Annotated in this window: 61 protein-coding genes and 1 pseudogene (2 of these 62 cut by a window edge); 37 read left to right on the top strand and 25 right to left on the bottom strand. The window is 58.2% G+C overall.

Annotation, left to right across the window (positions count from 1 at the left end; translation table 11 throughout):
- Both J2X43_RS16725 and J2X43_RS16720 read left to right on the top strand, forming a co-directional pair.
- Positions 1–96 carry the 3' portion of an EAL domain-containing protein gene (locus J2X43_RS16725; protein ID WP_310295475.1) on the top strand. The gene continues 2,115 nt to the left of window position 1, outside the view, so 96 of the gene's 2,211 nt are visible here — the last part of the coding sequence; its start codon lies off the left edge, out of view; it ends in the stop codon at positions 94–96.
- Positions 97–342: 246 nt separating this feature from the next.
- The gene (locus J2X43_RS16720; protein WP_310295473.1) at positions 343–594 is read left to right on the top strand and encodes a CrpP-related protein; all 252 of its coding nucleotides are present in this window, start codon (positions 343–345) and stop codon (positions 592–594) included.
- Between the two features lie 116 nt (positions 595–710).
- On the opposite strand, the gene J2X43_RS16715 is transcribed toward J2X43_RS16720, so the two are convergent.
- From J2X43_RS16715 to J2X43_RS16700, 4 genes are read right to left on the bottom strand one after another with little or no spacing between them, the layout of a single operon-like run.
- A complete protein-coding gene (locus J2X43_RS16715) occupies positions 711–2,225 on the bottom strand; it encodes a sulfatase (protein WP_310295471.1) in 1,515 nt (504 codons plus the stop codon).
- A gap of 37 nt (positions 2,226–2,262) precedes the next feature.
- Positions 2,263–3,093 carry a carbohydrate ABC transporter permease gene (locus J2X43_RS16710; RefSeq protein ID WP_310295469.1) on the bottom strand — a complete coding sequence of 277 codons (831 nt, stop codon included), beginning with the start codon at positions 3,091–3,093 and terminating at the stop codon, positions 2,263–2,265.
- Entirely contained in the window at positions 3,093–4,001 is a 909-nt protein-coding gene (locus tag J2X43_RS16705; RefSeq protein ID WP_310295467.1) for a sugar ABC transporter permease, read from the bottom strand. Before J2X43_RS16705 ends, J2X43_RS16710 begins: the two co-directional genes overlap by 1 nt.
- 50 nt (positions 4,002–4,051) lie before the next feature.
- Entirely contained in the window at positions 4,052–5,407 is a 1,356-nt protein-coding gene (locus tag J2X43_RS16700) for an extracellular solute-binding protein (protein ID WP_310295465.1), read from the bottom strand.
- 161 nt (positions 5,408–5,568) lie between these two features.
- Between J2X43_RS16700 and J2X43_RS16695 the strand changes: the two genes are divergently transcribed.
- The 4 genes from J2X43_RS16695 (at position 5,569) to J2X43_RS16680 (ending at position 9,420) form a co-directional block, all read left to right on the top strand.
- A complete protein-coding gene (locus tag J2X43_RS16695) occupies positions 5,569–6,516 on the top strand; it encodes a LysR family transcriptional regulator (RefSeq protein ID WP_310295463.1) in 948 nt (315 codons plus the stop codon).
- A gap of 41 nt (positions 6,517–6,557) precedes the next feature.
- Entirely contained in the window at positions 6,558–7,934 is a 1,377-nt protein-coding gene (locus J2X43_RS16690; protein ID WP_310295461.1) for a sulfatase-like hydrolase/transferase, read from the top strand.
- Positions 7,935–8,075: 141 nt separating this feature from the next.
- Positions 8,076–8,306, top strand: a complete 231-nt coding sequence (locus tag J2X43_RS16685) for a hypothetical protein (RefSeq protein ID WP_310295459.1) — start codon at positions 8,076–8,078, stop codon at positions 8,304–8,306.
- Between the two features lie 163 nt (positions 8,307–8,469).
- A complete protein-coding gene (locus tag J2X43_RS16680; protein ID WP_310295457.1) occupies positions 8,470–9,420 on the top strand; it encodes a hypothetical protein in 951 nt (316 codons plus the stop codon).
- A gap of 351 nt (positions 9,421–9,771) precedes the next feature.
- On the opposite strand, the gene J2X43_RS16675 is transcribed toward J2X43_RS16680, so the two are convergent.
- Positions 9,772–10,332: a hypothetical protein gene (locus tag J2X43_RS16675; protein WP_310295455.1), complete on the bottom strand. Its 561-nt coding sequence runs from the start codon at positions 10,330–10,332 to the stop codon at positions 9,772–9,774.
- A 114-nt stretch (positions 10,333–10,446) separates the two neighbouring features.
- Here J2X43_RS16675 and J2X43_RS16670 point away from each other — a divergent pair, with 114 nt between their 5' ends.
- The 3 genes from J2X43_RS16670 to J2X43_RS16660 are packed head-to-tail and all read left to right on the top strand — an operon-like array spanning position 10,447 to position 11,629.
- Entirely contained in the window at positions 10,447–10,848 is a 402-nt protein-coding gene (locus J2X43_RS16670; protein ID WP_310295453.1) for a Rap1a/Tai family immunity protein, read from the top strand.
- A gap of 34 nt (positions 10,849–10,882) precedes the next feature.
- On the top strand, positions 10,883–11,368 hold the full coding sequence (locus J2X43_RS16665; RefSeq protein ID WP_310295451.1) for a hypothetical protein: 486 nt from the start codon (positions 10,883–10,885) through the stop codon (positions 11,366–11,368).
- A gap of 57 nt (positions 11,369–11,425) precedes the next feature.
- A complete protein-coding gene (locus J2X43_RS16660; RefSeq protein ID WP_310295450.1) occupies positions 11,426–11,629 on the top strand; it encodes a hypothetical protein in 204 nt (67 codons plus the stop codon).
- Positions 11,630–11,771: 142 nt separating this feature from the next.
- Here the strand turns inward: J2X43_RS16660 and J2X43_RS16655 are convergent, their stop codons facing one another.
- Positions 11,772–12,182: a hypothetical protein gene (locus J2X43_RS16655; RefSeq protein WP_310295448.1), complete on the bottom strand. Its 411-nt coding sequence runs from the start codon at positions 12,180–12,182 to the stop codon at positions 11,772–11,774.
- A 110-nt stretch (positions 12,183–12,292) separates the two neighbouring features.
- On the opposite strand from J2X43_RS16655, the gene J2X43_RS16650 reads away from it, so the two are divergent.
- The 4 genes and pseudogenes from J2X43_RS16650 (at position 12,293) to J2X43_RS16635 (ending at position 14,002) form a co-directional block, all read left to right on the top strand.
- Positions 12,293–12,757: a ProQ/FINO family protein gene (locus J2X43_RS16650; RefSeq protein WP_310295446.1), complete on the top strand. Its 465-nt coding sequence runs from the start codon at positions 12,293–12,295 to the stop codon at positions 12,755–12,757.
- Positions 12,758–12,890: 133 nt separating this feature from the next.
- A pseudogene (locus tag J2X43_RS16645) lies at positions 12,891–13,091 on the top strand (cold-shock protein); the annotation flags it as partial.
- Between the two features lie 51 nt (positions 13,092–13,142).
- On the top strand, positions 13,143–13,784 hold the full coding sequence (locus J2X43_RS16640; RefSeq protein ID WP_310295444.1) for a L,D-transpeptidase: 642 nt from the start codon (positions 13,143–13,145) through the stop codon (positions 13,782–13,784).
- 80 nt (positions 13,785–13,864) lie between these two features.
- Positions 13,865–14,002 (top strand): hypothetical protein, encoded by a 138-nt coding sequence (locus J2X43_RS16635; RefSeq protein WP_310295442.1) that lies wholly within the window; start codon positions 13,865–13,867, stop codon positions 14,000–14,002.
- 2,391 nt (positions 14,003–16,393) lie between these two features.
- On the opposite strand, the gene J2X43_RS16630 is transcribed toward J2X43_RS16635, so the two are convergent.
- Both J2X43_RS16630 and J2X43_RS16625 read right to left on the bottom strand, forming a co-directional pair.
- Positions 16,394–16,750 (bottom strand): hypothetical protein, encoded by a 357-nt coding sequence (locus J2X43_RS16630; RefSeq protein WP_310295440.1) that lies wholly within the window; start codon positions 16,748–16,750, stop codon positions 16,394–16,396.
- Between the two features lie 1,113 nt (positions 16,751–17,863).
- Entirely contained in the window at positions 17,864–18,211 is a 348-nt protein-coding gene (locus J2X43_RS16625) for a hypothetical protein (RefSeq protein ID WP_310295438.1), read from the bottom strand.
- A 43-nt stretch (positions 18,212–18,254) separates the two neighbouring features.
- On the opposite strand from J2X43_RS16625, the gene J2X43_RS16620 reads away from it, so the two are divergent.
- The 3 genes from J2X43_RS16620 to J2X43_RS16610 all read left to right on the top strand — a co-directional run bounded on the left by J2X43_RS16620 (position 18,255) and on the right by J2X43_RS16610 (position 21,677).
- Positions 18,255–19,535, top strand: a complete 1,281-nt coding sequence (locus J2X43_RS16620; protein ID WP_310295436.1) for a recombinase family protein — start codon at positions 18,255–18,257, stop codon at positions 19,533–19,535.
- A 286-nt stretch (positions 19,536–19,821) separates the two neighbouring features.
- Positions 19,822–20,712, top strand: coding sequence for a plasmid partitioning protein RepB C-terminal domain-containing protein (locus tag J2X43_RS16615; RefSeq protein WP_310295434.1), 891 nt, complete (start codon positions 19,822–19,824; stop codon positions 20,710–20,712).
- A complete protein-coding gene (locus tag J2X43_RS16610; protein WP_310295431.1) occupies positions 20,709–21,677 on the top strand; it encodes a plasmid partitioning protein RepB C-terminal domain-containing protein in 969 nt (322 codons plus the stop codon). Before J2X43_RS16615 ends, J2X43_RS16610 begins: the two co-directional genes overlap by 4 nt.
- Here the strand turns inward: J2X43_RS16610 and J2X43_RS16605 are convergent.
- A complete protein-coding gene (locus tag J2X43_RS16605; protein WP_310295430.1) occupies positions 21,646–21,939 on the bottom strand; it encodes a hypothetical protein in 294 nt (97 codons plus the stop codon). The genes J2X43_RS16610 and J2X43_RS16605 overlap by 32 nt on opposite strands.
- Positions 21,940–22,190: 251 nt before the next feature.
- Between J2X43_RS16605 and J2X43_RS16600 the strand changes: the two genes are divergently transcribed.
- Positions 22,191–22,925 carry a diguanylate cyclase domain-containing protein gene (locus tag J2X43_RS16600; protein WP_310295429.1) on the top strand — a complete coding sequence of 245 codons (735 nt, stop codon included), beginning with the start codon at positions 22,191–22,193 and terminating at the stop codon, positions 22,923–22,925.
- Between the two features lie 17 nt (positions 22,926–22,942).
- On the opposite strand, the gene J2X43_RS16595 is transcribed toward J2X43_RS16600, so the two are convergent.
- Genes J2X43_RS16595 through J2X43_RS16560 form a run of 8 tightly spaced genes read right to left on the bottom strand, consistent with a single transcriptional unit; the run spans position 22,943 to position 30,617 of the window.
- Positions 22,943–24,661 carry a dihydroxyacetone kinase family protein gene (locus tag J2X43_RS16595; protein ID WP_310295427.1) on the bottom strand — a complete coding sequence of 573 codons (1,719 nt, stop codon included), beginning with the start codon at positions 24,659–24,661 and terminating at the stop codon, positions 22,943–22,945.
- Between the two features lie 44 nt (positions 24,662–24,705).
- Positions 24,706–25,425, bottom strand: coding sequence for an amino acid ABC transporter permease (locus tag J2X43_RS16590; RefSeq protein WP_310295425.1), 720 nt, complete (start codon positions 25,423–25,425; stop codon positions 24,706–24,708).
- Complete coding sequence (locus J2X43_RS16585; protein WP_310295423.1) at positions 25,422–26,072, bottom strand: amino acid ABC transporter permease; 651 nt, start codon at positions 26,070–26,072, stop codon at positions 25,422–25,424. Before J2X43_RS16585 ends, J2X43_RS16590 begins: the two co-directional genes overlap by 4 nt.
- A complete protein-coding gene (locus J2X43_RS16580) occupies positions 26,065–26,844 on the bottom strand; it encodes an amino acid ABC transporter ATP-binding protein (RefSeq protein ID WP_310295421.1) in 780 nt (259 codons plus the stop codon). Before J2X43_RS16580 ends, J2X43_RS16585 begins: the two co-directional genes overlap by 8 nt.
- Before the next feature lie 58 nt (positions 26,845–26,902).
- Positions 26,903–27,769 (bottom strand): substrate-binding periplasmic protein, encoded by an 867-nt coding sequence (locus J2X43_RS16575; RefSeq protein WP_405049615.1) that lies wholly within the window; start codon positions 27,767–27,769, stop codon positions 26,903–26,905.
- Between the two features lie 42 nt (positions 27,770–27,811).
- The gene (locus J2X43_RS16570) at positions 27,812–28,945 is read right to left on the bottom strand and encodes an FAD-dependent oxidoreductase (RefSeq protein WP_310295417.1); all 1,134 of its coding nucleotides are present in this window, start codon (positions 28,943–28,945) and stop codon (positions 27,812–27,814) included.
- A complete protein-coding gene (locus J2X43_RS16565) occupies positions 28,942–30,306 on the bottom strand; it encodes an NAD(P)/FAD-dependent oxidoreductase (RefSeq protein WP_310295415.1) in 1,365 nt (454 codons plus the stop codon). Before J2X43_RS16565 ends, J2X43_RS16570 begins: the two co-directional genes overlap by 4 nt.
- Positions 30,303–30,617 (bottom strand): (2Fe-2S)-binding protein, encoded by a 315-nt coding sequence (locus J2X43_RS16560; RefSeq protein ID WP_310295413.1) that lies wholly within the window; start codon positions 30,615–30,617, stop codon positions 30,303–30,305. The genes J2X43_RS16565 and J2X43_RS16560 overlap by 4 nt, the downstream gene beginning before the upstream one ends.
- Before the next feature lie 107 nt (positions 30,618–30,724).
- Between J2X43_RS16560 and J2X43_RS16555 the strand changes: the two genes are divergently transcribed.
- Both J2X43_RS16555 and J2X43_RS16550 read left to right on the top strand, forming a co-directional pair.
- The gene (locus J2X43_RS16555) at positions 30,725–32,083 is read left to right on the top strand and encodes an MmgE/PrpD family protein (protein WP_310295411.1); all 1,359 of its coding nucleotides are present in this window, start codon (positions 30,725–30,727) and stop codon (positions 32,081–32,083) included.
- A 61-nt stretch (positions 32,084–32,144) separates the two neighbouring features.
- Positions 32,145–32,969: an IclR family transcriptional regulator gene (locus J2X43_RS16550; RefSeq protein ID WP_310295409.1), complete on the top strand. Its 825-nt coding sequence runs from the start codon at positions 32,145–32,147 to the stop codon at positions 32,967–32,969.
- On the opposite strand, the gene J2X43_RS16545 is transcribed toward J2X43_RS16550, so the two are convergent.
- The 3 genes from J2X43_RS16545 to alr are packed head-to-tail and all read right to left on the bottom strand — an operon-like array spanning position 32,946 to position 35,732.
- Complete coding sequence (locus J2X43_RS16545; protein WP_310295407.1) at positions 32,946–33,803, bottom strand: TIGR01459 family HAD-type hydrolase; 858 nt, start codon at positions 33,801–33,803, stop codon at positions 32,946–32,948. The genes J2X43_RS16550 and J2X43_RS16545 overlap by 24 nt on opposite strands.
- Positions 33,793–34,653, bottom strand: coding sequence for a DMT family transporter (locus J2X43_RS16540; RefSeq protein ID WP_310295405.1), 861 nt, complete (start codon positions 34,651–34,653; stop codon positions 33,793–33,795). The genes J2X43_RS16545 and J2X43_RS16540 overlap by 11 nt, the downstream gene beginning before the upstream one ends.
- On the bottom strand, positions 34,650–35,732 hold the full coding sequence (gene alr, locus J2X43_RS16535) for an alanine racemase (protein WP_310295403.1): 1,083 nt from the start codon (positions 35,730–35,732) through the stop codon (positions 34,650–34,652). Before alr ends, J2X43_RS16540 begins: the two co-directional genes overlap by 4 nt.
- Before the next feature lie 129 nt (positions 35,733–35,861).
- Here alr and J2X43_RS16530 point away from each other — a divergent pair, with 129 nt between their 5' ends.
- Positions 35,862–37,031 carry a hypothetical protein gene (locus J2X43_RS16530; protein ID WP_310295402.1) on the top strand — a complete coding sequence of 390 codons (1,170 nt, stop codon included), beginning with the start codon at positions 35,862–35,864 and terminating at the stop codon, positions 37,029–37,031.
- 7 nt (positions 37,032–37,038) lie between these two features.
- Here the strand turns inward: J2X43_RS16530 and J2X43_RS16525 are convergent, their stop codons facing one another.
- Complete coding sequence (locus J2X43_RS16525) at positions 37,039–38,067, bottom strand: C45 family peptidase (RefSeq protein WP_310295401.1); 1,029 nt, start codon at positions 38,065–38,067, stop codon at positions 37,039–37,041.
- A gap of 174 nt (positions 38,068–38,241) precedes the next feature.
- On the opposite strand from J2X43_RS16525, the gene J2X43_RS16520 reads away from it, so the two are divergent.
- From J2X43_RS16520 to J2X43_RS16495, 6 genes are all read left to right on the top strand, one after another.
- Complete coding sequence (locus J2X43_RS16520; protein ID WP_310295400.1) at positions 38,242–39,132, top strand: HEPN domain-containing protein; 891 nt, start codon at positions 38,242–38,244, stop codon at positions 39,130–39,132.
- Between the two features lie 239 nt (positions 39,133–39,371).
- Positions 39,372–40,025, top strand: a complete 654-nt coding sequence (locus J2X43_RS16515) for a LuxR family transcriptional regulator (protein WP_310295399.1) — start codon at positions 39,372–39,374, stop codon at positions 40,023–40,025.
- Positions 40,026–40,101: 76 nt separating this feature from the next.
- The gene (locus J2X43_RS16510; RefSeq protein WP_310295398.1) at positions 40,102–40,731 is read left to right on the top strand and encodes an acyl-homoserine-lactone synthase; all 630 of its coding nucleotides are present in this window, start codon (positions 40,102–40,104) and stop codon (positions 40,729–40,731) included.
- Between the two features lie 15 nt (positions 40,732–40,746).
- Positions 40,747–40,956, top strand: coding sequence for a hypothetical protein (locus J2X43_RS16505; RefSeq protein ID WP_310295396.1), 210 nt, complete (start codon positions 40,747–40,749; stop codon positions 40,954–40,956).
- A 297-nt stretch (positions 40,957–41,253) separates the two neighbouring features.
- Positions 41,254–41,688, top strand: a complete 435-nt coding sequence (locus tag J2X43_RS16500; RefSeq protein ID WP_310295394.1) for a helix-turn-helix transcriptional regulator — start codon at positions 41,254–41,256, stop codon at positions 41,686–41,688.
- Between the two features lie 655 nt (positions 41,689–42,343).
- Complete coding sequence (locus J2X43_RS16495) at positions 42,344–42,697, top strand: hypothetical protein (RefSeq protein ID WP_310295391.1); 354 nt, start codon at positions 42,344–42,346, stop codon at positions 42,695–42,697.
- 317 nt (positions 42,698–43,014) lie between these two features.
- Here J2X43_RS16495 and J2X43_RS16490 read toward each other — a convergent pair whose 3' ends face one another.
- The 4 genes from J2X43_RS16490 to J2X43_RS16475 all read right to left on the bottom strand — a co-directional run bounded on the left by J2X43_RS16490 (position 43,015) and on the right by J2X43_RS16475 (position 46,478).
- Positions 43,015–43,494 (bottom strand): helix-turn-helix transcriptional regulator, encoded by a 480-nt coding sequence (locus J2X43_RS16490; RefSeq protein WP_310295390.1) that lies wholly within the window; start codon positions 43,492–43,494, stop codon positions 43,015–43,017.
- A gap of 1,132 nt (positions 43,495–44,626) precedes the next feature.
- On the bottom strand, positions 44,627–45,307 hold the full coding sequence (locus J2X43_RS16485) for a thermonuclease family protein (RefSeq protein ID WP_310295388.1): 681 nt from the start codon (positions 45,305–45,307) through the stop codon (positions 44,627–44,629).
- Positions 45,304–45,852: a thermonuclease family protein gene (locus tag J2X43_RS16480; protein WP_310295387.1), complete on the bottom strand. Its 549-nt coding sequence runs from the start codon at positions 45,850–45,852 to the stop codon at positions 45,304–45,306. Before J2X43_RS16480 ends, J2X43_RS16485 begins: the two co-directional genes overlap by 4 nt.
- A complete protein-coding gene (locus J2X43_RS16475; protein ID WP_310295384.1) occupies positions 45,849–46,478 on the bottom strand; it encodes a hypothetical protein in 630 nt (209 codons plus the stop codon). Before J2X43_RS16475 ends, J2X43_RS16480 begins: the two co-directional genes overlap by 4 nt.
- Before the next feature lie 128 nt (positions 46,479–46,606).
- On the opposite strand from J2X43_RS16475, the gene J2X43_RS16470 reads away from it, so the two are divergent.
- The 11 genes from J2X43_RS16470 to virB10 form a co-directional block, all read left to right on the top strand.
- A complete protein-coding gene (locus J2X43_RS16470; protein ID WP_310295382.1) occupies positions 46,607–47,455 on the top strand; it encodes a lytic transglycosylase domain-containing protein in 849 nt (282 codons plus the stop codon).
- A 16-nt stretch (positions 47,456–47,471) separates the two neighbouring features.
- Positions 47,472–47,810 (top strand): TrbC/VirB2 family protein, encoded by a 339-nt coding sequence (locus tag J2X43_RS16465; protein ID WP_310295380.1) that lies wholly within the window; start codon positions 47,472–47,474, stop codon positions 47,808–47,810.
- A 3-nt stretch (positions 47,811–47,813) separates the two neighbouring features.
- Positions 47,814–48,113 (top strand): VirB3 family type IV secretion system protein, encoded by a 300-nt coding sequence (locus tag J2X43_RS16460; RefSeq protein ID WP_310295379.1) that lies wholly within the window; start codon positions 47,814–47,816, stop codon positions 48,111–48,113.
- A gap of 2 nt (positions 48,114–48,115) precedes the next feature.
- Positions 48,116–50,530, top strand: coding sequence for a VirB4 family type IV secretion/conjugal transfer ATPase (locus J2X43_RS16455; RefSeq protein WP_310295377.1), 2,415 nt, complete (start codon positions 48,116–48,118; stop codon positions 50,528–50,530).
- Positions 50,531–50,610: 80 nt separating this feature from the next.
- Positions 50,611–51,633, top strand: a complete 1,023-nt coding sequence (locus J2X43_RS16450; protein ID WP_310295375.1) for a lytic transglycosylase domain-containing protein — start codon at positions 50,611–50,613, stop codon at positions 51,631–51,633.
- A gap of 12 nt (positions 51,634–51,645) precedes the next feature.
- Positions 51,646–52,347, top strand: a complete 702-nt coding sequence (locus J2X43_RS16445; RefSeq protein WP_310295373.1) for a type IV secretion system protein — start codon at positions 51,646–51,648, stop codon at positions 52,345–52,347.
- A 3-nt stretch (positions 52,348–52,350) separates the two neighbouring features.
- Positions 52,351–52,566, top strand: coding sequence for a hypothetical protein (locus tag J2X43_RS16440; protein ID WP_310295372.1), 216 nt, complete (start codon positions 52,351–52,353; stop codon positions 52,564–52,566).
- A 9-nt stretch (positions 52,567–52,575) separates the two neighbouring features.
- A complete protein-coding gene (locus tag J2X43_RS16435) occupies positions 52,576–53,607 on the top strand; it encodes a type IV secretion system protein (RefSeq protein ID WP_310295370.1) in 1,032 nt (343 codons plus the stop codon).
- 23 nt (positions 53,608–53,630) lie between these two features.
- Complete coding sequence (locus J2X43_RS16430) at positions 53,631–54,323, top strand: type IV secretion system protein (protein ID WP_310295368.1); 693 nt, start codon at positions 53,631–53,633, stop codon at positions 54,321–54,323.
- A gap of 23 nt (positions 54,324–54,346) precedes the next feature.
- A complete protein-coding gene (locus J2X43_RS16425) occupies positions 54,347–55,129 on the top strand; it encodes a TrbG/VirB9 family P-type conjugative transfer protein (protein WP_310296013.1) in 783 nt (260 codons plus the stop codon).
- Positions 55,129–55,680 carry the start of a type IV secretion system protein VirB10 gene (gene virB10, locus J2X43_RS16420; RefSeq protein WP_310295366.1) on the top strand. Its footprint extends 687 nt past the window's final position, so the window shows 552 of its 1,239 coding nt (coding positions 1–552); the start codon lies at positions 55,129–55,131; its stop codon lies beyond the right edge, outside the window. The genes J2X43_RS16425 and virB10 overlap by 1 nt, the downstream gene beginning before the upstream one ends.

The following is a 55,680-nucleotide window of genomic DNA, read 5'->3' as shown; positions in this document are numbered from 1 at the left end:
GGTTTCTATTTTTCTCGCCCGATGGCGGGCGTGGATTTTGACCGGATCATTGCCAGAAACGAGGATGGCAATACCAGGGCCGCGCATACCGGGTGATTCTTCCAAACACTGTGTTTCACGGCGCCGTACGCGATAAACGCGCAAGTCAGGCTGTCAGTTAAGGCGCTCCAGTGGACCGCTCTTTATTTGGAACGCGGAGACTTGGTGCGTTGATCAACGGGACCCCTACGCTCTTTTGTCCAGTTGTCCCGATGCAAATCCCTAGCTTTTGCAAACCCTTGAGAAAGACAATGCTTGCATTAGCGCCTCCTGTTGGTAGCATCCGCCTTCAGGGGATAAGTTATGACGATAGAAGAATTGATGGATCTGCAGGAAGCCGGAGCGAGAGCGTGTGTTTTGGGACTTGCCGGCCACGAGAACCCTTTCCTGAAAGCAGACAAACTCCCCGCAGAAAACCATGACGGATTGGCCGACTGGCTTTCCCGCCACGATGCGTGGAAATTTGGATGGGAGGCAGAGAACGCCAGCCGTGAGGGCAACCTCTTGCCGTATGTGCGAAATCTCCTGCCCCGCATCGAACAGATACCGGGTTAAGCACGTTGAGAACGCCGCAGCAGCATTGGCTTTGAAATACACCACAGGCGTTGTGAAACGAAAGCCAATGCGGTGAACATCCACGATCGTGACCGCTCAGTTCCGGAGCTCGACGTTCACGGGTCAGCGGGCGACTGGGCGGGCGCCAAGCCCAATCTCTTATATGCCTCATCCGGGGCTTCGTTGGCGCCCATAAGCTTTAACATCATGTCGATCATCCTGCGCTCTACCGCACCATCGGCAAGCGGCGTGAGCTGTCCAGGGTCTGTGACCAGATCATAGAGCCGCGTCTCTTTCTCCAACAGTGCTCCCGGTCCGTAATTCGAGTACATCGGTGAGCGCTGTGTGACCGGCACCTTCAGGAGGGGCACGCTTTTCGTCCAGCCAAATGGCGGGGACAACGTAGAGGCAGAGAGTTCCTCGGGCGTGAACGGCTGCGTGATATGCGTCGGCATCACGGTGTATTGGAAGATTTCCTGGGTATCGAGGTCGGCCGGAAACCGGTGATAGGTGTGGCGGCCGTCCGTAACATTGACCGCGCCACCGAAATAGCCAAACAGAACCGCTTCGCGCTGACGCTCCGCAAGGAGCGAGAAGCCTTCGGTCTCCGGAGGGGCTGCCACGCCAAAAAGGTCGAGAAAGGTCGGTCCGACATCGACCGACTGGGTCAGGCGGTCGATCCTTCGTGCGCCCGGCTTGCGTGGGTCGTGAACGAACAGCGGGATATGAACGATTTCCTCGTACATGTTCATCCGGTTCTTTGCCCAGAAATCATGCTCGCCGAGCAGAAAGCCATGGTCGGTCGTCACCACAAGGGCTGTATCCTTCCACAAATCGTGCTCATCGAAATAGTCCAGAAGCTGCCCGAGCAGGAAATCGCAGAGCGAAACGATCGCATAGTAGTTGGCCCGAAGCTCGTCAGCCTCTTGCGGCAGCTCCTCGACGCGGCCATATCGCGGCCAGTCCCGGATCGGACCATCCCAGTCCGTCTTGAATGGTTCCTTGAAGCGTTCGGGAGCGAAGAAGGGTTCGTGGGGGTCGAAGGTTTCGATCTGCAGCAGCCAGTCGTCCGCGTCACGATTGGCATCCAGGAATTCAAGGCCATGTGCAAAGCACTGGACGGAAGGAAAATCCTTCTCCTCCTTGATGAACTCGCGATTGATGAGATACGGCCCAAACTTGCCCATAGGACCCTTGGGCGCCTGCGCCTCGTGATACTTTTCCCGCAGCCGCTCCCAATGCGGCTGGACCATGGCTTTCCAGGGATCGGACTCCTGGCCGCGAACGAATTCGAAGGTGGAGTAACGGTTGTGATAGGTCGCCCCGCCATCCTCCCAATAGTGATAGTGGTCAGTGATCAGATGCGAATGAACGCCCTTCTGTTTGAGCAGTTCCGGGAACGCATTGTCGAACGGCTCAAGTGGCCCCCAGCTGCGATGCAGGAAAGTCAGCCGTCCGGTCAGGAGATCACGGCGGGCGGGCATGCAGGGCAGAGAACCCACGTAGTGCTTGTCATAGACCCTTGTACGCGCCGCCAGCCTGTCGAAATTCGGCGTCGGGATCCTGGTGCCGCCGTAAGCGCCAAGCATGTGCCGGTTCAATGAATCAAAGAGGACGAAGACAGTCTTCATGAGTGGTCTCCCTGAGGTCCGGAGGGCAGGTGCCGCATTATTTTACGGCTCCCATGGTGAGGCCCCGGACGATGAAACGCTGCCCCACGAACATCATGATCAGCGCGGGTATCGTAGAGAGGATCGAAGCGGCAGCCATCTGGCCGTACTGGACCTCGTATTGCTGGGCAAAGCGCGAGATCGCAACTGGAACCGTTGCGGTATGACGGCTGGTCAGCGTCAGCGCGACAGAGAACTCATTCCAGGAGAAGACGAAGGCAAGAACTCCAGCCGCGATAAGCCCGGGCACAGCCAACGGAAGGGCAACGCGCCAGAAGATTGAGGGCCGACTGCATCCGTCGACGAGCGCCGCCTCTTCGATCTCGTGCGGGATCTCGCGGAAATAGGCCATCATCATCCAGATGGTCATTGGAAGGTTCAGGGCGATATGCGTCAGCACCAGTGCCGTCAGCGTGCCCGAGAGATTCAATTCCCGGAAGATCAGATACCAAGGTCCCACGAGAGTGAGCGGTGGGATCATGTTGAAAATCAGCGTCCAGCCAAGGAAGACACGCGAAATCAGCGTGCGCGATTTGAAATGGACGAGAGCGTAAGCCGCAAGCGTTCCGATGATCAGCACGCCTGATGTCGACAGGATAGCAACGACGAGGCTGTTCCAAACGTTTTCGGGGAAATCTGAGCGCCGGGAATAAAGCACGTCGGCATAGTTGAAAGATGTTGGCTTAAAGAGCCACGATCCCTGCAGGATGTTGATCTCGTATTTCAAGGATTGAAGGAAAACCCACAGGAACGGAGACAGGATGACGAACACCCCGGCTGAAAGAAGGAGAATGCCGATCAGGCGGCTTGGGCCTCTCAGATCGAGCATCAGATAGCCCTCACGAAACGGCCAGCGCGATGCGCGACCCAAATGAATGCAATGGTCGCGGCAATCACGGCAATTGACAGCATTGAGCCGTATCCGAGATCATTCTGCTGGAAATAGACTTTGTACAGGTGGAGGCTGACGACCTCGGTCGATGTACCTGGACCTCCTGAGGTCAACAGGAAGATCTGATCGAAAACCTTGAAGGCGAGGATCGTGCGGAAAAACATCGCGACCAGCAGCGTCGGCCAGATCAGCGGTATGATGATCCGCAGGACAATCGTTCGGTTTTTTGCGCCGTCGATGCGGGCCGCCTCGATGACGTCGCCGGGCACTGCCTCGACGGCTGCGAACAGGATGAGGAAGACAAAAGGCGTCCAATGCCAGACGTCGACGATGACGACCGACAACAGCGCCAACGAAGTCGATCCGAGCCAGTTGATCGGTTGCAGCCCCACAAGAGTGACGGCTTGGTTCAGGACACCGAAGTCTAGGCTGTACATCAGCTTCCACATCGAACCGATCGCCACCGGTGGCATGAGGATCGGAATGATCAGGATGGTGCGCAGGATAGCCTTTGCCTTGCCCGCCGACGAGACAAGGATGGCAAGCACCAGGCCAAAGGCCAGCTCGATCAAAACGCTGATGATCGCGAAGACCACAGTGTTCTTTAACGCAATCCGGAAGATGTCGTCGTCAAGCAGCTGCCTGAAATTCTCCGCCGGGGTGAATTGCCAGATCTCACTGGCCCTCTCGAAGGTAATCGTCGAAAGAGACATGGCGATCAGCTCGCCAACCGGGTAGACGGTCAGAAGCAGCAGGAAGAGGGCGGCCGGCGCCAGTGCCAGCCACTGAAAATGACGGTCGATGAAGTCTGCTAAGGAACGAGGCTTTTCAGATCTTGTCGTCATGGCATGTTCCGCAGCCGCTCCTGGTGAGGAACGGCTGCCTGCTGGAATGACTATTCGGCGAGCGGGCTAAGGAGACCTGTCTTGCGGCCACCCTTCTTGAAGATCGCCTCGATATCCTTTGCGGCCTGATTAAGCGCCGCAGCGGAAGAGAGTTCGCCGATCAGCGCCTGGTTCAGCCGCAAGCCAAGCGCCTGGTTGACGGCCGGACCTTCCGAATAGCCGAGCAGCTGCTTGCCGTATTTGATTTCTTCCTGATATGCCGGCATCCAACGGAACTCGGGCCGATCCTTCAGGTCGGAGGAAAAGACGTCTTCGCGCACAGGGATCCCGCCGCCTTCGGCATAGGCATATTGTGCCTTGTAGGTGATGAACCATTTCGAGAACGCGAGCGCACCCTTCTTGCCATCGTCAGAGGCGTTTTTCGGAACGGCTAGCACCCAGTTTCCGATGGCAACGCCAGGCTCGCCGTCGACCTTGGCCTTTGGCAGGACAGCGGCGTTCACCTTGCCGATGACTGCAGACTTCTTGGGATCGTCGAAATTCGGGAAGGCTGCGACAACGGCATGGGCCTGCAGGCCTTTGCCGGTCTGGATCAGCTGGATGAGATCGCCCTGTCCGAGCGAGGCGTAGTTCTGCGGTCCGCAGGACTTCGAGATCTCGATGAACTTGTCGAGCGCCTGCTTGACCTCGGGGCTGTTCACCGTAACCGTGAAGTCGCCATTGGCGGCGTCCTTTTCGATCGAGCCGCCGTAAGACAACAGATAGGCCATGAAATCGTAGTAGATCGAGTCGCCCTTCTCGCCGCGCTGCAGGTAACCGTAGCTATCCGGCGGATTTTGGAGGACCTTGCAGTTGTCGAGCACCTGGTCGAACGTGACCGGGACCTTCAGACCCTTTTCCTTCAGGACATCGTCGCGATAGTAGAAAAGCTGGACGTTGCCGTTCGGCGAATATCCCATCAACTTGCCGCTCGCGCAGGTACGGAACTTCTTGGCTTCGTCCCAGCAGCCGCTGTCGCCAAAGGCGTAGACTTCTTTCGGGACCTGGAAGCTGGGATCGATCTCGTTCAAGGGCTGAAGGAAGCCGCCCTGATAGAATTCAACTGTGGAATTTCCGTTGATGTTGACAAGATCATAGGGGCTGGTGTCGCCGCTGCGCACGGCCGACCGTGCCTTCTCCAGCATTCCATCGAATGGCGTGACTTCGAGGTCAACCTTGTTGCCGGTCTGCTCCTCATAGAGGGCGACCACATTCTCGAACCCCTTGTACCAAGGCGATGCATTGATCAGGATCGTAATGGGCTCCTGCGAGCCCACATCCAAGAAGCTGTCGGCTGCTGCGGCCGGTGTCGAAAGGGCCGCCATCGTTCCCGCGGCAAGGAGAACTGCAAATCTGCTGATACTCATAGGGTTCCTCCGTCGAAATCGCATTTTCTAAGAGTAAGCCGACAAACGCCGCAACGTTAAAGAAAGGGTTTTCTATGGCGGCGCGTTTCAAAGGAACGGCTGATGCTGATTTGTCCGCAGGCGAATGCTATCCATAACCTGCTATAACGTGGAGGAATACCGTGGATCGAACGCTGCTCGCCTTCCTTGTCGTGGCCGAGGAAGGAAATCTGACGTCAGCTGCCGTCAAGGTCGGCCTGACCCAGCCTGCCCTTACAAAAATGATCCGCAGGCTGGAGCGCGATTATGAGGCTCCACTCTTTGACCGCACATCGCGCGGCATGAACCTAACGCGGGCCGGAGCAAAGCTTCGCGACCGGGCCAAGCGCATCGAGATCCAATATCGCCAGTCACGCGAGGAGATCAAATCGCTTGTTTCGGGCTCGTTGCCGCATTTCTCGATTGGTGCTGGCGCGGCCTATCACATGGAGATTGCTCCCGATATCGCCCGCATCCTGTCCGACGAGTTTCCCGAGACAAAGGTCCGCCTGGATTTCAATGTGGCGGACCTCACCCTTCCGCGGCTGGTGGCAGGCGACGTCGATCTGATGCTCGGCGCGATCCATGACCGCCCGCCCGAAGGTATCGAAACTGCCGAGATCATCAGGGTCGATATCGTGCCCTATTGCCGAAAGAGCGATCGTCTTGCCAGGCTTGACCTCGTACGGCCCGAAGACGTTGCCAACAGGCGCTGGGTCATATACCGCCGCGACGATGCGATCGTAGCCAGAATGGCAGGCTTTTTCAGCGACAGCTGCTTGCCGCCGCCCGACATTGCCATGGAAGTCGAGGCGCTTGCTGCAAGCTTCAGGATCGTTGCGAACTCCGATAAGCTCACGCTCGCCCCCCTTTCGCTCGCCAACGTGGCCGAGCAGTTCGGGCTCGTCCCCCTCCATTTTGCCGCTCCGATCTGGAGTTTCGGCTCGGGAGCGTGGTACCGGACATCGTCGCGCGAATACCCGATCATGCGGCGAGCCCTTGATCTGCTGCCTCAGCTGGCCAGCGAGACACTTGCCATTCCCGGAAGTTATAGCCGTGGGGTTTCGAAGTCATTTCCAATGGAAGGGTGACTTCACTAGGTTCGCGCAAAATGCAGATCGCGGAGCACACTATGCGCAAGCCCAACGTCATCGTCTTCTTCACCGACCAGCAGCGCCATGACACCACGGGCGTCCACGGTAATCCGATGGGCCTGACGCCGAACTTCGACCGTCTCGCGGCCAAGGGAACGCATCTCTTCAATTCTTTTACCAGCCAGCCACTTTGCGGTCCGGCACGATCATCGATGCAGACAGGCTTATTTGCCACCGAGACCGGGGTGTTTCGCAACGGCATCCCGCTTGCCGATGACGCAGAGACAATCGCCAAGGTCTTCGCGAAAAATGGCTACCAGACGGGGTATATCGGCAAGTGGCATCTCGGCGGTACAGACCCGGTTCCCAAGAGCGAGCGGGGCGGTTATCAAAGCTGGCTTGCCGCCAACCTTCTCGAGTTTACCTCGGACGCCTATGACACCGTCGTCTACGATGTCGATGACCAGAAAAAGAAACTTCCAGGATACCGCGTCGACGCGCTGACGGATGCTGCGATACGTTACTGCGACGATCATCAAAGAGAGCCGTTCTTCCTCTTTGTGTCTTTTCTGGAGCCCCACCACCAGAACCATACCGATGCCTATCCCGCCCCCGACGGCTATCGCGAGATGATGGACGCCAAGACGTGGACACCGCCGGATCTCGCAACGCTCAAGGGAACAAGCACTTGGCACCTGGGTGGCTATTACGGGATGGTCAAACGCCTTGACGAAGCCTTTGGCCGTTTGGTGGATGCGCTCAAAAGCCTCGACATTCTGGACAACACGATCGTCATGTTCACATCAGATCACGCCTGCCACTTCAAGACGCGAAATGCCGAGTACAAGCGCTCCTGCCATGAAAGTGCCGTGCGCGTACCGACGATGGTGATCGGCCCCGGTTTCGAGGCCGGTGGACAGGTCCGTGCGCTCTTCTCAACTGTCGACGTTGCCCCAACGCTGATCGATGCCGCCGGCCTCGAAATCCCCGCAGCAATGACAGGAAAATCCATCCTGCCCGTCATCCGGGATCATCGTGCTGACTGGCGCGACGATGTCTTTTTCCAGATCTCCGAGACGGAAACGGGACGCGCGCTCAGAACACACCGCTGGAAATATGGCGTGACGTCAGATTACGATAAGGATGAGGCGCGCTCGGACTCCTACCGGGAAGCCTACCTGTACGATCTCGACAATGACCCCTATGAGATGGTCAACCTGGTGGGATTGACGTCGTTTCGCGAAACCTCAGATGATCTCAAGGTACGGCTTTTGCGCTGGATTGGCGAGGTCGAAGACGGTCATCAACCGGAAATTCGGGATGCAAAGCCGCGCTTTCCCCGCCAATACCGCCTGAACGCTAGCGACCTGATTGACGCAGTGGACAGGGAGCGGGATATCGATCCGATCGAATAGCAGTCGCCAGAACAGGCCCAACATGCCGTGGACGGCAACGACCGGGTGTTGCAGCCCAAAAGAGCGCGGATGCGCAAGCGACTGTTGAGCGTGTCGAGGCGGCAAATCGTGCCGCTGCTGATATGCGAGGGCGCTCTCTTAATGAGCGGGTGCAGCGCCTCCGGCGTCGAGGCAGAGGTCCAGCGAATGGTCAAGGCCCTCGTTGACGAGAAGGGCGGCTTCGTCGCTGCGGGAAAAGAAATGCGCGTCTCTCATTCCGTGGCGCAACAGGTTGCGACTGGGAAGACGCGGGCGGGCGACAAGGTCCTCCGCCACTTTGAACTCGAACTGCGCACTGTGGCGGTCCCCGTGAAGGGTGGCGGCCATGAGTAAATGGGATGCCATCACGGTCGCGCTTCTGGTCGGAACGCTCTTCGGCGCCGTCAGCATGAAGGTGATCGATATCCAAAGCGAAATAGCTGCTGCCTCCCGATAACGGTAGTTGTTTTCGCAATCGACTCGCTACAAGGTCCGGTAGAACGCGCTGGGGGACCTTGTGGCGAGAATTTATCTGAGCTTCGACAAAGTCGATAAAATTGTAGCGGATGAGTTGGCCAAATCGCTCGCAGAGTACGGCCACGTTGTCGCCTATGACAATGTATGGCCTCGCCCAACCGCGCAGATGGCAAGCGATTTCAAAGGTTCGCTGGGCCAAGCCGATGTTTACATTCCGCTCTTTTCATCGAACACACCTCAAGGCTCGCCCCTGATCTCGGAGCTTGGGTATGTAATGGGGCGGTATGGCAAAGGGGACATCCTCATACTGCCGATCCTGATCGGGACAAGCGATGCCGCCCTTGCGCCGGATCTGCGGGGACTTCGATTTATCCGAGCCGATCGCGTAGATATGGCAGTCCAACACGCACTGACCGGAATTGAGTTCTTTGAGAGGGAGCGACGTCAGAAGACCGAACGGCTCGAAGAAGTTAAACAGGACGTTTCGGATTTCGTAACCGATGCGATTGCCCAGCAGCAAACCTATGAAAGCTACCATCGCAATTGGGCAATCTTCTGGTATTTTGCCGGCGTGCTCTTCCTCTTAGCCGTTCTAGGTCTTACGGCGTTTTCAATTCACACGATCCTCACCGCTGGCGATAAGGTCGCACAACAAAGTTACATTCTTCCGATCTCGCTTCTCATCCTGAACATCGTGATGGTCGGGGTTTTTGCAGCGCTCGCCAAATACGCATATTCGCTCGGTAAGTCGTACATGAGCGAGTCCCTTAAGTCCTCCGACCGCATCCACGCCATTCAATTCGGCAAGTTCTTCCTCAAGGCGTACGGCGAAAAGCTCACGCCACCGGAGGTCAAAGATGCGTTCCAGCACTGGAATATCGATCGAAACTCGACGTTCTCCACGCTCGATCCAGCGCACATCGACCCACAAATCTACTCCTTGATTACCCAGCTTGTCAGCGCGATACGCTCCGGCAAGGACGGAAAATAGATCAGCCACTCTTTGGGGTTCGGGCGCGGCGCGGTTTCTTCGCGGGAGCCGCTGCTGCAGAAACTTCGGGTTCGGGCATCTTCTCGCGTAGGAAACGCTGGCCGCTCTTGTGCAGCCGCCAGCCAAGCCGCGTGTATCCATACCGGCCAAGCTCTCCGACAAGAGATAGTACAATCAAGGTAATGAGAGAACCCGCCGCAAGAGTGGCAGTCGCTGGCATCAGCATAGCCTCCCGCTTCAAGTCCATGGAAACGAGGATGTCAGTCATTTGTGAACCAACGACGCCGAAGATTAAGGCGAAAACCAGGAGCGCTCCGCGGCTTGCAACACGACGTAGGGTGAGCGTGTTGCTTACAAGCCCCCATCTTTTAAAGCGGCCGAGGTAGGGCTCACCGGGACCTGATCTGCTCGCGGAGAATGCGAAATGGAACGGGAAGATTGGGCTCCGGTCATATATTCCATCGTCAGAAAGGCTTGTGCATCAGCGCGTGTCATCTCTTGAAGGACCACGCGCATCTCATCCGCGTAGGGATCGTTCCGCAAGATGTCGGCTAGAAGCGCCTGCCAGAGGGCGGAGAGCTCCGGCTCGGCCTCCGGGTCAATCGTTTGCGCTTCTGAAGTCCATTCGAGCAGTGACGTGAATTGCCGTTCGGTGGGTGCCACATCAGGCGGCGATAGCTTTGCGACAGCTTTCACCTTAGTCATGTGTTGGCTGACGTTCTTAGCACGACGCTCGTTCAAGCCTTCGACCCACTGCTGAGTCCGCTTGCCCCAGTAGTCGCCGAGTGCTTTTGCGCTCGGTTGCAGCAGCGCCTTGAAGACGCCAGCCTTCTCCAAGGTCTTTCCAGCGGATAGTGCAGCGCCCTCCAGCATATCGTCGTCCATATCCTTCTTCGGCTTCGTCGGTGCCATGGCAAACTCCAGCTCAACCTATGACTGCCTGAATCCCGGTGGACTGGGAAGGGGGGCGGCTGGTTCTCCAGCGGATATTTGCTATGGTCGGTTGAATCAGGCTGGGGACTAAACATGCGGAAATATCTTGCGACGGTTGCACTGCTTGCTTCGGTTTCAAACGCTTATGCGGGATTTTGGGATGGCAACTTCGTCCACAGCCAATGCAAGCAGAACAACATGACGTTCGTGCATGGGTACATCGCCGGGTGGATCGACAAGTGGGAGACTGATAAGGGCGCAGTCGAAGCCACGTTCGAGCGCAAGGGCGAGACCCCAGCCGATCTGGTGGCGCCGAAAGCGATCCTCGGCGTGTTCATCTCGCGCGACTTCTGCCTGCCCGACAACGCTAGCGCAGGCCAGATCGCGGATGTCTTCTGTAAGTACCTGCAGGAGAACCCGGCCAGACGGGCGGAATCCTCGGAAAGCCTTTTGGCTCGCGCTCTCGAAGATGCTTGGCCCTGCCGCTCCAAGTAGACCGAGCTTGCCAGTTAAGCCGAAGGATTAAATCGTGAACGACGAGCTAGCAGTTATCTCCGCAAGGATCGGAAGGGCGACGCTGAAAGTACTGGCCGGTTCGATGGGGCTGAGCCTTGGTATAGACATCGTTGAAGCACTAAGTCGGGAGAAAGGAGATGTCGACAAAAGGCTTGCCAAGATCGAGGCGGCTCGCGAAAACCTCCTTGAGGCCCTGTCCGCGATCGATGATATCAAGATTGCCGCGCAGGAGCATAAGAAGGAACTGGCTGAAATCCAGACCTCTGTCAAGGAGATCGGCAAGGAGCGTGACAAGCTGACCGCGGACAAGAATCTTTTGGTTCAGATGACGGCCGCCGAGAAGGACCGGCTCCGGGAGATGCTGGGCGTCCCGACCCGCCTTCAGTCGGTGCTGATTTGGGTGGGGACCTTCATCTTTGGCTGCTTGACGACGTGGATTGTTACCTACGCCTACGACTTCAAGATCAAGGAGCTTCTGCGGGCATTGATCGGCGGGTAACGCGTGCCAGCGGAATCTAGCTGCGGCAGGATTCTGGGGTGACTAAGAGCAGCGGCAATGCGTCCTGATGGAATGCCTAACGGTACGCCGTTCCCCAAAGGCCAATCCGGCAATTTTGCTGGTAAGAAGGCCGGAACCCGCAACATCAAGTCCATCCTTCGCGATCTTCTCAACATCGCCGACATTGTTGTCGATAATGAGGGTGTGGAGCACGAGGTTAAGCACGTCGAGTTCTCCAAGATGGCGCAACCTGATCCGTAAGAACCAGAACATCTATGCCGTAAGTGTACCGCAGAGACCGCAGGCTCACGTCATGCTGGAATGCTTGCTTAAGCATAGCAACTCTTCGCGGCTTCGAGCCGTCTCACGCACGTATAGGGCTAGACGGGTCAGGTTTGCGATCTCAAACGGTAAGGCCGATATAGTCATTTCGTTGCTTTCTAATCAATCGAGCGCGCTGCTCATTCCAGAGCTTCACGGCCTCAACGTCCGCCGCCTCCGGCTCCTTGTTCAGCCGCTTGTCAGCCTCGACACGGGCAAAGGCGTTGAAGCCCTCGCGGTTGATCCGCTCCCGCTCCGCCAGCGCCTCCGCCAAGACGACCGCGGCAACCGGCTTGGTATTGCGCCAGACGCCATCTTCCAGCCACTTGCTCAGGCTGAGCATATATGGTCTCTGGTAGCCATTGATATCGCTTATGTTTTTGAAACGTAAGGGCAAAGAATGGTGGGCGATGAGAGACTCGAAGTCTGGTGACAGGCAACGCGAGAGCGTCAACGCTCCGTCGGCTCCCGTGCCCTCAATCACATATTCCATCTTCTCGATCAGCTGACCGCGTGACAGGCTGGCCGGCCACTTGCCTTGTGACCGTTTCGCATTTTAATGGCTACAACAGTAAACCCATATGAAAACAATCGCAGATGATGATGAGCGACGCGGAGTTGACGATGGAGAAATCGCAGAGGGAAGACACAGGTCCCATTCTCGCGACCGAGCTTGAGATCAGGCGGGCCGAAGCCATCATCGAGATGCTCGTACGCACCATCGATATTCTGCCGTCCGAACCCGGCGACCCTGTCCGGCCATTCGCAATTGGTCTTTTCGACGAGATCAGAGGCTTGCTCAAGCCCGACAGGACCGTATCGAAGCTTCGGCGCGTGACGTCTGGCTATGTTCACTCGAAGCGATACTATCTTGCCTGCGCTCGGCCGGACGCAGAGCGTTTCGATCTGGCAGGTGTTGCCGTCGGCAAAGTGAGTGAGGCAGACCGTGAAAGTGCACTGCAGAGCCTTGTTGCTTTGCAGTCAGCCCATGCAAAGCCTGCCGCGCCAACGCAAGACGACAGAGCCTCTAGAATTCGCGGGGGTCTCCTGCCACGAAAGCGGGAGTAGCCGATATCGCGCACCAACGCGTAATCCGCCCGCCGATTTCCAACGACAACGCCCTTTCGGCGGCCATCACTTGGACAGAGGTTTGGGATGCCGGCAAGGCTCTGAGTCTGCCGGAGAACATCATTAAAGCCTTGGCTTCGGCTTCTCAACGCCTGATAGCGGAGGTGCAGACATCGTCTTCCACATCTCCGCACTTCAGGTTTGAGGCATCCAGTCGCTTCGGGAAGGCCAGAAGGTATCTTTCGACACCGAACCGGATAAAAAAGGCAACTATCAATATCGAGCTGGAGACCGCATAAACCTGGGAGCCGGCAGTCTTGTCTGGCGGTCATAGTGCCGCCACAGAGTTCGGTGCAATCATCTGGTAAACATCAGGTGGTTGCGAATGAGACTGCTGGCCTTCCTATTCTCGTTTTTCGTGCTAACAGCGGCTCAGGCTGAGGCGCAGGTCTATGCGCCATACAATGGCTATGATGAATACGGCGGCTATAGCTACGACGATCCATACAGTCCCTATCCACCGCCTCCCTATTACGAGGACCAACCCCAGTATCAGGAGCCCGAGTATCGGGAGCCGCACTATCGTGTACCAGATAGGGAGCGCCGCCAGCCTTTCCTGCGTGCCGCGAGGGGAACCATTACCATCTCAACACGCCAGCACACGCTTTCCTACACGACCTCGCAGGGACAGCAGTTCGTCTATCCGGTCGCTGTGGGCCGAGAGGGCAAACAATGGTTCGGAACGACGAGGGTCGTTTCCAAGCGCCAACACCCCGAGTGGCGTCCGACCGCCAGCATGCGTGCGAAGAACCCCAGGCTCCCCGCGGTGGTGAAGGCCGGGCCACAAAACCCGCTGGGCACACGCGCCATCTACCTTGCCGACGGTCTACTCCGAATTCATGGCACCAACGACCCCTCGTCTATCGGTACCAATGCCTCAAGTGGATGTTTCCGGATGCACCGGCGGGATGTCGAGGAGCTTTACGAGATGGTGCAACCTGGGACGCTGGTCATCGTGGGGAGATGATCCGTGCCGCTTAAAGGCCAGGTGGCCTAAGCCAGATTGCGAAATTGTGCTTGATCTCGTTAAAGGTCATGTGTCTCGGAATGCTAAAGGTCCCATTCCATATTCGGCTGACATCGATCGCCTTTCTCGTCACCTTCGTTTTTGCGTCAATGTGGATACTCGACACGCTCCTCATCAACGATGTTCCGGAGCCACAGATCATCGAGGATATCGACTAGCTGACCGAAGCATTTGACCAAGGTTTCAGCGTCGCCGAAAGCGATGCTTTTCCTCGCACGTTGATCGATTCCGTTGTGCCGTTCCGAACGATCCCACCGCGACAGCAATGACAAGAAGGCACGAGATTACGACGGATGCACCTATGGCTCGTCGTGTCGCGTAAGCAGCTCGCAAAGCGGCACAGGGCCACCGCCATTCCATGTAGTCAAAAGCAGTGGAAAGGGCCGCTGTGAGGCTCTCCCAGTCATGTCTGCCGGAGCTTAACAAATATGCGGGGACTGCCGTTATCAACGAGTGCCAGCGGTAAACGCGTTGTCAGTGCCGTCGCTCATCAGCCAGACAGCGCCAGAAATTATTCCGCCCCACATTATCAGCGATATCGAAATCGCCAGCAGAAGATATCTCAACCGTCTCGTCATGCGATTCAAGCTACCTTCGCGGGCGATTCGCATCTTCATGCAACCACGTCCATCGTCAATATACAGTTAAGGACGTGGCGAGTTGGATCGATTTGAGTCAAACGCAACTCGCGATTTGCAGCGCCAGATCCTCCCAGAAATGGACGCCTCCTGATAGCTTCACAAAAACGCAATCCCCCGCTATCTCTCCCGCCGTGGCACGTATTAAATTAACGCAAAAACAACGTCTTGCACTGGTCGCCGAATACCTGGCGGGGGCCAGGATCGACTTTCTCGCGGCCAAGTATGGCGTCCACCGTAGCTATCCTCGGCAGCTCTTCAAACGGCAGCAAAAGAACGGTCCCGCTCAGCTCTCAAAGGCAGCATGAGCGGCAAATAACTTCACTGCCAGATAACGCATTGAGTACCGGAGTAAACCTCGAGGAGAGCTGGCTTTGCGAGTTCACACATCGTTCATCATTTGCGGCCACGATAGCATCGTCACGGAATGAGATCCCGCGACACTGTTACGGGGCCTGCCTGATTTTTGCGTAGCGGGCCCCATTCCTCCTAAAATCACCGGAACGCCTTGTCATCCCGCACTTTGCTGCTCATGTTGGCGGCTGGGAAGCGAGTATGTGCAAGAGCCCTGCCTGCGACAAATGGGCCCTATGAAATAGCAGAAACAGTATATACTTATGTTTCGCCTCTTGGCGCGGAAAGTCTGCATCACCCCTCCCGGCCAGGCTTTCCGCAATTGGCACCCGCCCCTACCTTGGACATTTGCTGCATTGCCGGGTGGCGATGGCGAGCACGACGAGGCCAATTTTCTCTGCCGTGGACCGGTCCGGTCGGACAGCATCCTGTCACCGCTTGTCCCCAGTTGAACATGAAAACGCTACCGCTTTTGACTGCATTGCCTCCGGCAGAGCTCGGCTTGAGAATAAAGTTCGGCGCTCCGCAAAGTGAGGCGAATAGCGCTGCAACGTCAAAGGCTCCCTACGCCGCAGGCCAGCCTTCTCTAGCTGGGGGAAATGTTCCATGCCGGATCTTGGTGGAGAAACCATCGTGGATCGTCTCGACGAGGAGTAGCGATCATGCCAGCCGTGACACCGCCTGTGGGTCGGGGTGACCTTACACCGGAAGGTTCATGCCGAACGGTAGCTGGTATGCTGGTCGATGCGTTGACCCAAGTACCGGCCCCGTCACAGCGAAACCGGATGTCCTGTTGACTTGGGCATATGGTCATCTCCTTTCCAATTCACACCCGCAACATCGACAGTCTTCAATATGAGCTGGACAGCAATGTTCTCTGGGCCGTTTATCGCAGCGGAGAGATACGCTCGATCGGCCGCATCCGTCACTCGGCAGTCATGGACATCATATGCAGGCTCCCGCTGCTGACATCGATGTTCATCCGCCATTGCGATCGTTAAAAGGCGACGGCTTAACCTTACCTGATAAGCTTACTCAGCGGTTCGCATTGAACCAAAACCCAAGACCTGCTTTTCATCGTGGCGCGGCTTCTGGGGTTGCCGCCAATTCTTCCCACCCGGCCACTCACTGTACCGCACACGCGCCGGGTGGGAGACTTGCCTTCGATGGGGGCCACTATGGACATGAAGGTCACACTGATCGGTATTGGGTGCTTTGTCGCCGGCCTCTGGGGATCAATTGCCATCGCCGTGATCCATCTCAATTGATAGCACGGCGTGAAGCGAATCCGTGAGACTGGCCTCGGCGAACGCCGGCTATCGGCTTGCGGCGCTGGCTGCGGACGTAAGCCGATGCCTGGCACATCGCATCCTGGAAGCGAAGCAGTTTTTCCTTCAGTTGCCATAAGTGCACTCAGAAGCTCGTCGCCAATGAAGCTCAATCCTTCACCTGCCGATGCTTTCGGTGTTCCGGGAGGCTGCGAAGCAAGATTGCTCGCATGCCGATGCGCCGCTCCCTTGTTTCCGACCGCGTAACGGCGGATGAGTTCTCGCTGCGTCATCCGAGCCAAACAATCAGCGCTACACCCGCAAGTGCAATACCGGCAATGAAACCCACAGCCCCTGCAATAGCCATTGCCACAACTGATGACTTTTCCACAGTGGGCCCTCGATGGCCGTCATTCCCGGCTGAGAAGGTCGGGTCAACTGAGGGCACAGTGGGCTCGGAAGGGCTTTGCGCCACGCCGGTCCGTTGACTCTTCAGTGCCACGACAACCCTGACCGGTGGACTATTTTCCCTCAGGACCTCAAACGCGACCTGATCTGCCGTCGCGTTCGCAGCTGCCTGTTCTGCGGCGTGATGCTCGTCATCAGCTTCGACGACCATGCGGCGGGTTACCACGAAATATGCCAAGATTACTCCGCTTCCATTTTACATTGCCCGTCGGGTGGACGCGCAGGCTCGCGTTGCCCGCCGTGGCCCGCGCCGCACGAATCCAACGGAGCCTGCACTGCCCGCTCGATGCTATCAAGCACGGCAATAACTATCAGCGGCTTCTCTAATTTGAAATCTAGGCATGCGCTTGGACCGTGCGATTCGACAATCGTCGTCCACAGCCTTGATACCGTTACGAATGCTGAAGCTCCTTGCGCCATGTTCAACCCGTCTCAGTGAGGCTTTGCTTTCCGGTGCGGGGTATTTTGGGGTCATGAGAGCATGTCCTCGATACCCGCCGAACAACCCGCAGCATCTTACCTCCTGTCGAGTGGCCGCGCGCCTGTGTGATTTGCGCCCTTTTTCGTTGACCGGTGGACCCTGCGGCCGGCGACACGATGCACCAGTACTATTGAGCTTGCTCCGATTGACCAGTAGGCAACAGTATCCCATCGAAGTGCGCATGCTGGCTTTCGCCTCGACGGCGCCAATCTGGAAATGGCCATTACTGAAAATAGCATCGAATACACTATTAACCAGAAACAGTTACTTTACATTCGAGATCTATTTGAAATCATTACTCCGATAGTGTTTGTTGCGCTCCCAAGGAATAGGGAGAGTAAATTGGTGGAAATGATACCGGAAAGCGTCGTGCAACGTCTTGAACGCGAGTGGCGAATGATCGATCGAGAAAGGCCCCCGCTACCGGAGCGCCAACCGCAAGAAAATATCAAACTGCCGCGGCTCAAGGTTGGACGCGTCGATGCCTAACGCCGGCCCCGGTCGCTGTTGAACTCCCCTCAGCCACTACGAGTGGCTCGGAAACTTCCGTCATTGTTTGCCAAGGCTTCGCGCCGAATACCGCCCGGCGCGCCGCTGCCGGGGGGGTGCAATCATCCGGCCGGATGAAGAGCCCGTAGTCGGCAGGCTTGCGTTCATGACGGGTTTTACCGGTTGCTTGAATTCAGCGTGTCGATAGCAAGGCTATTTCTTCCGCTTTGCGACCAATTGTGCATGCACTTGTTGCCGAGCCGGCACACCGGTGCCGGGAGTTTGCCACCGCATCGGACTGTGACCTACAGGCTTCCGCCCTCACTCCACGCCATCGAGTGCCCGGGAAGCCCTTTCAAGGGCCTGTCTGACAGCATGCAGGTCCAGCCCGAGCTTCAGCGACGGGCGCCCGGCAAGCTCCAGGATAGCTTGCAACACACAATCTGAGTGACGGGCAAGCAGGATCAGTTCGCACCCACTGGGACATCTTTCTCCTGCCAGCCAGTACCGGGCGGCGCGATTGCTGACGCCTGTCCAGCGCATGATTGTCTTGGCTGCCGACGTTCCCTCCCCAAGCTGCTCATGCAAAGCCTGCGACAGACAGCGGCGGCATTCCTCATGTCCCATTGCCGATGGCCAGCGAACAGTTGTGCCTTTCTTCGGAACCATTGTTCTTCCTCCTTGCGCTAAAATCGCCCGTCAGGGGGGAGCCATGGACCAAACGCGCATCACATCAGGCAGCATTCTCTTGGAAAGGCCTGGCACAGCCCGGACGGTGGCTGCCGTAGCATACCTCAGAATGTCGACAGATATGCAGTCCGGTTCATTCGACAACCAGATGGATATCATTACCAGCTACGCCGATCAGAATGGGTTCGAACTTGTCCGTCTCTATCGTGACGAAGGAAAGAGTGGTCTCAGCCTTCACGGGCGTACAGCCTTGAAACGCCTGCTGGAGGACGCTGCCGTCGGTTCCTTCAAGGCCATCCTGGTTTGCGACGTTAGCCGCTGGGGACGTTTCCAGGATCCCGACGAAGCTGCCGAAATTGAGCTGCGCTGTAAACGCCTCGGGATCGCGGTTCATTACTGCGGCGAGCAGTTCGAAAACGATGGAACCGTTGGTTCGGCAATTATCAAGACCGTCAAGCGTGTCATGGCCGGAGAGTTTAGCCGCGAACTCTCGGCAAAGGTGTGGCGCGGGCAGGCAAGTCTGGTTCGTAAAGGGTTTCATCAAGGCGGACCTCCCGGCTACGGATTACGGCGCCAATTGATTGATAGCCAAGGGAAACCAGTTGCCATTCTATCGAGGGGGCAGCAAAAAAGCATCATCACTGATCGTATCATTCTCGTTCGGGGGCCCGACGATGAGGTGGCAACAGTCAATAGAATCTTCACGCTATTTGCCGAAGCGCAACTATCGGAAAGGCAAATCGCTTCCATCCTGAACGCGGAGGGATTGCTTGCGCAGGCTGGAACAGCCTGGACGAGTGCCGTGGTCGCTCGCTTGCTCAGCAACGAGAAATACATTGGAAACAGCGTCTGGGCCAAGACCTCGACGAAACTGGGACAGCCGAGGCGAATGGTGCCCTCGCCTGAATGGGTTCGCTACGAAGCCGCCTTCGACGCCATCGTCCCACATCAGCTTTTCGAGAAAGCCCGCGCTCGTCTGGCGCAGCGATCCCCAAGCGCGAAACAAACCCGGATACTCGAGCAACTAAAGACGCTGTTCGAGAAGTACGGCCGACTAAGCGCCGATATCATAAATGCGTCGGCGGATTGCCCCTCAAGTGCCACCTATATCTATCAGTTCGGTGCACTTAGAAACGCCTATGAACGCATAGGCTACGATCCCGGCCGCGACTATCGCTTCGTTGATCTGAGACAGAGGCTGCGCAGGCTTGACAAAGATTTGCTGTGCTCGATCCAAACCGAGCTGGAGACACAGGGACAGTCGTTCGAACGCCACGGTAGGACCTTCGACATCCACGGATAGTTCAGCGTGACAGCATTGGCCATTCGCTGCCAGCGAACCCGGCGCCATTCCGAAGCAATATGGCGTGTGCCCGTGCGGCGCTGTCTTGAGGCGGACATCGAAATCATCGCGCGCCTTGACGAAACCAATCGTGCCGTCCGCGACTATTATGCCTTTCCCCGTGGCTGCCTCGGAACTGGACCAATTGCACTCCGCGCGCTCAACGCACGCTCGGTCGACGCATATCGGCTCCCATCCCTCGATCATTTTTTCGAGATGATGAGACCAGCTCGAAAGGAGACCAAAAATGAGTGAGGTCAACGACAATACGATCACCATGATTCCAATTGACGCCATCAGGATCCTCAACCCCCGAGATCGCGCGCGGGGAAAATTCGATGAAATCGTTGGAAACATCAAGGCGGTTGGGCTTAAGCGGCCGATCACCGTCGCCGGGCGATCCGGAAACGGCGGCGAGCATGCAGCTTATGATCTCGTCTGTGGTCAGGGGCGCATGGAGGCGCTTCTCGCACTTGGCGAAACCTGTGTGCCGGCTCGGATCATCTCCGCGCAAGAGCATGAATGCCTCGTCGCGAGCCTCGTGGAAAACTGCGCCCGCCGCCGGCACAATCCGGTCGACCTGCTACGCAATATCGGTGCCCTGCATGCGCATGGTGTAAGTGACGTGGACATCGCATCCAAGACCGGTCTGTCCGTCGACTACGTGCATGCCGTCGCCCGGTTGCTTGAAAAGGGAGAGGAGCGGCTCTTGCGCGCCGCAGCGACCGGTCAGATCCCATTCACGGTCGCGCTGCAGATCGCGGAGGTCGAAGATACTGACATACAGACCGCCCTCCAGTCAGCCTACGAGCGAAACCTCCTTCGCGGCCGCGCGCTCACGATTGCCAAGCGTCTCGTCGATGCCCGGCGGAATAAGGGAAAGTCGCTAAACGCGCCTGCGACCGCGGAATCGGCATCTCCTGGAGCCATTATTCGTGCGTTCACGGTCGAAGCCGAGCGAAAGCGGGCGCTTGTCGTCCGGGCAGAAAAGGTGAAGGCGAGGATCGCCTTTATTGTCGAAGCGACACGACGGCTTTTGGACGATGAAATACTGCATGCCACGATGGAAAGAGAGGGCTTATTGACGTTGCCAGCCGCGCTGGCAAAACGCCTCGATATCAAGGAGAGACTGCAATGAGCGTCAAACGCGCGTTCCAGGATAAGTGCGAACTGTTGCCACTAACGGCAATCAGGCCCATGCGAGAGCTGCCAGAAGTATTTCTACGCTCACGAAAATATCTGCGCATTGAGTGTTCTGTCAGAGCAATCGGCCTCGTGGAACCGATCGTGGTTATACGAGATGTGCAGGAACCGGAATATTATAATCTTCTCGATGGCCATGTCCGTCTCCACGCGCTGCAGAAGATCGGCATCGAGCGAGTTCTATGTCTGCATGCAAAGGATGACGAGGCATTTACCTTCAACAGTCAGATCTCCAGGTTGGCTGCAATTCAGGAGCACCGCATGATCCTCAAGGCAGTTGCATGCGGGGTCAGCGAACAGAGGATTGCCGAGGTCTTGAATGTCAACGTCCAGAACATCAAAAACAAGCTATCGCTTCTGAAAGGGATCGCCCCTGAAGTCGCCACCCTCTTGAACGATCGCCAGGTTCCGTTTCATACCGTCCGTGCCCTCAAAAAGCTGAAACCTGTCCGCCAGCTTCAAGTGGCACAGCTCATGATCGCGATGGATCGCTTTTCTGTCTCCTATTGCCGCTCGCTTGTGGAAGCCACGCCGGTTCACCTGCTTGTCTCACCCGGTATGAAGAGGGCCAAATTGCTTCCGGAGCAAATCAGTATGATGGCGATGGAAACCGAAAATCTCGAGCGCGATTTCAAAGCGATTGAAAGTGATTTCGGACGCGACCACTTGGAACTTGTCGTCATCAGCGGATATTTGCGGCAGCTATTGAACAACGCCGCTTTCGTTGGTGAGCTTGCGCGGCACTACCCCGACATCCTGCGCGAATTTCAGGCACTGACGTGCAGGGAAACGGATCCTCTCATCGGCGCCGTCGACCAAACCACTTTTACTCCCGACGGCTGTGATGCAGACAGGACCGCTGGCCCTCTCAAGGCAGCGGTAGTCCATGTGTCATCCTGAAGGACCGGGCTGCTGAGGCTGTGTTAAGGAGGCTGGCGACGACATCTTGTCTGCCGCACTTGAGAATGCCGAGATCTTCCGCCGCCTCGCGCAACACCGACGCGGCAGCAATCACTTCCGCACTTTTCTCGCTACCGACGGCATCACAGATTTTCTGCGCAGTCTCAAGACTACGTTCAGCAAGCATTCGCCTATCGACATCGGAGAGCCGCTCGGAACGGTTTACAGCTGTCAGAATCTCACGAATGAATATATCGGTCATTCTCGAAATAGCCACAGTGCAAACCCATGGGAAATCAGCTCGTTCAGATGGAATTGTACTGAAAACTTCGCGCGCTCAAAAGACATCTGGCAGAACTTATCACGACTTAATCTGGGATAATCTATCGGATTCGAGCAAGATTTCTCCGCGGCCTGCCCGCGGGCGAGCTATCGACATTTTTATCGAATTCTTTAATCGACTGTTGGATGCCCCACTCTAGTCTACTCCCACGCGCAATACGGGTGGATAAGATGAGTAGAAAGCTCCGTTCGCACATCTCCACGCAAGCCTTCGTTGGACCAGCAGCAGGAGCTGTTGCAGCCGCCGCGATTGTCATTGGCGCCTCATGGGTCGCGCTCGACGGCAATTCCCCAGTCACGCTCCTGGTCACAGCATTGTCGATGCTGGTCGCAATTGTGACTTTCTCGCTGCTCCTGATCGTCAGGCTTCAAGGCGCTGAGATCGACAGCCTGACGCGCAGCATCGACGAACTTTTACATAGAGATCCATCGACGAACGCGATGAACGGGACCGCCTTCGCTAAGGCCGTTGGCCAATATTCGGAGCGTCGAAAGCGCATTGCCACCGATAGTGGTGGCGTCATGGTATCTGCTATCTTTGGCTCATATGACGAGGTCAGCAAGCGTTACGGCCCGGAATGGGCTGACACTGTCATGAAGTCTCTGACGGCTATCATCCAGTCGTCCGTGCGCGCCGGGGATCTGGTCGCGCGGCTTTCCATGAACGAACTGGGAATCTTTCTTCCCGGAGCCGCCGCCGAAAACGCTATCGACGTTGCCCAGCGTATCAGGGCCCGCGTCGCGGCTTCGACGGCGGCAGCCGATGGGACGGATTTGCCTTTTAATCTTAAACTCGGCGGCACGTCCTTCGACGGGTCCGCCGAATTCAACAGCGTCCGGCAGCTGGCATCAGAGTTGGCTTCCGAAGCCAGCGAGGACGAAACAATAGCAATAGCGCAATACTAAACGGCCTTGCGTTAGCTTCAATCTGCGTCCCGCGTGGCCGATCCGGACACAGCGCGCAGCCAGATAACCACAGCCACTGCACCTGCATCAGGGTTCCCGATCGCACGCTCACCGAGATAGCTTGCCCTTCCTAGTCTAGGATGCATGGAACTGGTTAGCCTCATACCTTCGGCCCCGGCGTCGACAGCGGAACGCCAAGCAATTTCGGCAGGGATGCCGGCTGCGACCTGGGTTGCGAACGTGCGAGACATAGGGTGCAAGGCATCGACCATCGTACGATCGCCCGGCTTTGCTCCGCCGAGATCCATAACCGCTTGGACCGCGTCCGAGAATGCGTCAGCGATGTCGATGGCCGTCGGATCGGCAATGCCCTGAAGCCGGCGTGCAGCGCGCATCAACGCGGTGGCATAAAACGGCCCCGAGCTGCCAGCGATGGCCTTCCTGATACGATCGGCGGCATCGCTAAGGGCCGTACTGGCGGTGGAGAAGGAGACGTTCGGGATTGCGCGCAAAGCATCGGCGCCGCGGCGCATACTTGCTCCCAGGTCGCCATCACCGGAAACCCCGTCCAGCCGCGCAAGCTCGGGTTCCGCCTCAGTCAAAGCGTCCGCTATCCGGGCAAAGATTTCGCGTAGATGCCCGGCGGCCGCGTTTCCGATCGAGCCAGCTTCAGAAACAGTCGCCGGGCTGAAGCTATTCCCAGTCTCAACCACTGCAGGGCTCCTGTTGACCTTTCCGCCACCCGGCCAAGCAAGTGTGTCAACCGGATGATCGAGCAAGGCGAGGTCATCCCTCGAGACCGGCAGGACCGAGATCGAAAAGCCGGGCATGTCGAGGGCTGAGAGGAAGGTGCCAGCCCAGGCGCGGACAACATTGACACCTTCAGCTCGAAGCTTCGCCATTCCTGCCCGTGCCAGGATGGCGAGCTCCAGTGGCGGCGTCGATCCAAGACCATTGATCAAGATCACTGCATCGTCACCTGACTTAGTCCTGCCGTCTGCCAGTATGGCATCAACGACGATGGCGACGAGCTTATCGGCGGGAGCAATATCCATTCTGCGAACTCCGGGCTCGCCATGAATGCCGAGGCCAACTTCAATTTCGTGCTCGCCAAGCGTGAAGCCCGGCTTGCCGACGGAGGGAAGCGTGCACGACCCGAGCGAAATTCCCATTGACGAAACGCGAGATGCCGCAGAGTTCGCCACCGCCACAACCTCTGCAAGCGGCAAGCCAATGGCTGCCGCCGCGCCCGCGATCTTGTGAACCAGGACAGTGCCGGCGATTCCCCGTCGGCGGTCTTCGGTCACGGTGTCACGGAGAGCGACGTCATCCGCCACGACGATGATCTCGACCGGAATGCCACTTGCTCGGGCCATTTCCGCGGCCATTCCGAAATTAAGCCTGTCACCTGTGTAGTTCTTTACGATCAGGACAGCGCCGGCAGGACCTGCAGCGGCCCGGATCGCGGCGTAGACGGCATCGGCACTCGGGGAAGTGAACACTTCGCCGGCTACAGCCGCCGTCAGCATGCCAGGTCCGACATAGCCTGCATGCGCCGGCTCGTGGCCGCTGCCGCCTCCGGAGATGATTGCGACAGGACGGCTTGCGGGTTCGGCCAAGCCAGCCCGGACAACAACATTCTCGCCGGCAAGAATGGCGGTGCTCGGTGAAAGAGCAACGACGCCCTCAATCATTTCTCGTACAACATCTTCCGGCCGATTGATCAGTTTTTTCATTTCCACTCCCATTCTAAGATTTTTATGAACCGCAGTCCGGCTGTTCAGGACGGCACCACCTCGGGTGCAAGATTTTGGGTTTTCGTCGGATCTCGACGCTGTCCTGGCGTATGAAGGCGTTCTTCAATGAAGCGCGCCATCAACGAGGCCGGCCATGCGAGGCCGAAATAGAGCGCCGCGGTCAATACGAACACCTGCAACGGCAGGAAGCTTTCCGACATGATCTCCCGCGATGCCAGGGTGAGCTCCGGAACGGCAATCAGCGCGCAGATCGAACTGTCCTTCAGCAACGAGACGAGATTGACGAGAAGGGGCGAGATTGTGTGCCGGACGGCCTGCGGCAACAGCACAAGCCGAAACGTCTGAAGCGGGGTTAGTCCGCTGGCCAGTGCGGCCTCGCGTTGACCCGGAGCGATCGCGCTCAGGCCGGCACGGAACACCTCTGCGAGATAGGCACCATAGACGAGTGCAAGACCCGTCGCGCCGGCTACAAATGCTGAAAGCGTGACGCCGGCACCAGGCAGCGCGAAGTATATGAGATAAAGGATCACCAGGATGGGAACGCCGCGCGCAACGGTGATATATAGCCGCGCCAACAGTCGTGCCGCAAAAGAACGGCGCGATCGCAGGTATTCCAGAACAAGTCCCAGGACGAATGCCGCGCCGAACCCGGCAATCGTCAGCATCAATGTCAGCCGCAAGCCGGACAACAACCTTGGCGCCCAGTCCGCAAGGTTTTCAGCGATTGGTTCGAAGAACATCATCGTGTCTCCAGTCGGCGCTCGATCAAAAGAACGGATTGCGCCATCAAGCCCGTGAGGATCAGATAAACGACGGCGGCGCTCCCGTAGATGATTGCCGTCTCGAAGGTCTCATTGACCAGCTGGCGGGCGTTGAACATGATTTCGGGCGCCGCAATTGCCGCCACGAGGGAGGTATCCTTGATCAGCGAGACCGAATAATTGCCGATCGATGGCAGTGCCAGGCGCAGTCCCTGTGGCAAAACAATCAGACGGAAGGCTGCGAATGGCGGCAGACCGATCGAGGCAGCGGCTTCGCTCTGCCCCGGTGGAACGGACCGGAAGCCGGAGCGGAAGATGTCTACGGACACGGCACCCCCGATCAAGCCGAGGCCAAGAACCGCCGCGGTCATCGAGGACAACTTGATGCCGAGCGACGCCAGTCCGAAATAGAGCAAAAACAAGAATGTCAGGCTCGGCACATTGCGCAATGCCTCAACATAGACACGGATGATTGCGTGAAGCAGATGATTGTTCGTCAGGAACATCGTTGCGGCAAGTACGAGGCCGATCGACATTGCCACAACGAGGGATCCGGCCGCTACCTTCACGCTCATTGCAGCTCCCGACAGAAGGGCATCGGCGATCAGCGCCGGAAGCTTGTCATCCATGGCCACCTCCAGAAAGCTGGAGGCTGGCCAAAAACTGTTTCAGACGGGGTGACTGCGGATTATCGAGAACCGCCTTGGCGTCGCCTTCTTCGACGATCCGTCCACCATCCATGAAGATGATCCGGTCAGCCACTTCTCGTGCAAATGAGATCTCGTGCGTCACAAGCACCATGGCTCTGCCCTCGGACGCAAGCTCCTTGATGACCGTCAGCACCTCCCCGACAAGCTCTGGGTCAAGCGCAGAGGTAGGCTCGTCGAAGAGCAGGACTTTGGGTTGCTGTGCCAATGCGCGGGCTATGGCGACGCGCTGCTGTTGGCCGCCAGACAGTCGTTGCGGCATTTCATCAGCCTTGTGAGCAAGGTGAACCTTGGACAAAAGTTGTGCCGACAGAGCGCGCGCGTCACTGCTTTTCATCCCACGTACCTTGCGCGGCTGCAGAACGATGTTCTCGCTGACGGAAAGGTGTGGCCAGAGATGGAAATGCTGGAAGACCATGCCGATTTCGGCGCGTTGCGGCGCCATCTCACGGTCGCTCATTTGCTGGCCGTTGCGGCGGCGACCGATCACCTGCCCCTCCAGGACGACATCGCCTTTGGTTGGAGGCTCCAGATAATTGATGGCACGAAGGCAGGTGGACTTGCCCGAACCACTCGGTCCAATCAGCGCGATACGTTCGCCACGGCGCAGATTGAACGAGACGTTTTCGAGAACGGCGAGGCTTCCGAAGGATTTGCAGAGATTGCTGACTTCAAGAAGGATATCGGTGGGCATGGCGGCCTCCCTTTTTGATGGAGATGACTGCGGCCGGTTACCCGGCCGCGAAAGGCGATCACTTCGTGCAGGTCGGCGGTAGCCAGTCGGTAGGACGGTCGACACCGGCCCTGAAATTCTCGGCCGACGGCGTGTAATTCGCGTCACTGACGTTGCCATAGCGTTGACCGATGGCCCTGACCTCGCAAGAGGTCCAGAGCGCACGGATCTGATTGCTGAGGTCGGCAGCAAGGCCGGTATTTTCCTTCGAGAGACCGAAGACATACTGGCGCCCGAGACCGGTCAGGAGCGGAAAGTCGGGATTGTTGTCCGTAAAGGCGAGATTGACGAGTCCCCAGTCCGGGTTCTTGGAAATTGCGTAGTCGATGACCGGCGGGTCGCCAACGAGTGCCTCGATGCGGCCGGCAAGGAGGTCACGAAGGGCAGCATCGGTGCTGTCGTAGAGCGATAATTCGAGACCGGCGACCTTGCGTAATTCGGGAAGGAAGGAGAAACCGGTCATCGATCCGACCTTGCGGTTTTCCAGATCCTTCAACGTATGCCAACCGGCATCCTTTTTAGAGGTGATTCCATTCTGGAAATAACCGGTCGGGTCGCTCATCGACAAAGTCTCGGCGCGCTGTTTCGTCCACGCGACATTACCTCCGATCACGTCTACGCGGCCAGTCTGAACGGCAGCGATCGCGCCCGACCATTCCATCGGCACCGGCTTGATGGTCAGTCCCAGCTTCTCGGCGGCAATCTGAAGAATGTCGCCGTCATAGCCAGTCAGTTTGCCATCGCGAGCAACGAGACCCGGCATGTCGCCGGTGATAGCGACGGACAAAACATCGGGCTCGACAAGTTCGTAGTTCTTTTCGGCTGCAGAGGTCATACCAGGCAAGATCGCGACGCTCAGAGCCAAGGCACTGGCAAGCATTAGAATGTGACGATTATTCATCTTTGTTCCCTTTCGCTTTGTTGTCTTTCAGGATTGGCCGGCAGGCGCGGTCGCCCGGATGAACCGGGTTATCGCGAGGCCGGGTATCGGTGTGGGCGAGTGACCATCGAGGCTGAGCTCGGCAAGCACGGCACCAACCGCCGGTCCGAGCTGGAACCCGTGACCGGAAAAACCGAAGGCGTGAAACAGGCCTTCGATGTTCGGGCTTGGACCGACGACCGGCAGACCGTCGGGCATACGCCCCTCAATTCCTGTCCAGCTACGAAGGAGCAGAACATTCTTGAGCTCTGGAACCATGTCGACAGCCGCCCTTGCCGCTTCCATGGTGACTTCCGCAAGCGGCCTGGCCCGCAACCGCTCCCGGTCGGCGATGCCCAGACCGGCACCGAAAATAACGCTTCCATGGGCAGCCTGGCGAATGTAGATGCCCCCGCCGCAGATACCGAGGTTCGGCCCGATCAGCGGTGCGATGGGCTCGGTGACGCACATATTCGGTGCCATCACCGCTTCCTCGACATGATCACCGAACTGCGCGGCGATCGCCGCTCCCCATGCACCGGCTGTGTTGATCAATCGACGCGCATGGACAGGTGGCGCATTGTCAACGCGGACAAGGAATCCACCTTCGATCTGTTCGGCGGCCACCACGCGGCAATTTTCACGAAGTTCCACGCCCAGAGAACGCGCGCGACGCGCAAAGGCTGGTGCAACCAGCCGGGGATTGGCTTGTCCATCCTCTCCACAAAAAGAGCCGCCGGCAAATCGAGCCGATAGATAGGGAAATCGCCGTTTCAGATCCCTGGCATCGAGAATATCGGCGACAATTCCATGCTCGGCCAGCGAAGACCGGTGGGCAATCAACTCGCGCAGATCGGCTTCGTCCCGCGCCAGCTTCAAATGCCCCGTCGCAGCGAATTCGCAATCCGTGCCAATCAAGTTGACGAGGTCCGCCCAGATCTTGCGGCTGCGGCGTGACAGGGCCAGTTCAGCCACATGACGCCCCTGCTGGCGGACTCCACCATAATTGACGCCACTCGCCTGGGCGCCACAACGGCCGCGCTCCATCAAAACGACGGAAGCACCTTTCAGGCGGGCATGCAGCGCGGTGGAACAGCCGGCAAGGCCCCCACCGATAACGGCAACATCGAAGATGTCGGTCATGACTGGCTCCGGACGATGTCGGCCAACAGAACGGGTTTGATGGGAGCCTGCCCTCGCATCCGCCCGACGGATTGGAGATCGGTACCGGCGGCTGCGGCAACAAGTTCTGAAGCGGCGGCTGCGCAAAGGCGCCCCTGGCAGCGACCCATCCCTACGCGGCAAAAAGCCTTGATGCGGTTGATCTCCACCTCAGACGACGCGGCAACGGTCTGGCGGATCGTCCCGGCAGTGACGCCTTCGCAACGGCAGACCAGAACGTCATCGGGAAGTTTGGCAACGTCCGAAACAGGAAAGGGAAACGTCCGGTCGAGTGCCTGGCGAAAGGCAGAGGCTTTTTTGATCGAAAGCCGGTCCCGATCCGCCGACAGAGGCGCAGCTCGTCCAATATCCCGCAGGAGAGCACCCGCGGCAAGCCGGCCGCTCGCCTCAGCGATCTCACTGCCGCGGATCGAAAGTCCGTCGCCGGCAAGATAGATGTTGGCAACAGACGACCGGCCGTCTTCATCCGTCACAGGCAGCCACTGCCTTTGAACCTCGTTGAAAACAAAATCCAGACCAAGCAAGTCGGCGATCTGTGTTTCGGCCTTGAGTCCATGCCCCACCGCAAGAGCGTCGCATGCAGCAATTCTTTCGCGACCGCGCCAACGGTAGGTGACGCCGCTCACTTGGCCATCGGGTTTTCGAAGAACCTCACCCAATTTCACGCCGGTCATCAGAGGAATGCCGCGGCCGCGTAGAGCTGCCATGTAAAACAGGCCCCTGGCGAAGGCCTTTCCACCCGACATCAGATCTGGAAGAGCCGAGAGCTGCGCGAAGGGGCGGCCGGTTTCAAGAACACCGCCGACAGATACTCCAGCCTTCGCATATTGATAGGCTACGAGATAAAGCAGCGGCCCGGAACCTGCAAAGACCACACGCCGGCCGATAGCCGCAGCCTCAGCCTTGAGCGAGATCTGAGCGCCGCCAAGACTGGATACGCCAGGCGTGGTCCAGCCCTTGAGCGGCATTATCCTGTCCATGGCGCCAGGCGCGACGATGAGATGCGTCCAAGGCTGCGTTGACGCGCCATCCTTGCTCGCAAGATACAGCCTGCCTTCGCTGACCGCCCAGACCTGACTCCGCGGACGGTAATCGATGGCCGTTCCGAGAGCAGCAAACGCATCGTTGAAGGCTGTTGCTCGCGCAGCATCGAAACCATAAAGCTGGCCTGCGCTGCGCGCCAATTCGGGCTGCGGCCGGCGAAATATCTGCCCACCAGGCGCCGCTCCCTCGTCAATCACGATCGGCCGCAGCCCTGCTTGCGCCAATGTCGCAGCCGCGGCCATTCCCGCCGGGCCCGCGCCAATAATCACTACCGTCATTTCCACGAGCGTTCCTCCGGTGCCGCCGTAGCGAGCCTCATGCCGCATTCGGCGCGGGTAGTGCAGGCGCGCAGTCGCTGCCCATCCTCCTGCCAGAGCCAACAGTCCTGGCACGCACCCATGAGGCAAAATCCGGCACGCTTCTCCGCGGCAAATTCGAAGTGCCTGACATGGCCGGGTCCCATGCGAAGCGCAGTCAGTACCGTCTCTCCGAGACGCGCTGCATAGGCCTCACCATCGACCGTAATCGTGATCTCTTCCGCCTTTGCAATCGGCAATCGCATCGGGCCGGAACGGTCCTCACCAAGCATATCTTCAACTCCCTCCCGGATTTGATGTTGACAGGCTACATATCCACATTATGGATGTCAACGATACAAAACTTCCAAAATATGAAGTTCAATAGAGGGATGTTCGAATGTTGAATACCACCGAGAAGAGTACCGCTGCTTCGCCTGAGGCCGCCATGACGCTGGCTTTCTGTTGCAACGAAATCAGCCGAGTTCCCGAAAGTACGCATGCGGCATCGCGGCGAACGCTTCTCGACGCGCTGGGCGTTGCGGCGGCGGGCGCGCTAACGGAGGGGGGCCAGGCGTCCAAACGGGCAGCCGCGGCGATCTGGGGGCAAGGGTCGGCACCCGTATGGTTTTCCGGAGAGACGCTGACGCCCGCAGGAGCCGCTTTCGTCAACGCCACATATGCCGCAGCACTCGATCTCGATGACGGCCATCGTCAGGCATCAGGTCACCCGGCAGCAGCCATCGTCCCGGGCATTCTTGCAATTGCTGGAGGCTCCAGCATCGACGCCGACCGGCTGCTGACTGCAATCGCGCTCGGATATGAGGTCGCCGTGCGGATTTCGGCAGCACGGGACATCAATAGGCTGCGTACGACCGATACCGGCCTCTGGTGCGGGCCGGGTGTTGCGGCCGCCACTGGATGGCTGACAGGTCAGTCGATACCTGTCATCGCCCATGCGATCGCAATCGCTGCTCAAACAGCGACGTCACAGGCGGCGACGGGCTGGACGAAGATCGGACACACGGTCAAGGAAGGCATCCCCTGGGCCACCGCGAACGGGTTGATGGCGGTGTCACTTGCCGCTGCCGGCCACCGTGGCCCGCTCGACATCCTGGATGATCCCGACCAGTATTCGCGCCAGCGGTTGTTGAATGGCTTCGGTGATATCTGGGCAATCGAACAGGCTTATTTCAAGCTTTACAGCTGCTGCCGCTGGGCGCATGCGGCAATAGATGGTGCACTTGCCCTGACGGCTCGGAATGCTGTCGATCCCGAGCACATTCAGAACCTGTCGGTTGAGACCTTCGATCGCGCATTGACGTTGCCCAACCAGTCTGATCCACAATCGGTTGAAGCCGCTCAGTACAGCATTCCCTTCTGCGTGGCCCTCGCCCTCGTCCATGGGGAACGCGCCCTGCTTCCAATGGACCAGTGCCATCTTTCCGATCCTCGTGTGATCGGACTTGCCAGGCGCATCACGTTGTCGAGCTCCAACGCTTATGCCGATGCATTTCCTGATATGACCCCGGCGCGCGTGACGATAGGCGCAGAAGGTCTCCGTGATTCGATCGAGGTGCTTTTTCCCAAAGGCGAGCCGAAAAATCCGCTCTCTTCGGCTGATCTCATGGACAAGTTCGCGATCCTGTCATCAGCGCTCGGGACTGTTAGATCGTCCGCGATCGCAGGCTCGGTCACCGGGCTCGGCATCAATCAGGAGCCGCCGGCATTGTTTGCAGCACTCGCCTTATCCACCTAGGCGTTTACAATGGCGCCCGGATGTATAAGGAATCCCCTCCTATTCGGATTTGGGGACAGGCATGGCGCAAGACGAGATCTCGGCAACCGGAACCCAGTTGCTCGACCGGGCGGTCGCCATCCTGAAATATCTCGGCGAGGCCGGACAGGGCGGCGCCTCGATGGCGGCGATTGGTGATGCATCGGGGCTGAAACAACCAACGGTGCACCGCATCGTTACGGCGCTTGAGCGCCACGGCCTGGTCGATCGCGAGCGCGAGACAAAACGTTACCGCCTCGGCTTGGCGCTGTTTGCCCTGGGCGCCTCGGCCGCGGACGGCACCGGACTTCGCCAGCTCGCCCGCCCGGCTCTGCTGCGGCTGGCAGCGACGACAAGCGACTCCGTCTTCCTGATGGCGCGAGCCGGCTTCAATACCGTCTGTGTCGACCGGCAGCAGGGGAGCTACGTGATCGACAGCCTGACAGGTCATATCGGCGGCCAGATTCCGATGGGCATCGGACCTGCAAGCCAGGCAATCCTTGCCTTCCTGCCCCCAGCTGAAGCCGACGTGATCCTCAACACCAATGCGATGCTCTACAAGACATTCGGTACGTTCACGTCGCGAAAGATCAAGGACAGGCTCGAGCAGATCCGAGAGAGTGGCTATGCGATCGACGATGGCGAACTGGTCGCCGGAATCTCGTCGATTGCCGTTCCGATTCTCCCACCCGGCCGTGACGCGATCGCCTCGATCGCCATCAACCTCACAAGTGCCAGACTGACGCCCGGACGGGTTCCGGAACTGGTCGAGCTGTTGACAAAGGAAATCCGCGAGATCGAGGGGCAGCTCAATCCGCTTGCCGATGGCCTTCAGCGGCATATGTCAGGTCCAGGAAAACTGCCTTAAGATATAGCCTGGGACGGAGCGATGTTCTCCGCAGAGCGTCGCAAGCCTCTCCACATCAAGCAGGCCGTCCCGCAGAAGCTCGTCTCGATGGATTCCCGTTAGCGCCAGTGCCGAAGCGATCCCGGCACCGCTTGCCCCCGCGATGTCGGTCGCGAAGCTGTCGCCTATTGCGACGACCTCTGACGCCGGCAAGTCGAGAACCCTCAGTGCTGCGACATAACCCGGCAGTTCGGGTTTCCCGATGCGAATGACGGTGCCGCCAATCGCCTCGTAGCGGATGGCAAGAGCACCGGCGCAGACTATCCGCTGCCCGGCGATGATCACCTCAAGGTCAGGGTTGGCGCAAACCATCGGCAAACCCAGCTTGCCAGCTTCTTCCAATGAAAGTGTCCCTGGTTCGATTTCGCCGGTTGCCAGAATGAAATCGGCCTCGGCAGGCGCTGCAACCCTCTTCAACGCCAAGCCATCCAGAAGTCCGGCCAAGTCGCTCGGGCCGGCATGGAGATAGCGTTGCCCCGTTGGCAACCCGGCGATCTGTATCTTGCCCGCCAAGGCAGCATGGACCATTTCTCCCGATGAGATCAGGCCGTCGTAAAGATCACTGCCAAGCCCCAATTCGCTGAGGCGCTCGGAAACGACCGCGGCGCGCCGCGGCGAATTGGAGAGAAGGCAAACGCGCATCCCGCCTGCTCTCAGCTTGCTGAGCGTCTCATAGACAGGCTCGAAAACTGTTACCCCATCATGGAGAACGCCGAATATATCGAGAATGATCCCGCGGTAGAGGGGGACGATATCCTTCAGAAACCATTCCGCCGGTAACCTTTCAGTCTGCATCGGAGAAACCTCCAGGATTACGGCCTGGCCCGGCCAGATAGACGAGGACGGCCGACAGGATTATCCCAGCGCCGATGACGGTCGGCTGGCCTGGCATCTGTCCAAATGCAACCCATACCCAGAACACTGACATCGGCACTTCCGCCAGCGTGATCAGGGCAGTCTCGGCTACCGGCAGAACGCGGGATCCGATGGTATAGAAGAGAAGGCCGAGCGTCATTTGCACGAAAGCAAAGCAGGCAAGCATAGCCGCTGTCTCCAGCGATACAGCGAGCGCGGGTGCGAAGAGCACGGCGACAGAAGCGGCAAGGCCATTCGAAAATGCCACCAGCATCAGGCTTGGTGTCCGGGACCGCTGGAATGCAATCGTCATGAGCGCCATCTGGAGGGTCATGAGCAAAGCGAGGCCGTCGCCAGCAAGCCGTAAACCGGAGGATGCCGAACCATAAAAGATCACGGCAGCACCGAGGCCGGCGACTGTGCAAAGTGCCGATGTTGACGCCGATATGCGCTGCTTGACGATGAGCCATCCGAGCAGCGCCGCCATCAGCGGCAGAGATCCATGGATCACTGCGACATTGGCAACCGACGTCAGGCGAAGAGCGGCGATGAAAGCAAGCATTGCACCGGCCGAAAGGCCTGAAGCGACAAGTCCTGCCCGATCGGGCTTCACCACATTGCGCCCGATATCGAAGGTCATGAGGATACAGGTGAATGCGAACGCAAAGAGGCTCCGCCAGAATACGACCGTCCAGATTTCGGCAGCGATCAGTCCCATGAACAGTCCCGCGGTGCTGAAGCATGCAGCCGAGGCAAAGACTTGTATCTGCGCGAAGCGCCGCCAGCTCATGATGGCGCTCCAAATTGCATGTGATATCTGCGGCTGCAGCCGCCACCAATCCTGACGAGAAGCTCCTGGGCAACGGTCGAGGCGGACCGTGCCATCCATTCCACCGGTCTTGTCGGACTGATGAAATCCACCCGGCCGCCCGCGCGGGCAAGCGCGGCCGGGATGTCGGTCAAGTCGATCGCACAGTATTCCATCGAGACACGGCCGACGACCGGCGCAAGATAGCCACCGAACTCCGCCACCAGGCGATTGGCGACCAGCCAGGCAAGACCGTGTCTGTAGCCGATCGCAACGATGCCCAGCCGCGTTGGTCGCTCGGCCCTGAAGGTGCCCATGTAGCCGACACTTTCTCCGCGGTGAACCTGCCGCACGTCGATCAGCCACGCGCTGAGGCGCACCACGGGGACGAAAGGATTGGGATCGAGCCCGGCATTGTTCAGCCCATAGAGCGCTGAGCCGATCCGCACGCGATCGAAGTGATAGTCTGCGCCGAGCGACACGCCTGCCGATGCGACGAGGCTACGCGGAATCGCCGGCGCAAGCATTTCACACATTCCGATGAAGCGATCGCGTTGCAATCCATTGCGCCTGCTTTCTGGGTCGTCGGCGCAGGCAAGATGGCTCATGACGAAGGCCGGTGGTGCCAAATCGGAATGAACGATTGTGCGGACTTCGTCGAAGCGCAGCCCCAACCGGCCGAAGCCGGTCTCAAGGTTCATCGCATAGGCGACTTCGGCGGAATTGGCCACCGAGACTTCCACAGGTGAACTGCACACCGCGATGAAGCGGCGGCTTCGGTAAGCGTCGGCATCAGATCGCCTGATACCGGAAAGGACAACGATATCCACCCTGGAAAGCTTGCGGCGAAGGCGCTCCGCCTCGCCCAGATCAGCGACAAAGAAACTTTTGCAACCGACCTCGAACAGCGGCCCGACCATGCGTTCAAGCCCCAGGCCATAGGCATCGCTCTTCACCACGGCACTGACGTCGACGGCGGGGCCGACCATCGATCGTATGACGGCGAGATTTTCCTGCACTGCCTTCAGGTCGATCGAAAGCGTAGGCTGCCTGCTGGCCATTGTGCCACTCCAGATAGTATCGTATTTCAAAGCATCTTTCGATTGCAAAATAAACCATGATCATGCATGATGCAATCACTGAGTGCCTAAACGGTTTTTGACCTCTATGCGAGCAGAGGAGATCTTTCGATGGAGAAGAATGCAGTCAAGACCAAGACGAAAATCCTGATCATCGGTCACGGAGTTTTGGGCGGCGATGTCCTGGACTTTCTGTTGCAGAGCGGCGTGAGCGCCGAGATCGTAGTCGGCGCCCGCAATCCGGAGAAGGCGCTGCATCGCGTCAATCTGGCGCGATACACCGCGATGAACCTCGGTTTCTCACCGCCGGTGGAGATTGTGCCGATCAATCTCATGAACATCGAAGCCACCGCCGAAAGGCTTGTCCAGGTTAAGCCCGATATCATCTTCAACGCCACGACCCTGCACAGCTGGTGGGTCATCACGGGGCTCCCCGTGGATGCATATAAGCGCATCGACGCTGCGCGCGGCGGCATCTGGACGCCAATGCACCAGGTTCTGATCCGCAGACTGATGAAGGCGGTGCGGCTGGCCAATTCCAGCGCTACCGTTGTCAACGCATCCTATCCCGATGTCGTCAACGCGTCGCTTGCCGCCGAGGGCCTGGCGCCGGCAGTCGGCATTGGGAACATTGCAAACGCCGTTCCGGGGATAAGGCTGGCGGCCGCCCATATGCTGGCACTGCCACCATCATCGATCGACGTCCGGTTCTTCGCGCATCACTATCTCAGCTACAGGATGCCCAGCACCGGCGGCACGGACGGTGCGCCGTATCATCTGACGATCTATGCAAACGGTCTGGAGGTCCCACGCGAGAAGATCGATCACGAAACGCTCTTCTCGCTGGTCGCTGGCAGGTTCCGCCGCGTGAAAGGTCTCGCTGGCCAGTCGGTGACGGCATCCTCGGCAACAGCAATGCTGCTTGCGATAGCAAGGCGGGCCGGCGACGTCGTTCACGCCCCCGGCCCGCTCGGCCTCGTCGGCGGATATCCCGTAAGGGTGTCCCAGCACGGGCTGCTGGTCGACCTTCCCGCCAAGCTCACGCTCGACGCGGCAATCGCGATCAACCGGGAGTGCCAGCGATACGATGGGATCGAAAATGTCGACGATGACGGAACGGTCCGCTTCACCGACGCCGCCGCCGGCGTTCTCCACGAGGTTCTCGGCTATGACCTCAGGGCCTACCGGCCGGATGAATGCGAAGCACGCGCCGAGGAACTGGCAGCGCATTTTGCGAACTTCGCGCGTAAAAACGGAATGCCCGATGCGAAGGCGAGCTGATCTCTTCTCAGGCGCCTGCCGGCTGCATCATGGCGATGCGCCGGTAGGCTGCGGGGTCCGGCCGGCCGAGTGCGACCAGGGCCTCGCGGCGGCTGCAGTCGAAGATCACCGAAAATGCCGTCCCGGTAGGCTCGCGCGACGACGGCGTTTTGGCGATGGCATCGGGTGCACCACAGCGGTCGCACAGCAGTTCGCTGACGTCGTCGATGCTGGAGAGCGAGAACCTGCGTGCGGCACGAAGGCGCCCGCGGCTCGAAGGATAGATGCGGGCGACGGCTTCAATATCCTCCCACATTGCCGGCTTGGCAAAGAGCGGGTGGTTGGTGTGGGCGGTCCTGCGAAAAGGGCGGTCCGTGACCCCAGCCGACGGTCCGAGTTCAGCGACGCGCAATCCGCCATAGGCATCGCCCACCATGAAGCAGCGACCAGACATATGCCTGTTAATGCGCAGCACCGCCATAGCTCCCTCCACGGTTCTCTGATCGAGCATCAATCTACGGATGACAAGGCTCGGCAAACCCTCCGCTGCCTCGTCAAGGATCAGATCGTTGTTGACGAAGGCAAGACCATGCTCATTCATCCCAACCCAACCGAGAGTTCCGGCCGAGGCTACCATCACGAGATGCCGGTCGGGGCCCTCATGGACAAGAACCGCAAGATTGCGCTCGGTGCCTGCAGGCGCGTCCCAGTTTTGTCCGACGACAGCGCCATCGGCCCGCGCGAACCCCGCCGATGTGCAGCCGGTCTGGCTTTCACCAAGATATTCGAATGCGGAAAGCAGCAGGACGTCAGGAGGCGCAAGAGCCGCCCCGTCCGCGATACCCCGGATTTCGTCAGCAATGTCCGGCGAGGTCGCCGACAGTCTCTCGATACACCCGGCAGATTTGAGGCGCGCTCGTTCCCAGCCACCCTGCCCGGCTGCACGGCGGGTGCTGTCGATAGACTTCACGATCAGGCCGCGCAGGTGCGCGCCGTGTTGTCGTCCACGCTCCATCGGCGAACCACGCAGGACAATGACCGGTATCTGCTCAGCCATGAAAATTTCCAGAATTAATTTCAACAGATTCATCCATATTGTGGATATTCCTGTTGATCTAGCGGCTGCTCGTGTGGATTGTGCGAAACTTCAATGCAGCGTGGCGTCGCCTTTCGTGTAAGGTCGCGCCATCAAGAGTCGGCCGGGCAGACCAGCCGCGGATTGGAAGAGGGTATGAACGGGATCGATCATCTGCCGCAGCGCAAGCAGGAAGAGCTTGCCGAAGTCGCGAGGATCCTTTTCGAGGAATTCGAGGCAGCGCGCCAGTCGAAGCTCAAGACCGAGCTCAAGGGCGCAAAGATCCTCAAGATCATTCTGTTCGGATCCTATGCCCGTGGCGGGTGGGTTGAAGATCGCAAGAGTGGCTACCGCTCTGACTACGATCTCCTCATTGTCGTGAATTCGCATTCGGCAGCAGAAAGCTCCGACTATTGGGAAGGCGCATCCGAGCGTTTCATTCGTGAACTGACGATCACCAGGCAGCTTGAGACGCCAGTTAATTTCATCGTGCACTCGCTGCATGAGGTGAATGATCAGCTGGCGCGCGGCCGCCCCTTCTTCATCGATATCGCCCGTGACGGCATCGCACTCTACGAAGTCGCCGGCCACCCGCTCTCATCTCCGCGTCGGCTCTCCCCGGAGGAGGCTCGTGAAGAAGCACAGCGCAACTTCTACCAGTGGTATCCGAGCGCCGTCCATCGCTTTGAGCTGGCGCGAGAAGCTATCAACCGAGGCTACTCCAAAGAGGCGGCGTTCGACCTCCACCAGGTTATCGAGCGCCTCTATCACTGCGTATTGCAGGTGGTCACCCTATACAGTCCAAAATCGCACCGGCTTTCAGTCCTGCGATCCCACGCCGAGCGCATAGAGACACGGCTGATCGAGGCCTGGCCACGCGATACGAAATTCGCGAGACGCTGCTTCACCACAATCGATCGTGCATATGTGGAAGCACGCTACTCGGCCAAGTATTCGATTGCCCCCGACGAGCTCGAATGGGTGGTCCAACGCGTTGGCGCACTTCAGGCACTCGTCGCGGACATCTGCGCAGAGCGATTGAGCTAGACAACCTATAGGACACTTCACGCCTTCGTGATAGCGCAACCATGCCGCTTGCGTGGGGGTCGAGTTCATCGGCATATACAAACACTGGTAGTATCACATTATTAGCAACGTCTACATGCAGTGCGCATTGATGAGTTATGTCGACATTACGCGAGTGGCTTACGATGAACCTTTCCTTGATGAACTTACTGTCGGAATTCCTGGACTCATGTGAGGTTGCTACGGACAGGCGGCAGCTCATGAGCGCTGTCGAGCATGTCACCGGCCAGCTTGGCATCGATCATTTTGCCGCGGCGTTCGTGCCTCTCGCCCATGAACGTCTCGATTCCTACTTTATCTGGGAACATTGGCCGCGTGCCTGGTACGAGCGCTATCTCAAACTCAATTATTTCCATTTCGATCCAGTCGTCAGCGCTGTTCGGAGATCCGGGCAGTCGATCATCTGGTCCCAGTCATTGCAGATGCCCAGGCTTTCCACAAAATCGAAACGGATCATGGAGGAGGCCAGGGATTTCGGACTGGTCGATGGCCTGACCATACCGCTTCACTCGCGAACCGGGATCGACGGCGTATTCTCCGTAGCCGGCAACCGTAGCAAGCTTTCCCGCGGCGAAGTCACCCTGCTCGAGATCATCGCAAGCCGTGCGCATGGCCATCTACTGCAAGCCGAGCGTAAGGCCGAGAGAGCACACGACGAAGCGATGATTACCAAGACGGAAAGCCAGTGTCTGACGTGGTGCGCTGAAGGCAAGACCGACCGCGAGATCGCAGCGCTTACCGGGCGCTCGCCGAGAACCATCCAGGCGCACATTCAGAATCTGCAGCGGAAGTTCGGTGCCACCAATCGCGCCCAGTTAATCGCGGAAGCCTTTCGTCGCGGCGTTCAACGCTGAAAATTACGACATTTTACGAATAGAATTCAATCACTCCGGGTTGCATCCTTGCCGAATGCACGTGGAGAATTTTGAAATGTTGAAGATCATTTACGAAGCAGACGATCCGGAATTGATGGAGAAAGTCTGGTCTTTTCGCCACAAGAGGTTCGTTGAAGAGCTGGGCTGGGAAGAGCTTCGCCGCGACGATTGCAGGGAGCGTGATGAATTCGATACCGCGGACACCTTGCACGCGGTCCTCGTCCACGGTGGCAACGTCATTGGTTATTCCAGGCTGCTGCCAACGACGAGGTCTCACCTCACAAGCGACTTCTGCCGGCAACATGGAATCGAACCGCCATCGGGGCCGCATATCTACGAGTGGAGCCGCTGTGCCGCCGAGCTCGGCGCGCCTGATGTCAACGGGCATGCCGCTTCGGATCTGCTGATGACCGGCGTGCTGGAATGTCTGGTAGAGATCGGGGCTCGCGCTGTCGTCTTCCTCACCTACGCACCTATCGTCAAGATGATGCGGCGGCGCGGCTACCCGGTCGAGCATATCAGCAGCCTTCGTCTGGGAAATGGTGACCAGGTTGAGGCAGTCTTCTCGACTCTGCCCGCCGATTTGCTGTTCAGGCACAGGCAGAGGCACAGTATTCAGTTATCGTTGCTGGAATGGGGACATGCACGCGCAGTCGATCGCCTCCGAACCGCTGCGGCGGCTTAACGGGAGTGCCTAGCGGTGGCCCGCCGCAAGAAATCCTTGCTGGAACCAGCCGAAGCTCACAACTTCGCAATGACGACCATCCACGACGAAACCGCCAAGCTCCTGAGGATCGTCGAGGCGATCTGCCAACGCTACCCTCCGAACGACGACCTCATATTCGTCCGCTACCTCCTGCGCATGGTGGCCGTTGAAGCTAAAGCGTCCAAACGCTCACGTAAATCCTGACCGCCAAAACGTTCGTGCCCGTCGCCGAAAATGTTAAGACACCGTCTTAAAGTTCTTGCAAAACGTGAATCAAATAATATACTGCAACTTAGGCGATTTTATTTGCCTTGGGGCGTGGAAACCCCATTTCGACAAAAAGCTCTTCATGTGAGAGTGTCTCTTCGCGACCTGGTTGGTCGGGGAACTCGTGGTGTATGCAAGAGGCGTTCGCGCCAAAGACCATGGGGCCGTCGTCGACGGATTTCCAATTCCCCGGCTTCTGGTTGCCAGCCTGATCTGGCTAACGGGAGCACATTCATGTTGCAGAAGTCCAGTAACGCCACCGACATTGTGCCAGATAAAACGGCCGATCAACACATTGTCGATATTGAAATCGGCAAGCGCGTCAAGAAGCGGCGGCTTCAGCTCCGCCTTTCTCAAACAGCGCTTGGCGCGGCCGTTGGCGTATCCTTCCAGCAAGTTCAGAAATATGAGCGTGGTACCAATCGTGTCAGCGCCTCGACCCTCTACGAGATGGCCATGGTGCTTCAGGTACCAATTACCCATTTCTTCGATGGGCTTTCGAAATCGCAGCAAACACCGGATTGCGAACTAACTAAAAAGGCCGCCGCCAGGGAAGAATTCGTAGCGACGGGCGAAGGACAGCGGCTGGTGGACGCTTTCCTTACAATACCCAAGAAAATGCGCCCGAAATTCGTTTCATTGCTGGCAACTTTTTCCAGCGATGTTTGAGACGCGTAGCGCTACACGTCCTCCGCCGGTCGCCTCCCCGTCTCGATCTCGAACATTTGTGATGTACGGTGGTGGTGAACCAGGCGCCCACGTTCTGGACACGTGAATATAGAATCGAGGATCGTCGCCACCGTCTTCAAAATCTCGGGGGCGGTGCCTCCATCATTTTGGTAATATGACTTTCCCGCGCATCTTCGGTCGCCTTATTTCGGAGAGGCACCACTTCAAACGGCAGATCGTCGGGAAGGATTCCGATGATTTCACACAGGTGCAAAACCTGCGCTTCCCAAAGCTTCGTTATTCGACCCTCGCGGCGACTGTTGAAGGCGACGATGACTCGAGAAGCCTGACAAGCCCCGCACGAGACAGACTTGCCTTGCGAACCCACTTAGAGTGCCGGTAACGAGTGCATCCATCTGCTCCGGTTTCCTCAAACGCCGGGCGCCGGCGGACCGGCCGCCCGACCATCTCGTGCGAAGTAGGCTGAAAGCCCCGCTTCGACGATGTAGGCGTCAGCCCTTGCTGCCCTGCAGTCCCAATAAACTCAATTCCTTGGATTCATATTATCCGGTCGCCGAATGGCTAAGTCGAATATTGCAGTGCCGGCGGACCCATTTCTGCCTAGAGCCCCGACAATCTGAAGAAAGGACGCGCTGTGAAAGCCGAACTACTGAGACTTGCACAGGCGCACGAGCGTTCGCTGTCGCGCGTTATCGATGTGCGCGACCGCGTTCGCTTGGGCACGGCTACAGACACCGCTCTGGAACCGCTCCTAGCGGACGAGGCCAAGAAAAGAGCCGAATTTATTTATTGGGAGCCGCCTTCTGCTTCCCTTGCCGTCGATAAGCTCTTGCGGCTACTCGCACACTGCCTCGCAGGAGGTCTAGCTTTCGATGACGCCGAACTCTTTGGGATTCGCAACCAAGTCCAGCGCCTTCGTTCTTCAACGCCACCCAATCAAGGCTCAGAACCGATTGAGGTGGAAGACGGCACAAGAGATATTGGATAATACACTGAGCAAGGGCGCCTATCCTTGAGAACGGTGTCACCGAGCCGCGATGGCTTGAATGTTCAAGTCACATCGCGACCAGTAAGCGCTCATTGGCAGTGAGCGGGCAGATGCCTTCACAGTGGAAGGCTCAAGCGAGGAACGGTGCTCACGTTTCAACGCCCGCGCAATACTAGAGCAGCCGATGAGTAATTGGAATACTCCCGCCAAGCCCAACGCCCCGCCGCCATAAGCCGTAGAACGCGCAGCGAGTTTTGCTCGAGTGGGCACCTCTAATTGCGCCACGTTCCATTTCGTCCCGTCCACGTCAGCGACGTCTACAGGACGGCTTCATCCGACGAGTTTTGCAAGGCAAATATCGAATCCAAGATCGTCGCAACGGTTCGCAACGTGGAGGGCGACAGCGATTGGATCATCTTGCTAATCCTACGTCTCTCGTGTGCTTCCTCTTCAGATGCACCCCAAAGGTGTGGCGCGGCATCGAAGAGCAAATCGTCTGGGTAAATGCCGAGAATTTCGCACAGATGCAGGACCTGTGAAGCATGAAGTTTCGTTATTGCACGCTCGTATCGTCCGTAAACCTGCTCAAGTGAACCAATCAGGAGAGCGAGCTCTGCCCTCGACAAATCCTTCTCGACACGAATCTCGCGCAACGACGCAGCGATCGCTTCGTCCATTCTGTGGAAAGTGGGGATACCGGCGAAACCGGGCCGGCGATAGATGGAGCGGTCCACCTTTGGGTCATGGGTTCCCTCGAGTCCCGCCTCTTTGATATATTCGTCAGTTTTAACCGTCATGCATCTCAGCCCAATTCCTTGCACGACTTATATCATTCACTGGATCGTTGGCTATGAGCATTTCACGAACCTACTGGCGGAACTGACGCCGCGCCTTCCGGCCACGCGAACTAAGAGCCAAAAACGCACAAAGAATTCACGGCAAGCGCGAAATTGGCCGAGGTTACCAAGGATTCGCGGGTCGGACTGTTGCTGTGAAGCGGTAGGCAAACGGTGCTTCTTTCAACCGACGCTTGCTAAAGCGACTGCCGATGAAACATCAACTAGCCTGCGGCTGCTAGCTTTATTGAGAGACGCGCTGCTTCAATTGCTCGTAGATGCTATTATTGCAGATCTAGGGTTTGACGCATTATACTCGGCTTTTATCATCGCCGACGTTTTTCGCAATATTGAGCCCAACCCTAGCGATGACTGAACGTAGCGCGTTGTGATGCCCGTCTTGGTCCCGGCGAGCGTCGCTCAAGATGAGCGAGCCGTGTCGTTGGAGCTTGCGCAAGCTCCGCCCTTTTTAAGTCTATGCCAAGCATTACCGACTGTTCAGGGGCCGCCTTGATTCAATAGATCTATCGGTCCAATCCGAAATAGAATCGGGAACTGACTTGCGTTTGCGGGTCTCTGATATCGAAGAAATAGGGTTGCTGACGGCGCGGCCGGGCCATGTATTCCCTGTACCCACATCCCTGACCTCCGTCGTAAACTCTTGTAGTACCGTCTCTGACTTCGGTTCGCGCGCCCTCGCCGCCCCTTCCAAACTGACGTCGACCATCGTGACAGTCACTTACGGCCCTGGTGCAGCGAGACAGCTCCGAGTTTGCAAAGCCGTCGCGAACGTGTTCGCCCGCAGTTGGAGACCAGCCGGCCGGGCACTCGGCGAACGCTTCGTACCCAGGCTTGCCGGCTCCGCCTTCTGGGCAGGTCGGCCAAGAGAACCCGGGCTTTTTCATCTCCGAGATCAGTCGGTCCATTGGGGGACGGCACTCGGGCACCCCGTGCCAGGATGGATTGGACGAAGCCGCGCACAGCAGCACCTCGCATCCCCACTCGTTGGCAAATGCAAGGCGCGGACAGATCGCAATCAACAACGCGACAATAACAACGAAAATGTGCTTCATGGACTTTCCCCGGGTGTTCGTCAGCGGTCGGTGCGCTTTGGCAAGCGCCCGGCGTCCGCAAAGGATGGCGAGATTTCGAGGCGCCTTTCACGCAAAAGATTGTAGTCGGCGATCGGTCGTCGGCTGACAGTCTTGTCGACTGCTTTTGTACGCCACTCATCCATGTCGAGGACGTAAGTCGCCCACATCCCATACCGCGCCCTCCTCGCCTGGCTTTCAGCCAGCTGGTAGCCGATCGACAAGCCCACGTTTTCCACGGCCCTCGCCCAGCCAACCCTAAGGAGCCCGAGCGCAAGATCCCTCCCTCCGACCCGGCACTGTCCGGCCAGGCCATCACGCCCTGCCAGAACACGACACTCCACCCGCCTGTTTTCGATCATCCGCTTCAACCAAGCCTTGGCGAATGCCCCGCAGGGCACCGGCTTGAGCTTGTCTCCATTTGCCTCGGCACGGTCCGGATCAAAGGCCCATTGCGGCAATTCGCATGTGTCGATGCCAGCAAGCCGCACTTGAAGCTCATATCTTGGAAGCCAAAGTGTCCGGCCGTCGATGACCGATGCGTCACCGGTCAATGTAACGATTGGCTGGATGGGCGATGTCGGATGCAAGGCCTCTTGCCCTTCCGGCAGAAGATCTGCCGCGTGCGTCACGCTGGCGACAAGCAAAATGGCCAGAACGGCCCCGCATTGCCTCATCCTCATTTCTGCGCCTTCCCTTGGGACTCCGCTGGTCCCAAAATCAGTGCGGGATGCTGCACATCCGCGAATTGCCAAAGCCCTGCCCTGGCCGCCCTCGCCCGTTGCTCAGCAACCGCATAAGCTGGGTTTGCGGGAAGCCCGCGATTATCGAGCGCTGCGAACGCGTAGCCGCTGCCCACAAGGGCGGTGCCGAGATCCACCGTTTGACTGCCAATCGCAGCCGAGCAAACGACGTAGGCAAGCTCGGATGTGATTACCAAAGGAGTGCAGCGCGGATTGGTATCCTTGATGAAGGCCGCGAGGAAAGCCATCGAGGCATCGCCGCAATCGAGCCGCCGACCCGTCGCGTTTGTAAACCAGGTGCCGCGCAAACAGGATTGAACACCGAAGAGCCGGTATCGCTTCCCATCTTCGAGCCAGGTATCGCCGGAGACCAGGGTTACGCCGGGGTGGATAAGAATGATGTCCGGCGGAATGGAAGTGGCTGCCACAGAAGCACTTGCGCCCAACCAACCGGCCACTGCGAGGCGTACGATATCCCCTTTCATCTGGGCACCCTTGGATCAGCCCACATCCCAAACCCCTGGCGGCCGATCCTTTCAGCATCCGCTAAGTCCGGACGTATCAGCGTGCCATCCGGCTTCTTCGCAAGCCGCAAGGCACCGAATGACAGGAGTTCCTCCTCGAGATTGTCGACGCTGTCGAGCGCGCCCGGAAAATAGTAATATCCGAAGCACGTGACATCCTGCTTGATCGCATTTTCCTCAGAGACGAATGCCCGGCAGAGTATCACCTTCGGGGACGTCAACAGAATCTGGAGCTGTTGCTGCGCAAATTCAGCGCACGAGCCCGAATAGTTTTCTCTCCGATTGACCATGTCGCCGGCACAGGGCTCAAGGCCATAAAGGTGCAGGTTTGTTTTGCCGTCGACGACAATGTCCAAGGACGAGGAAGCTCGAAAGCCAGTCGAGGAGGCATATCCTTTTCGCGACACAACGGTTTTCGCGCCATCATAATATTCAACGACCAGCACCGCTTTGCCGGGCGCTGCAAGAGATTTGATGTAGGCCGGATCGACCGCGCTCACTGCAAGGGCGCCTTTCACCGCGGTCAGCAGCGCCGCCAGCGCCACAGCCCATATGGTAGTGCTTCGAACTAAATCTGTTCGGTCCATTTTCATCTCACTCCTAAAGTTAAGAGCGGTTACCTGAAAATAATTAAACCTATTTTAGTTCATTTTGCAATTGACAATATGGAAGAATTGCTGTCGTTTTCCCTCGAATGCAACGCACGGGTAGCCCTATGTTCAACAGGTGTTTCCTCAGCCTCACCGCAACGATAGCATGCCTTTCCGCCCCGACGATCCATGCGCAGAGCCTGAAAACCTTTGATTCTAGACGGTTTGATGCCGCTGCAGCCGGAGACGATGCCGGGCGCTCGTTTGATACTATGGACTTCGCGATCGACGGTTCGGGCATCGTCAGCCGGGTTACCCCGCGCCCTCACGAAAAAGCCTATTTTGGTTCAATTCCGAGTTTGAAACCCAATGATACGAATACTGCTGGAGGCAGCGCATTTCCGCTGAAGACGGAAACCGAATCGGTTCATCCAGGCCTCACATCGGTTCAGGGACCCTGCGGTCCCTCCCCGGCGTCGATCGAAAAAATCAAAACGTTGGTGGTCATCGCAGCAAATCGGTACAGCGTCGATCCGGACTTTGCGTTGGCCGTCACATGGACGGAAAGTCGCTTTGACCGCGTTCGAAATAGCCCCAGAGGCGCTCGCGGACCAATGCAGCTTATGCCGCAGACGGCACGGCTCTTTGGTATTACCGATATTTGCGACCCTGTCGCAAATATCGACGGCGGAGTGCGCTATCTGCGTCAGCTCCTCGATGAGTTCAAAAACCCGATCATTGCTGCCGCCGCCTACAATGCGGGTGAGCAGGCGGTCTACGACAGCGGCGGCGTGCCGGCCTATCCCGAAACCGTCCGCTATGTCTCCTCCGTCATCAACCATCAGTTTGGTTTTCCCGCCCCGATCACGGCAAGGGCGGACGGCAAATCACCCATCGAAATCAGTGAGACCTCCACGATCGACGTCATCGGCGCGCGAGCACCGAAATTCGTCAGCGGCGTCATGCAATTCTGAAGCAAAGGAGCAGATAATGAAACCTGTCTCATCGCCCCGCCGGAAGCTTCTGGTAAAGGGTATCGCCATCGTTGGCGCATTTGCCCTCGTACAGCTTGCCTCCGCTGATCTTGCCATGGCGCAAGCGACCAATCAGGCGTTTGCGCCCCTCCAGACGGTCGTGCAGGCGGTCGTCGACTTCATCACCGGGCCTTTTGGTCGGCTCATTGCCATCATTGCGGTCATTGGCCTCGGATTTCTCGCATTCGCTGGCCGGCTGAGCTGGTTCACCGCAGGCGCGGTCGTTCTCGGCATCGGACTGGTCTTCGGGGCGCCCGCGATCGTCGATCAGTTGATCTCCACGGTCGGGAACTGATCCATGGCGACCGCTCAGAATGACAAGCCTCACTTGACCCCGCTGGTGATCGGCCTCACCCGGTCACCCACGCTCTGGGGCGTCCCCTACATGGCGGTCGTCCTGGTGATTGGCCTGACGATCATCGCCTGGCTCGTGACCAACGCACTTTGGGCACTGCTTACGGCGCCTGTCGCTTATGCGGCTCTCTTCACCCTCTGTAGCTGGGATGCACGCGTGCTCGACGTGCTGCAGGTCTCCAGCCGCCTGACGCCCCGAACGCCGAATAAGACGTTCTGGGGCGCCAATTCTTATGGGCCATGACCATGCTGAGCGTTATCCGCGAAGAGCTCGGCTTCGGCCCGATTGGCCACCGCGAACGGCCCATGGCAAAGCACATTCCCTATCTGCGTCATGTTGCAGACACCGTCATCAAGCTTGATGGCGGCGCGCTCATGAGCATCATCAAGCTGGACGGTCTTTTCTTCCAAACGGAAGATCAGGCCGAGATCAATATGCGTTCGCTCGTGCAAAACACGCTGATCAGGGCCCTTGGTTCCAGCCGGTCTTCGCTGTGGTCCACCGTTGTCCGGCGGCAGGTCGATACATCCATCGACGGTGAGTTCGACGATCCTTTTTGCGCCGAACTCGATAGGCGCTATGCGGCCTCGCTTGGCGGCAAGCGCATGTTCACCAACGAACTTTATCTTACGGTACTTCGATCGGGGATGCGCGGCGCACTGGCCGCAGGTGATCGCGCGCGCCGACTGATCGGTCGCGCGTCCGGGCGCGATGGGCAAGCGGATCAAAGCCGCGAAACAATCAACGAGCTCGAGGAACTTGTCGGCAATATCGTCCGTGACTTGAACAAATATGGCGCAAGAGCGCTCGGCATCCGCTCGATCGAAGGGTCGCCCTATTCCGAACCGGCAGAATTTTTGAACTCGGTCCTCACGTGCGGAGTACAGCGAAAGATGCGCTTGCCGCGCATGGGGCTTTCGAATTTCGTTGGCACATCGAGGCTGCATTTCTCCAGGCGGACCATGCAAGCGCAAGGGCCGGTTAAGGAAGACGACCGCTTCGGCGCGATGCTATCGATTAAGGAATATCCACCCTTTACCGGGCCCGGGATGTTGGATGGCCTGCTTCAGGTGAACCACGAATTCATTCTGACTCAGTCCTTCACACTCGCAGACAAGCCAATCGCGCAGGAGCGGATCACACGTCTGAAGCGACAGATCGGCACCTCGGACGAGGCTGGAAGCGATGTCGAAACCGACATCGATTTCGCGCTGAACAGCCTTCTCAATCAGGAAGCCGTCTTCGGCTTCCACCATCTGTCGCTCCTCTGCCTGTCGCGGGATCTGGACGGGGTTAGCAAGTCGGTCTCCGACCTTGGCGCCTGTCTTACTGACATGAACATCAACTGGCTGCGCGAAGATCTGAACCTGGAAGCGGCCTTCTGGGCGCAACTGCCTGGCAATCATGCCTATATCGCGCGACGCGCCATGCTCTCGAGCGCCAACTTTTCCGGCCTTTCGTCGATGCACAATTTCGCGGCCGGACAACGAGAGGACACGCATTGGGGAAGCCCGATCACCATCCTCGAAACGACGAGCCAGACGCCCTACTGGTTCAATTTTCATCGGCGCGATATCGGCCACTTCCTCGTCACTGGACCGACCGGATCCGGCAAGACAGTCGCCCTCACCTTTCTCTTGGCCCAGGCCTTCCGAGTAGAACCATCACCGCGCGCTGTCTTCTTCGATAAGGATCGCGGCGCAGAAATTTTCATCCGGGCAATGAACGGCTCCTACGAGATCCTCTCACCCGGAACTCCTACCGGTTTCAATCCGCTGCAGATCGAAAACTCCGGTGAAAACCGGGAGTTTCTCCTCCGTTTGCTGAAGGCGATGCTGCGCAAGGATCGCTCGGATGCCTTCGATCAGGAGGAAGAAGACACCCTTGAGCGCGCGATCGTGCGGATCATGTCCGAACCGTTGGCGGAGCGAACGCTCGTCAACTTTGCCGGTCTCCTGACCGGCCGTTCACGTGCCGATCCTAACGATCTCAATTCTCGGCTTCGGCCCTGGATCGACGGAGAAAAGGCTTGGTTGTTCAATGCAAGGCACGACGTCTTGTCCTTTTCCGGCCGCCGCGTATTCGGCTTCGACATGACGAGCATCCTCGACAACGACGAGGTTCGCACCCCGGCTCTGATGTATATCTATCACCGTCTTGACGAGCTCTTCGACGGCACGCCTGTGATGATCTTCATGGACGAAGGATGGCGCCTGCTGCGGGATCAGACCTTCAGCGACTTCATCGTCGACAAAATGAAAACGATCCGCAAACTGAACGGGATCGTCGGATTTGGCACCCAATCGGCTGCCGATATCGTGAACTCGCCGGCGGCCCATACCCTGATCGAACAGTCGGCGACCAATATTCATTTCCCAAACCCCCGCGCCGACGAGGACAGCTACATCAACCGTTTCGGGCTGACGGCGAAGGAATTTAGCTTCATCCGCAATATGCCGCCCGAAAAGCGCTCCTTCCTCATTAAGCACGGCAATGACAGCGTCATCGCCAGGCTCGACCTCGGGTCTATGCCCGACCTGATCAAGGTCCTCTCCGGGCGCAAAGAGACCGTCGAGGAATGCGCAGCGCTCCGTGATCAGTTCGGTGACGACCCCATGGGCTGGCTCCCGAGGTTCTGCAGCGGGGAGCAGCAACCGTGAGAGGCAGCCGCACTCCGACATATGCCCCGGCCGTGCTCATGCTCCTCGCATGCGGGCTTGTCGTTGGTCCCGCTCCTGCAATGGCCGACGTACCAACGATCGACCGCACCAATTTCGACCCAAGAGATCGTCGAGACAAAACGACGAGCAATCTCGAAAACACGGATCACGAGCGTTACATCATTCACACATCCGTGACCTGCTCGATGTATCGGCCGGGCCAGAAAAACGATCCGGTCGGGGCTGCGCAAGCCAACCCAGAAATCGCCGGGCTCGCCCGGCGGGTCGCGCAGGAAAATGGCGTCGACGAGAGCCTTTTTCTCGCTCTCATCTATCAGGAGAGCCGGTTCAATCCCTGCGCCAAGTCTGCCGCCGGCGCGACAGGCCTGACACAGCTCATGCCGGCGACAGCGGCAGACCTCGGCGTTGACGAGAACAATATCGAAGACAACCTGCGCGGCGGCGCGCAGTATCTGAAAGAGCAACTGCTAAAATTTGGCGGCGATACCAATCTGGCACTTGCCGCCTACAACGCAGGTCCGGGAGCGGTCAGCAAGTATGGCGGGATTCCGCCGTTCAAGGAGACGCAAGGCTACGTCGCCTCGATCACGCGGGATTGGCTGCCGGCTTTCGGTGGCTCAGACAAGTCGGGGATTCCCCTCAATTTTAGCGGTGGGGAGACCGCCTATACCGGCATGCGGTCATCGACGCTCAATGCCATGAGCGCAAGCGCGTCGACGTCGGACAGCCTTGGCAACGTTGCAAGCTGGTACCAGCAACTGGGCGCGATGCAGACCGGCACGATCCAGGACAGTTGGGACCAGAATTCGACTGCCCGCAACGCCAATCTGGAAATGATGAACAACGTCATCAAGTTGACGACGGCAATGGCCGACCTCGTCAATTCTCGCAATGCGATGTCGTCAGCCAATCTTTCCGGATCATCACGGACAGCCGCCGGCGATTCCAATGATACCTCGCCGCGCGATACGACCGGCTTGTGCGACCCCCGACAGAACCTTGTGTGGAGCGACGAGCAAAACGGCTGCATCCAGAAACGCCCCAATACCAACGATGTGCGGCTGCTGCTTCAGCCGCAATGATGGAGGACTGCAATGATATTCAAGGCCTCGAGCACATTGATCCTGTTCTTGTTGCCGGCAGCCGCGCTTGCCGACGTTCCGGTGATCGACAAGACCAACTACGCGGTCGCCAAGCAGACCGCGGATACCACGGACAAGATCCTCGATACCAACAAGAACATCCTGACGACGGTGCAGGATACGCTGAAGGCGGTGACGGGTGACCGCGGCAGCACCGCCGCGCCCCTGAAGGACCTGGCGATCGGCAACGGCTTCAGCGTCTCCTCCATCCCGTCCTTTAATAGCATTCTCAAGGAGGGCGTTCCCAATTTTGGATCGATGGGGGGCGATATCGCCAACGCAGCCACCGTGTTCATCAATGGCCTGCAACTGGTGAAAAGCCTGTCGGGTAAGGAAAACAGCAGCTTTTCCGGTGACAAGTCCTACGAGCAGCTCGTCAACTCCGTGCTCAGCGTTTCAGCGCTGATCAATGGATCACAACAGGCAATCGAAACGCGAAGGAGCGCTTTTGAGCAAGCAGGATCGCAGATCGGCAGCGCTCAGGACATCAAGGGGTCGATCGATCAGAACAGCCAGCTCCAGGTCCAGTCGGGCCTGACGTTGAACGAGATGATCGGTGTGATGAACGGCGCAGTCTCTGCGCTGCAGGCGGAGAACCAGCGGCGCCTGACGGATATTTCCAACACCAAGAAAGCGCTGAGCTACGGCAACTGAATCATGAAAAACGCGATCCTGAATGCCGCAGTCGTTGCAAGCCTGTCGATGTTGGCAGGCTGCGGCACGGTCAAGGAAAAGACCGCCCCCTGCAAACGGCCGGCCAACCTGACCTCCTTTGCTGCTGATCTCCGAAACGATTGCGGGCCGATGCGGGCGGTCAACAATCCCGCCGCCGCTTTCGCCGCGATCGGCATCCCCGAACCAGGCGGCAAATAGGGTCTCAAGATGCAAGATTTTCTGGGCGATCTCCTTCAGCGGATTGAGGATTCCGGCTCGAGTTTTTCGCAGCAGGCCTATACCGTTGTCGGCAACGAATTGATGCCGCTGTTGCGGATCATGCTGATAGTCTATGTCGCCTGGTATGGCCTGCAACTTGTTATGGGCACCTCGCGTCTATCGGTCGGCGAAACCATCGGCCGGATTGTCAGGATGATGATCATCCTGGCGCTTGTCGGCTCCTGGGCAAATTTCAATAACCTCTTCTACCACTGGCTCAACGACACACCCGAGGATGTTGGTCGGGCCATTCTTGCGGCTTCCGGCACGGGGATAACCGATCCCACCAATGGCCTGTCGCAGATCTGGAAGACAGCCAACGAGGCGGCCTCGGCTTTCGCCGAGCAATCGGGCTACTTCTCCATCCTCCCCAGCATGATCGGCATCCTGACCATAGTCGGCGCCGGCGTGTTCATCGCGATTGCGCTAGCGATCCTCATCCTCGCGAAGGTGATGCTCTGGGTGCTGATCGGTGTCGCGCCGGTCTTCATCGCCTGCATGCTGTTTGAACGAACCCGGGGATATGGCATTGGCTGGTTCAATCAGGTCCTGACCTACGCGCTTATTCCACTGTTCATTTATGTCATCGCCGCCTTTCTGATCGCAGCGATGAGCCCGGAGCTCACCAAAATCGATGCAGCAAGCGGATTGCGGACCCTCACCCTTGCCGACATCGCAGGCTTTCTGCTGCTCTGCGTCGCCGGTGGATTTGTCATGCTCTACATACAATCGATCGGTCAGGGGATCGCCGGCGGCATTGCCGTTGGCGTCGGCAGCGCGGCACGCCGCATTTCGCAGTTCGTCGGAATACAAGTTCCGCTGACGGCGGCGCGCGGCAGCACAGCTGCCGGCCGAGGTGCCTATCGCGCTGGCCGCTCCCTTGCCAGCAGGTTCAGCAACCGCGGTGGTGGCGACGAAGACACCGACGGAGCGCGGACCGCGATGCAAACGAAGATTTCCCGCCAGGGCCTCCCAGGCTGATCAACCGGATATGAAGCACCAACATGGCAGATAGCAAAGAACTTGACCTTCGAACCTATTATCAAAGCGGCGACATCTGGGAGCAGGAGATCGTCAAGAAGGCGAAGCGGTCCCGTACCCTTGCCTGGTTGGTGACGATGATATTCGCTGGCATAACGTTGCTGAGCCTGCTGGCTTTGGTGATGCTCGTGCCGCTGAAGAGCTTTGAGCCTTACATCGTCGAAGTCGACAGGAACACCGGCTATCTCGAGGTCAAGAGCGGTCTTACGCGACCGGCCAACCTCACTGAACAGCAAGCCATCACCCAGGCAAATATCGTGCGCTATATCCGGTCGCGCGAGGGTTACGATCCCTATGCCATCGAGCAGAATTTCGAGATTGCAGCACTCCTGTCGACCGGCAACGCTGCCCGCGAATTGCAGGATCTCTACAGCGCCGCCAACGCCAAAAACCCTGCCAAGGTCTATGGAAAAACAAAACGGGTCACAGTCGAGATAGCATCCGTGACATTTCCAAACAGTTCTACCGGGATCGTGAGGTTTGCCACGACCGAAGTTTCCGACACGGACGCGGTCACCCGTCATTGGATCGCGGTTGTTCGCTATCGCTACACGGACACGCCGGCGACCAACGAATGGCGCTTCGAAAACCCGCTTGGCTTCCAGGTCTACGACTATCGACGGGACCAGGAAACGGTAACGGAGAGCAATCGGTGAGGCGCTTCTTTCTGATCGGCTTTCTGCTCGCAGCTTGCACAGCGAACACATCGAACGCGGTTGAGACGCCATCCGCCGGCCGGCTCGATCCCCGCGTGACCAGCGTCATCTACCAGCCGAACAATGTCGTGCGCGTTTTTGCGACTTACGGCATCTCGACGATGATCATCTTCGACGAGGATGAAAAATTCGAGACGATTGCTGTTGGCGACACCTCAAGCTGGGATGTCGTACCCACCGACAAGGGCAACATCCTCTTTGTAAAGCCGAAAGCGAAGGATGTCGCGACCAACATGAATGTCGTGACCACCAAACGCATCTACTATCTCGAGCTCAATGACTATGCGCCGGAGGACAACAAAAAGGTCTTCGGGATCCGCTTTGTTTATCCCGACAAGGATTTGAATGCCACGCTGCGGAAGGAGGCCGAAGCGCGCGCCGGCTATCCGAACATTTCTAGCATCGACAAGTCGAACGTCAACATCGACTACTCCTTCTCCGGCGATACGGCTCTTAAGCCGCTGATGGTGTTTGATGACGGCAAGAAGACCTTCTTCAGATTCGGTCCGAAGGTGCCGGCGATCTTCGCGGTGAACAGCGACTTCAGCGAGACACTGCGTAACTTCCGGCGCGAGGGCGAATACATCGTCGTCGATGGCACCGCGACGCAATATACGCTGCGCGATGGCGACCAGTGGACCTGCATCTTCAATCTGCGCAAGCCGGATTTCGGCCAGCCTGACGCTGATGTCTTCGGCCCCTCGCCTGACAGCCGAGCGACGACACGAAGAAGGAGCGGCAACTGATGCAGCGTTCTCCAGAACTGGAAGCCATGATCGCCGGCGATGAGGTCGCGGTGCGCGATAGCCGCGCCCGTCGGAAACAACTTCTCGGCGGGACCGCCTTGCTGCTTGGTGGCGCAGCCCTGGTCTACGTCGTCTTCTTCGGAGCTCAAAAGCCGGCACACGATACATTGCAGGGCGACGAGGAATTTTCGACAACAACCTTCAGGCCGCCGTCATTTCTGCGTCCGGAGCCTCAGCCCGATCCAAAACCAGCCGACAATATCATCCAGATACCGGAGCCGCCCCCCGAAAAGCCTGCACCGCCCGACACGACCGAATTTGCCGTGCCGCCACCGCCGGCGGTTGCAGCAGCAACGGCTGCGGCCGAGCCGGAACCGGAAATATTCCCGGAGCGATTCCGCTCAAAACAGATCGTCGTCGATTCCGCTAAGGGTGAAAGCGACGGATCATCCTTCGGTGGCAGCAATGCTGCCGGCGGCCCAACGGTGGCGGGCGAAGATCGCAACAGCAAATTCCTCGCGACAGCGTCGGCCGTCGGCGACCGGTCAGCC

Source organism: Rhizobium sp. BE258, assembly GCF_031457345.1.
In the GTDB taxonomy this organism is placed as follows: Bacteria; Pseudomonadota; Alphaproteobacteria; order Rhizobiales; family Rhizobiaceae; genus Rhizobium.
This window is presented reverse-complemented; position numbering and strand designations above follow the sequence as displayed.

Coding starts and splice junctions, on each gene's coding strand:
- J2X43_RS16580 (WP_310295421.1), bottom strand. CDS start 26,844: ATGCCCACCGATATCCTTCTTGAAGTCAGCAATCTCTGCAAATCCTTC.
- J2X43_RS16655 (WP_310295448.1), bottom strand. CDS start 12,182: ATGGAATATGTGATTGAGGGCACGGGAGCCGACGGAGCGTTGACGCTC.
- J2X43_RS16490 (WP_310295390.1), bottom strand. CDS start 43,494: ATGACGGTTAAAACTGACGAATATATCAAAGAGGCGGGACTCGAGGGA.
- J2X43_RS16660 (WP_310295450.1), top strand. CDS start 11,426: ATGCGTCCTGATGGAATGCCTAACGGTACGCCGTTCCCCAAAGGCCAA.
- J2X43_RS16430 (WP_310295368.1), top strand. CDS start 53,631: ATGGCAGATAGCAAAGAACTTGACCTTCGAACCTATTATCAAAGCGGC.
- J2X43_RS16510 (WP_310295398.1), top strand. CDS start 40,102: ATGTTGAAGATCATTTACGAAGCAGACGATCCGGAATTGATGGAGAAA.
- J2X43_RS16440 (WP_310295372.1), top strand. CDS start 52,351: ATGAAAAACGCGATCCTGAATGCCGCAGTCGTTGCAAGCCTGTCGATG.
- J2X43_RS16595 (WP_310295427.1), bottom strand. CDS start 24,661: ATGAAAAAACTGATCAATCGGCCGGAAGATGTTGTACGAGAAATGATT.
- J2X43_RS16590 (WP_310295425.1), bottom strand. CDS start 25,425: ATGATGTTCTTCGAACCAATCGCTGAAAACCTTGCGGACTGGGCGCCA.
- J2X43_RS16705 (WP_310295467.1), bottom strand. CDS start 4,001: ATGACGACAAGATCTGAAAAGCCTCGTTCCTTAGCAGACTTCATCGAC.
- J2X43_RS16435 (WP_310295370.1), top strand. CDS start 52,576: ATGCAAGATTTTCTGGGCGATCTCCTTCAGCGGATTGAGGATTCCGGC.
- J2X43_RS16640 (WP_310295444.1), top strand. CDS start 13,143: ATGAGACTGCTGGCCTTCCTATTCTCGTTTTTCGTGCTAACAGCGGCT.
- J2X43_RS16475 (WP_310295384.1), bottom strand. CDS start 46,478: ATGGACCGAACAGATTTAGTTCGAAGCACTACCATATGGGCTGTGGCG.
- J2X43_RS16455 (WP_310295377.1), top strand. CDS start 48,116: ATGCTGAGCGTTATCCGCGAAGAGCTCGGCTTCGGCCCGATTGGCCAC.
- J2X43_RS16485 (WP_310295388.1), bottom strand. CDS start 45,307: ATGAGGATGAGGCAATGCGGGGCCGTTCTGGCCATTTTGCTTGTCGCC.
- J2X43_RS16545 (WP_310295407.1), bottom strand. CDS start 33,803: ATGCAGACTGAAAGGTTACCGGCGGAATGGTTTCTGAAGGATATCGTC.
- J2X43_RS16615 (WP_310295434.1), top strand. CDS start 19,822: ATGAGTGAGGTCAACGACAATACGATCACCATGATTCCAATTGACGCC.
- J2X43_RS16450 (WP_310295375.1), top strand. CDS start 50,611: ATGGCCGACGTACCAACGATCGACCGCACCAATTTCGACCCAAGAGAT.
- J2X43_RS16635 (WP_310295442.1), top strand. CDS start 13,865: ATGCTAAAGGTCCCATTCCATATTCGGCTGACATCGATCGCCTTTCTC.
- J2X43_RS16550 (WP_310295409.1), top strand. CDS start 32,145: ATGGCGCAAGACGAGATCTCGGCAACCGGAACCCAGTTGCTCGACCGG.
- J2X43_RS16625 (WP_310295438.1), bottom strand. CDS start 18,211: ATGGTTCCGAAGAAAGGCACAACTGTTCGCTGGCCATCGGCAATGGGA.
- J2X43_RS16720 (WP_310295473.1), top strand. CDS start 343: ATGACGATAGAAGAATTGATGGATCTGCAGGAAGCCGGAGCGAGAGCG.
- J2X43_RS16540 (WP_310295405.1), bottom strand. CDS start 34,653: ATGAGCTGGCGGCGCTTCGCGCAGATACAAGTCTTTGCCTCGGCTGCA.
- J2X43_RS16670 (WP_310295453.1), top strand. CDS start 10,447: ATGCGGAAATATCTTGCGACGGTTGCACTGCTTGCTTCGGTTTCAAAC.
- J2X43_RS16710 (WP_310295469.1), bottom strand. CDS start 3,093: ATGCTCGATCTGAGAGGCCCAAGCCGCCTGATCGGCATTCTCCTTCTT.
- J2X43_RS16690 (WP_310295461.1), top strand. CDS start 6,558: ATGCGCAAGCCCAACGTCATCGTCTTCTTCACCGACCAGCAGCGCCAT.
- J2X43_RS16460 (WP_310295379.1), top strand. CDS start 47,814: ATGGCGACCGCTCAGAATGACAAGCCTCACTTGACCCCGCTGGTGATC.
- J2X43_RS16530 (WP_310295402.1), top strand. CDS start 35,862: ATGGAGAAGAATGCAGTCAAGACCAAGACGAAAATCCTGATCATCGGT.
- J2X43_RS16515 (WP_310295399.1), top strand. CDS start 39,372: ATGAGCGCTGTCGAGCATGTCACCGGCCAGCTTGGCATCGATCATTTT.
- J2X43_RS16445 (WP_310295373.1), top strand. CDS start 51,646: ATGATATTCAAGGCCTCGAGCACATTGATCCTGTTCTTGTTGCCGGCA.
- J2X43_RS16675 (WP_310295455.1), bottom strand. CDS start 10,332: ATGGCACCGACGAAGCCGAAGAAGGATATGGACGACGATATGCTGGAG.
- J2X43_RS16715 (WP_310295471.1), bottom strand. CDS start 2,225: ATGAAGACTGTCTTCGTCCTCTTTGATTCATTGAACCGGCACATGCTT.
- J2X43_RS16650 (WP_310295446.1), top strand. CDS start 12,293: ATGAGCGACGCGGAGTTGACGATGGAGAAATCGCAGAGGGAAGACACA.
- J2X43_RS16605 (WP_310295430.1), bottom strand. CDS start 21,939: ATGACCGATATATTCATTCGTGAGATTCTGACAGCTGTAAACCGTTCC.
- J2X43_RS16570 (WP_310295417.1), bottom strand. CDS start 28,945: ATGACCGACATCTTCGATGTTGCCGTTATCGGTGGGGGCCTTGCCGGC.
- J2X43_RS16610 (WP_310295431.1), top strand. CDS start 20,709: ATGAGCGTCAAACGCGCGTTCCAGGATAAGTGCGAACTGTTGCCACTA.
- J2X43_RS16565 (WP_310295415.1), bottom strand. CDS start 30,306: ATGACGGTAGTGATTATTGGCGCGGGCCCGGCGGGAATGGCCGCGGCT.
- J2X43_RS16465 (WP_310295380.1), top strand. CDS start 47,472: ATGAAACCTGTCTCATCGCCCCGCCGGAAGCTTCTGGTAAAGGGTATC.
- J2X43_RS16470 (WP_310295382.1), top strand. CDS start 46,607: ATGTTCAACAGGTGTTTCCTCAGCCTCACCGCAACGATAGCATGCCTT.
- J2X43_RS16480 (WP_310295387.1), bottom strand. CDS start 45,852: ATGAAAGGGGATATCGTACGCCTCGCAGTGGCCGGTTGGTTGGGCGCA.
- J2X43_RS16600 (WP_310295429.1), top strand. CDS start 22,191: ATGAGTAGAAAGCTCCGTTCGCACATCTCCACGCAAGCCTTCGTTGGA.
- alr (WP_310295403.1), bottom strand. CDS start 35,732: ATGGCCAGCAGGCAGCCTACGCTTTCGATCGACCTGAAGGCAGTGCAG.
- J2X43_RS16585 (WP_310295423.1), bottom strand. CDS start 26,072: ATGGATGACAAGCTTCCGGCGCTGATCGCCGATGCCCTTCTGTCGGGA.
- J2X43_RS16525 (WP_310295401.1), bottom strand. CDS start 38,067: ATGGCTGAGCAGATACCGGTCATTGTCCTGCGTGGTTCGCCGATGGAG.
- J2X43_RS16555 (WP_310295411.1), top strand. CDS start 30,725: ATGTTGAATACCACCGAGAAGAGTACCGCTGCTTCGCCTGAGGCCGCC.
- J2X43_RS16685 (WP_310295459.1), top strand. CDS start 8,076: ATGAGCGGGTGCAGCGCCTCCGGCGTCGAGGCAGAGGTCCAGCGAATG.
- J2X43_RS16520 (WP_310295400.1), top strand. CDS start 38,242: ATGAACGGGATCGATCATCTGCCGCAGCGCAAGCAGGAAGAGCTTGCC.
- J2X43_RS16620 (WP_310295436.1), top strand. CDS start 18,255: ATGGACCAAACGCGCATCACATCAGGCAGCATTCTCTTGGAAAGGCCT.
- J2X43_RS16500 (WP_310295394.1), top strand. CDS start 41,254: ATGTTGCAGAAGTCCAGTAACGCCACCGACATTGTGCCAGATAAAACG.
- J2X43_RS16560 (WP_310295413.1), bottom strand. CDS start 30,617: ATGCTTGGTGAGGACCGTTCCGGCCCGATGCGATTGCCGATTGCAAAG.
- J2X43_RS16700 (WP_310295465.1), bottom strand. CDS start 5,407: ATGAGTATCAGCAGATTTGCAGTTCTCCTTGCCGCGGGAACGATGGCG.